We start from the raw sequence: 55,860 nt of genomic DNA, 5'->3' as shown, positions 1-55,860 counted from the left end.
GGCCGGCGCCGCAGGTCCGCCCGCCCCGCCGCGGGCGCCCCCACCGGTCGGGCGGATCTGACGGGAAGCCAACTCCGTCCCGGGCAAACCGGGTTGTGATCGTCTACCGCTCGGTACGATCAAGCCGCACGACCGGTCCGTCCGACGGGACGAACCGCCGAAGAGGGGGGAATCCCGCATGCAGTTCGACTCCGCCGTCCGACACGGCAAACACGCACACCAGTCGCGCCCGTCCACGTCCCGCCCGTACACGTGGCTGACCGCGCTCGCCCTGGCCTCGGTCGCGGTGGCCGGCTGTTCGTCCTCGGGCGACTCCGCCCCGGACGCCGCCAAGGCGCCCTCGGAGACCGCGGCCGGGACCTCCGCACCGGGCACCTCCCCCGGCGGCGCGACGCCGCCCGCCGGTACCGCGCCGGCCGGCACCACCGCCGCGCCGAGCGGGGGCGGCAAGGCGGCCCCTCCCGCCAACCGCCCGGCCGACCCCTGCACGCTGCTGACGTCCGACCAGGTGGTGGCCGTCGTCGGCACGCCCGGCCCGTTCAACGGCATGCCCCTGGGCCGGGGCCTCGACGGTTCGGCGGTCTGGGGCTGCGGCTGGAGCAACTGGGACTCCCTCACCTCGCTCCAGGAGGTGGACTCCTCCACGTTCGCGAGCCACAAGCGGGACTCCCAGCGCCCGGACGCGAAGGAGCCGGCGGTCAAGGACGTCGGCGACGAGGTGTTCGTCGCGTCCCGGGGCAACGCGGGCAAGCCGGCCCTGTTCTTCGCGCTGGGCCCGCACTTCTACCGGGTCGAGGTCCAGTCCAACCGCAAGCTGGGCGCGAACAACCCCGACGCGGCCAAGGACGCCGCCGCCGAGGAGTCCCTGGCCCGCCAGTTCGCCAAGACCCTCAAGGGCTGATCCGCGGAGCGCCGCGAGAGGCCCCGTGCCGCTCGCGGCGAACCGGCCCGTCGCCTCCGCCGCCCGCCGGCGCGCGTAGTGAACCGTCCGGCCCCGGCTCGGCTCGGATCGGCTCGGCTCCGGGGGGTCGGAGCCGTTCCGGTGGACGTTGCGGCGGACGTCCCGGCGGATCCTGGTCCTGACCCCGAGACCGTCGTCGATCAGGGGGCGCGCGGCGAGGCGTGCGCGCCAGGCGTACAGAACTCCCGCCCCTGGCATGGCCACCGTGCTCCCGCGCACCGCGCCCGGACCCCTTGGCGGGGCGCGCGCAGGACCGCACACTCCGGATGGGGCTCCTGACCGGAGGCCTCCCCGCGCAACCGGAAGGCACCCATGCACCCGCCGAGCCCGTCCGGCGCCCGCGCCGTCTCCCGCACCGCCGCCGTCACCACCGCCGGCCTCCTGCTGACCGCCACCGCCGGAACCGCCGCGGCCGCGCCCGCCGCCCCGCCCGCCGCCGGGGCTGCCGCCACAGCGGTCGCCGCCGTGGCCTTCTCCGACGGAGGCTTCGAGAGCCCCGTCGTCCCGGCACCCGCACCGTTCACCGACTACCTCGGCGGACAGACCTTCGGCCCCTGGACGGTCGGCGGCGACAGCGCCGACCTGACCTCCGACCGCCTGTGGGACGTGGCCGAGGGCCACCAGTCGCTCGACCTCAACGGCAGCACCACCGGCAGCGTCTCGCAGACGTTCCCGGTGGCACCGCTGACGACCTACCTCGTCACCTTCAAGCTGGCGGGCAACCCCGTGTGGGCCCCGGCCCTCAAGACCGGCCAGGTGCGGGTCAACGGCACGACGGTGCTCGACTTCGCCTTCGACGTCAGCGGACATGGCCTGCGCTCCATGGGCTACGTCGAGCAGACCACCGCCTTCACCAACCTGCTGGGCACCTCGGCCACCCTCACGTTCGCCAGCACCACCCCCGGCTACGGCGGCCCGGTCATCGACGACGTGAAGGTCCGCAGCTGCCTGCTGGTGCTCTGCCTGCCCTGACGGACCTGTGCACCGCCCCGCAGGAACCGGCCGGAACAGGCCGGAACACGCCGGACCCGGCCGGACCCGGCGGGACCCGTGCGGCGCACGGATGGGAGCGCCAACGGGCCTGTCAGTAGAGCTTGTTCACCGCGGCCCTGACCGTCTCCTTGAAGGCGGGGACGTCCGGCTGGGTCCAGTTGCTCTCCCACTCGACGACCGCCACCGTGCTGCCGTCCCGGCCGACCCCGTACAGGTGGTTGTTGTACGACGCCCAGGGGGAGGTGCGGGAACGGTGCACGCCTCCCACGGTCGCGCCCTCCTCGACGTCGAGCGAGCCGTGGTCCTGCCCGGTCACGGTGTCGCCCGGGTACGCGGCACGCAGGCGGTCGGCACAGCCCGCGTAGTACTGACGGAGCGATTCGGCGAAGGTGACGGCCTCCGCCTCGGTCGGCAGCACGAAGACCCGCTCGACGGCCGAGGCGGTCTCCGACGTGAAGAAGTCGGCGCTCCAGGTGTTCTGCTCCGGCACCTCGTTGATCCGGTCCCACAGACAGGTCGGCGTGTAGCTCCCGCCCGGCTCGTCCGAGGCCCCGCCCATCCAGGTCAGCGAGTCCGGCGGCAGGTCGGCGACGTCGATCATCCCCGGCCGGCCCTGCGTGTCGGCGGGCGTCGCGCCCGCCACCGGAGCCGCCACCGCGACCACCAGCAGGGCGACACCCGCCCCGCGCACCCACGTACGAATCCCCGACCTCATCCGTCCACCTCCGTGTGTAGAGCTGCGGAAAGGCGCCCGCCCGATCGGGGCGGGGCACTCCGTCCAGCATCCGAGACCACGGACCGTTCCGAGGGTGCGGACACGAACCACGGCCGGAACCTCGCCCACCGATCATCGATTCCGGCCGAAAACAGTACCTCCGCCCCTCATCCGGGGCCTGAACACGGCAGGGCGCAGCTCGGGGCGGGGGCGGACCGGGCCGGGGCGGGGCGGGGCGGGTTCGTCAGTCCCTCGTCCCCGGCCCGGCCGTCGCGACCGGCGCCGCCGTCGCGAGCCGGGTCAGGGCGGCGGCGGTCACCCGATCCTCCCCCGCGCTGAACACGTGCAGTACCAGGCCGGTCTGGCCGGGGGCGGCCGGGACGTTCAGGGGCTCGAAGTCCAGTGTGAGCACGCCGGTCAGGGCGTGGTGGAGGCGCTTGCGGCCCGCCGCGCACATCACCACCTCGCCGGATTCCCAGACTTGTCGGAACTCCCGGCTCTGCGAGGAGAGTTCGCGGATCAGGGCGACCAGCTCGGCATCGCCCGGCCAGGTGCCGGCCGCCACCCGCAGCTGGCCGACGGCCTCCGCCGCTCGGTCCGCCCAGTCGGGATGGACGGTGCGGGAGGCCGGGTCGAGGAAGAGGAAGCGGGCCTGGTTCCGGTCACGGCGAGGCACCTCGCCCACACCGCCGACGAGTTCGGAGCCGAGTCCGTTCCACGCGACGACGTCGAGGCGGTGGTCGGTCACGAAGGCGGGAAGGTTCGCACCCAGCGCGTCCAGCATCCGGCGCAGCAGCGGACTGACCCGGGGCCTGGGCACCGGCACCCGCCGGGCGGAGGCGAGCGTGTCGAGGTGACGGCGCTCCGCCTCGTCCAGCCCGAGGGTGCGGGCGAGCGCGTCGAGCACCTCGGGGGACGGCTGGGTGGAACGTCCCTGCTCCAACCGGACGTAGTAGTCCACGCTGATCCCGGCCAGCTGGGCCAGCTCCTCCCGGCGCAGCCCCTGCACCCGTCGGCGCCCGCCCCCGGCGAGGCCGACCAGTTCGGGGGCCACCCGGCCCCGGCGGGCGCGCAGGAACGCTCCGAGCGCCCGGCCGGGGTCGCCGACCCCGTCCGGCGGGGTGGCCGCGGTGGCGGCGCCGTCCCCGCCGGTGCTGCTGCCGGTCCTGCTGTCGGAGCTCCTGCCCGTGCTGGTGTCCATGCGATCCAGTATGGGTGGCCCTCGCAGTACCAGGACCGGCGGTCCTCCGGAATCACAGGGTGCTGGCTGCGCCTCGCGACCGGCGCGAGGGTGGTGCCATGACCGACCACGCATCGCGGCAACAGCCCGACCCCACCCGGCAGAAGACCGTCCTCCTGGTCACCGCGCACCCCGAGCCCCGTTCGCTCACCTCCGCGCTGTCCGCGTTCGCGGCCGACCACCTGCGGGCCGCCGGGCACCGCGTGGAGGTGTCCGACCTCTACGCGATGAAGTGGCACGCGTCGTTGGACGGCGACGACTTCCCCGACCTGCCGGCGGACGAGCGGCTGGAGGTTCTGGCCGCCCAGGGCGAGGCCACCCACGCGGGGCGGCTCTCGGCGGACATCGCCGCCGAGCAGGAGAAGCTGCGCCGGGCCGACGCCGTGGTGCTGCAGTTCCCGCTGTGGTGGTTCTCGGTGCCCGCGATCCTCAAGGGCTGGATCGACCGGGTGTTCACCTTCGAGTTCGCGCACGGGCCGGCCGTTCCGCCGCCGTACAGCGAGGGCGCGCTCGGCGGGCGCCGGGGCCTGCTGGCCGTGACGGCCGGGGCCCGGGAGTCGGCGTTCTCCGACCGGGGCGCGCACGGCCCGCTGGCGGACCTGCTGTTCCCCGTGCAGCACGGGGTGCTCTGGTTCACCGGCATCGCGGCGCTCGAACCGTTCGCCGTGTACGGGTCGGTGGACGTGTCGTCGGAGCGGTTCGCGGAGCTGGCGCGGGAGTACGGGCGCCGGCTGGACGGGCTGTTCACCGATGAGCCGGTGCCCTTCCGGCGCCTCGACGGCGGCGACTACGGGCGGGACATGCGGCTGCTGCCGGGTGTGGAGGAGCCGGGCACGGCCGGCCCGGGCCTGCACCTCGCGCCGCGCGGCTGACCCGCCGCCGGCTCGGCCCCGGGCCGGGCCGACGGCGGGCCGGTGCGGCGAGGGTCAGAGCTTGGTGGCCTCGTGGACCTGGTGGAGGTGGATCAGGATGTCGTACGCCTGGTTGACGGCGAGGCTGGGGGCCGGCTGCGTGAAGCTCGATCCGGCGTCGTGGACGGGGCGGGGGGTGTCGAGCCAGTCGCGGCCGGCGGCCGACAGCGTGCGCAGGTCGACGTAGTAGTCGCGGTGGCGGACCCGGTCGAGGGTGTACTCCTGCATGTCGGGGGTGGCGGCCGGGACGGTCACGGCGTTCCAGGGACTGCCGAGGGTGGTCGCCGTGAGGAAGGACCCCTGGTTGAAGGTGAAGCCGATGGCGGCGTAGCCCCGCCCGAGGGCGTTGCGCAGGTAGACGCCCTGCGTCGTCGGGTACATCACGGGGTCGGTGGACAGGTAGCCCACGTGGCCGTTGTGCGCCGACAGCAGCATCCTGTCGCCGGTGCGGCGGTTCCACCAGGCGGTGTTGTCGGCCATCGCCCGGTCGCGGTAGTGCTCCGCGACGGACACCGACTCGGGGTCGGCCAGGTCCAGGGAGGTGAAGACGAAGGTCTGGAGGATGTTGCGGGCGTGCTGCTCGGCCCACTCGTAGGCCTCGCCGCCGGCGCCCTTGCCCGCGGTGACCAGGTCGAACGCCTGCTGGGCGACGGCCGCGTTGTGGCGCCGTTCGGCGAGGGGCCTGCCCAGGTAGGCGAACACGTCGTCGAGGGGGCGCAGGCCCGCGTACAGCGCCTCGACCTGCGCGAGGTCCTGGGGGCGGGCCGTGCGGACGTAGGAGGTGACCCGGTCGAAGACCTGGTCACCGAGCCTCGGCGCTCCGACGTCGTTGCCCATGAAGTGGACCCTGCGGTCCGGGTGCCGGTCGTTGTGCCGCCGCATCCAGCTGATGAGGCTGACGAACTCCTCACGCTCCCAGGGGGATCCGGCCAGCGCCTCCTTGGCCGTCTGCCGGGCGTCGCCGGGGCCTCCCTGGAGGTACTCGTCGATCCGAAGACCGGCCGACCAGCTCATCTCCAGGGCGAAGGTGGTGAAGCCCTTCTCCTCGACGAGGTAGCGGAAGACGCGTTCCTTCATGGCGAAGAACTGGTGCGAGCCGTGGGTGGCCTCGCCCAGCCCCACCACGGCGGCGTCGCCGACCATCGCACCGAGCGCCCGGAGGTCGGTGCTGCGGCCACCGGGTTCCGTCGACCGCAGCGGCTGCGCGGCGCTCTCCAGCGCACGGATCGCGGCGGCCTGCCGTCCGTCGACCGCCGTGGCGCCGGATGCGGCCGGCGCGGGACCGGCGGGCACGGCGGAGGCCACCGGGGCCAGCAGGGCGGTGGCCGCGAGCGCTGCCGTCGCAGCGAGCAGCCCGCGTCGTCCGATCGCCGTCATGTGCGCAGTCATCCTGATCATTCCTCAGTTCGGTGTTCCACTGGGCGGTGGAATGATCATGGCTCGGGACGGGGGCGGGCCGCGCTGGGGCCGTCCTCCGAACCTGTCCGGGGGTAAACCCCCTGCTCACCGGGTGGTTCTCCGCCGGACGAGGCCCGGTGCCGCCCGGCGCCGCGCCCCTCCCCGCCCGGCCCGTGGCGACGGGCCCGTGGCGACGGGCCCGTGGCGACGGGCCGGTGCGCCGCCGACCGGGCGCGGTCAGGGCCAGCCCGTCGGCTTCACGGTCATGGTGGCCCTGGCCGCGACGATCGCGGCGCACGCCCCGCGGACCTCCCGGTCGGCCCAGTCGGGCGGCAGCGGCCCCTGCGCCCCGAGGGCGGCGGCCTGCCGCTGGAGTTCGCGCAGTGCGCCGCCCTGGGCGCTGGAGAGGCCCATCTCCTGGTAGTCACCGACGTCCGCACCGCCGTCGAGGTACGTGCGCAGCCAGGGTGCGATGCTCAGGACGCAGTCCTCCAAGGGGTCGAACGACGGCGAAGGCGCCGTCGGCGTGGTCGACGGGGCGGCCGTCCCGGGTGACGCGTTCCCGGATGACGCGCCGGGTCCACCGCATCCCGACGCCGTGGCCGCCGCAACAACCAGGGCCGGACCTGCCAGGCCGGCCAGGAGCCGTTTCCGCATGCCCGCATTGTGGCCCCGGCGTCCGGCCCGCACCAGAGTTCGGCGCGGGCCGTCGGATCGGCCGCCGGCTCGGAGGCCGGCTCGGGCTGTGGCGACCGGGCCGGACGGGACCGGCGGCGGCCCGTCAGACCGCCGCGGACGGAACGCCCGGAGCAGCCGTCGGGGTGGCCGTCGGGGTGGTGGGAACGCCCGGGGCCGTCGGGGCCGTCGTGGACCCCGCCGGCGCGCCGAGGTGACGTTCGGCCTTGGCGACGGCGGCGCGGTAGTAGAGGGACGCGAGTTGGGGGGAGACGGAGTCGCGCTGGAAGAATCCGTAGGAGAGCGCGACGTCGCCGAGGCGTTCGAGGCCGAGGTAGCCGTTGAGCGGGATGCCCGCCAGTTCGCCGTCGAGGCGGACGGCGGGGGCGCCCGGCCGGTCCCCGAGGGCGACCGGGGTCACGGTGAAGACCACGGGGGCGCCGGTGTCGTCGGTGAAGGTGATGCTGCGGCAGTCGGCGAACGCGGCGGTGACGGCGGCGAAGTCGGTGGTGAGGCGGTCCGGCTCCTCGGCGGTGAGCGATTCGGTGATCATCGGGTTGCCGGCCGGCCCGTCGAACTCGACGCCCTGGTGCGGGCGTCCGGAGGGCCCTCGGGCGGTCTCGCGGTTCAGCAGCGCGCGCAGCGCGTCGCACCCGGCCACCGGGGAGGCGTCACTCTCGGGCGAGGGGCTCGCGCCGACCGGGAGTTCGGTGAAGTCCGGTCCCAGTTCATCGGCGGTGAGCAGCGCGGCCCTGAGCCGGTCGTCGGTGGGCAGCTGTGCGGCGGCGGCCGGAGCGGCGGCGACCGTGGCCCCGGCGGCTGTCGCGAGCGTCACGGCCGGCGCGGGCCGAGCGGACGGCGATCCTGCGGCGAGCCCGGTGGTGCCGAGGGTGAACACGGTGAGACCGGCTGCCGCGACGGTGAGGGCGAGAAGAGGCCTGGGGAGAGACATGCGGCCCCCGGTCGGGAGTTCGGGCAGGGACAGGCGTCCAGTCTCCCACCGCGTCCGGGACCCCGCCCGTCCGACGGGTGGATCCGCAGGTCAGGACGGGCCGAGGGCCTCGGCGGCGCCTTCCGCGGGACCACGCGCCGGACCGCCCGGCGGGCCGCCGTCGGTCCGGTCGGACGGCAGCGTGGCGAGGGTCTCGGTGAGCCACTGCGCCCAGAAGGACTCCAGCCCGATGCCGGCCCGCAGCACCGCGTGCTGCAACGGGTTCGCGGCGTCGCCCTCCCCCGGCGGGAAGTCGCGCCGTTCGATCGCCCGGTAGTCGGCCAGCTGCGCCCGGTGCAGGGCGAGGTGCCGGTGGAGTTCGGCGTCCAGGCCGGCCGTGCCGACCACCGCGGCGGCACGCAGCCGCAGCAGCAGCGGTTCCCGGACCGTCTTGGGGTCGTCCCCGGCGGCCGTCCACCGTGCGAGTTCGGCACGGCCCTCGGGCAGGACCTCGTACTCCTTCTTCTGCCCGCGCACCGGCCCGGTCTGCGGGAGCGCCCGGATCAGCCCGGAGGTCTCCAGCCTGCCCAGCTCACGGTAGATCTGCTGGTGGGTGGCGGACCAGAAGAAGCCGATCGACTTGTCGAACCGCCGGGTCAGCTCCAGCCCCGAGGACGGTTTCTCCAGCAGGGCGGTCAGGATGGCGTGCGGCAGCGACATGGGTCGATCCTAGGGGTCGCGGGGATTCCGCCCGCGCCCCTCGGAGCGGCGGTCGGAGTGCGGCGGTCAGAGCGCGGCGGCCAGCTCGGTGCCCTGCTTGATCGCCCGCTTGGCGTCGAGTTCGGCGGCCTCGTCGGCGCCGCCGATCAGGTGCGGGGTGATGCCGAGGGCGCGCAGGGCGGCGTCCAGGTCGCGGCGCGGTTCCTGGCCGGTGCAGAGGACGACGGTGTCGACGGGCAGCAGCTGCGGTTCGCCGTCGAGGGTGAAGTGGAGCCCCGCGTCGTCGATCAGGTCGTAGCGGGCGCCGGCGACCATCGTGACGCCGCGGTGCTTGAGTTCGGCCCGGTGGATCCAGCCGGTGGTCTTTCCGAGGCCGGCACCGACCTTGCCGGTCCGGCGCTGGAGCAGGTGGACGCGGCGCGGGGGCGTCGGCCGCTCGGGCCGGGCGAGGCCGCCGCGCTCGCGGTACTCCGGGTCGATGCCCCACTTGCGCTGGTAGACGGGCGCGTTGAGGCTCGCCTCGTCGCCCTGGTCGGTGAGGTACTCGGCGACGTCGAAGCCGATGCCGCCCGCCCCGACGACGGCGACGCGCTCGCCGACGGGCGCGCCGTCGCGCAGCACGTCGAGGTAGCCGAGGACGCTGGGGTGGTCGATGCCGGGGAGGTCGGCGGGGACGCGCGGGGTGACGCCGGTGGCGAGGACGACCTCGTCGAAGTCCTCGGCGGCGAGTTCCGGCGCCGCCACGAGGGCCCCGAGCCGCTGCTCGACGCCGAGTTCGGCGAGGCGGGTGCGGTAGTAGCGGATGGTCTCGTCGAACTCCTCCTTCCCCGGGATGCGCCGGGCGATGTCGAGCTGGCCGCCGACGGTGTCGGCGGCGTCGAACAGGGTGACGGCGTGGCCGCGTTCGGCCGCGGAGACGGCGAACGCGAGGCCGGCCGGTCCGGCGCCGACGACGCCGATGCGCTTGCGCGTCCTGGTGGGGGCGAGGACCAGCTCGGTCTCGTGGCAGGCGCGCGGGTTGACCAGGCAGGAGGTGGTCTTCCCGCTGAAGGTGTGGTCGAGGCAGGCCTGGTTGCAGCCGATGCAGGTGTTGACGGCGTCGGCGCGGCCGTCGCGGGCCTTGGCGACGAAGTCGGCGTCGGCGAGCAGCGGGCGGGCGAGGGAGACCAGGTCGGCGTAACCGTCGGCGAGCAACTGCTCGGCGAGTTCAGGGGTGTTGATGCGGTTGGAGGTGACCAGCGGGATGCCGACCGAGCCCATCACCTTGCGGGTCACCCAGGCGAAGGCGCCGCGCGGCACGGAGGTGGCAATGGTCGGGATGCGCGCCTCGTGCCAGCCGATGCCGGTGTTGATGATGGTGGCACCGGCCTCCTCGACGGCCCGGGCGAGCTGCACCACCTCGGGGAGGGTGGAACCGCCGGGGACGAGGTCGAGCATGGAGAGCCGGTAGATCAGGATGAAGTCGGGGCCGACCCGCTCGCGGACGCGGCGGACGATCTCGACCGGGAACCGCATCCGGTTCTCGTACGGGCCGCCCCACTCGTCCTCGCGGTGGTTGGTGGCGGCGGCGATGAACTCGTTGATCAGGTAGCCCTCGGAGCCCATGATCTCGACGCCGTCGTAGCCGGCTCGCCGGGCGAGGGCGGCGCAGCGGGCGAAGTCCTCGATGGTCCGCTCGACCTCGTCGGCGGTGAGGGCGCGCGGCGGGAACGGGCTGATCGGCGCCTGGACGGCGCTGGGGGCCACGAGGTCGGGGTGGTAGGCGTAGCGGCCGAAGTGCAGGATCTGGAGGGCGATCCGGCCGCCGGCGGCGTGCACGGCGTCGGTGACGACGCGGTGGCGGTCGGCCTCCTCCTCGGTGGTGAGCATGGCGCCGCCGCCCCAGGGGCGCCCTGCCTCGTTGGGGGCGATGCCACCGGTGACGATGAGGCCGACGCCGCCGCGGGCGCGTTCGGCGTAGAAGGCGGCCAGCCGCTCGGGGCCGTCGGGGGCCTCCTCCAGGCCCACGTGCATGGACCCCATGACGACGCGGTTGGGGAGGGTCGTGAAGCCGAGGTCGAGCGGGCGCAGCAGGTGCGGGTAGGGCGGCGGCGGGGTGGCGGTCATCGGGGGTCTCCCAGGGCTTCGTCGAGGCGGCGGCTCGTTGTTACCACACGGTAGGGGAGGGGATGCCTATATGCAACTAGTTGCACAAGAGGGTGCGGCCGAACTCCCGCCGGACCCCTCCCCCGGCCCCGCCGAACCCCCCATTCGGCGCCGCCCGCGGCGCCGCCCCCGGGGCGGCCCGGCCGCCACGGCGCTCCACCCGCCCCTTTACTGACGGATCGTCAGCCCACGGCGTATGGTCGTCGGGAGACGGGCGGGGCCGGCCGAGGCCCCGGAGAGGGGGCACGGCCGTGCGGGGTGGATCGGTCGCCGTGGTCGGCGGCAGCATCGCGGGGTGCGCGTTCGCCCGGGCCGCGGCCCGCGGCGGGGCGGAGCAGGTCACCGTGCTGGAACGCAGCCCCGGGCGCCTGGAGGACCGGGGCGTGGGCCTGTGCGTGGTCCTGGACCGCTACGCCGAACTGGTCCGGGCCGGCCACCTCGACGACGGCATCCGCCACCACCCGCTCACCGAACGGCACTGGGTGGCCGCCGACCCCTCCGGCACGCACGGCCCGCGCGGGCGGGTGCTCTGGGTCCAGCCGATGGCCATGCACGCGTTCCACTGGGGCGTGCTCTGGCAGGGACTGCGCGAACGCGCCCCGGACGCCGTGGAGTTCCGCACCGGGACGACCGTCACGGCGGTCGGCGGGGGCGGCCCCGACGACGGCCCGCAGGCCTGGGTGGCGACCTCCGGCGGGCGCGACCCGTACGACCTGGTGGTCGGCGCCGACGGCCACCGTTCGGTGGTCCGGGGCGCCGTCTGCCCGGACGCCCGGCCCGAGTACGCCGGCTACGTCTGCTGGCGCGGCAGCTTCGACGCCCGCCTCCTCGACCGGCTGCCCGGCGGGGGCGCGCGCTGGCCCGGGCACGAGGTGATCACCGCCTGCTACCCCGGCGGCCAGGTCGTGCTCTACCGCATCCCCGGCCTGGAGCCCGGCACCACCCTGGTCAACTGGGTCTTCTACGCCCCCGCACCCGCCTGGCTGCACCCGACCGGCGACACCGGGGCCGACGGCAGCAGGGCCGACGGCACCGTGACCGGCGACACCGGGGCCGGCGTCCCGGCCCACACGCCGGCCGACCCCAACGGCATCCCGGCCGGCTCGCTCGACCGCGTCCGCCTCGACGAACTGGCCGACCTCGCCGACCGGCACCTCCCGCCGTACTGGGCCGGGGTGGTCAACCTGACCCCGGTCGAGCGGATCCTGCTCCAGCCGATCCACGACCTCGCGACCCCGCGCCGCACCGCCGGACGCCTGCTGCTCGCCGGGGACGCCGCCACCCTGGTCCGCCCGCACAACACCAGCGGCGCGGCCAAGGCCCTCCAGGACGCCTGCGCCTTCGAGGACGCCTGGCGGTCGGCGGACGGCTGGGACGATCTGCTGCCCGGTTACGACCGCGAACGCGGCGCGGTGGGGCGGGCGTTGGTCGACCTCGGCCGCCGGCTCGGACGGGCCCAGGTCACCGGCGCACCGGACTGGAGGACCATCGACGAGGCCGGAATGGCCGAGTGGTGGCGCGAACAGCTCGCCGGTACGGGCGGGTTCGGCGGCCTGTCCCTCGACCGGCCGTCGAACTCCCCTTCAGTGCCGGACGGTTCGACCCGTCAGACGTTCACGCCGTAGTCGGTCGCGATGCCGCGCAGGCCGGAGGCGTAGCCCTGGCCGATCGCGCGGAACTTCCACTCGGCGCCGCTGCGGTAGAGCTCGCCGAAGACCATCGCCGTCTCGGTCGAGGCGTCCTCGGTGAGGTCGTAGCGGGCGATCTCCTGGCCGTTGGCCTGGTTGACGACCCGGATGAACGCGTTGCGGACCTGGCCGAAGCTCTGGTGCCGGGCGTCCGCGTCGTAGATCGACACCGGGAACACCACCTTGGCCACCTCGGCCGGCACGGTGGCCAGGTCGACCTTGATCTGCTCGTCGTCGCCGTCACCGCCACCGGTCAGGTTGTCACCGCTGTGCTCGACCGAACCGTCCGGGCTGCGCAGGTTGTTGAAGAAGACGAAGTGCCCGTCCGAGAGCACCTTGCCGACCGCGTTGCAGAGCAGCGCGCTCGCGTCCAGGTCGTAGTCGGCGCCGGTGGTCGTCCGCACGTCCCAGCCGAGTCCGACGATGACGGCGGTGAGGCCCGGCGCCTCCTTGGTCAGCGAGACGTTGCCGCCCTTGGCCAGCGAAACTCCCACAGTGCCCTCCTCGGTTGCGCTACTGCTCTCCCTGGAAAAGAATCTACAACACTGTAGAGATCGCGAGAATCCGTGCGACCGAATACGGCCATCCCCGGCCATCCCCGGCCGGCACACGGCCGACCACCCCGCCCGCCCCCGGCACGCTCCCCGGCCGGGCCCCGACCCTTCGCGGCCCGCCGCCTCAGCCCCCCTCCGCCAGCAGCGCCGCCACCTGCGGCGGAAGCAGGCACGCCTGCCGGGCCAGCAGGTCGACGAAGGCCGCCGTCAACGGGTCCGGCCTGGTCCGGGTGTACGCCACCAGCGCCCGCCGGACCGGCGGCTCCGGCCGGCGGACCAGCCCGTCGAACCCCGGTGGCACGATGTTCGCCGGCACCAGCGCCACTCCCAGACCGGCCGCCGCGAGCAGCGGGGCCGCCGCCGTCTGCTCGGTCCGCACCGCCACCCGGGGCCGGAACCCGGCCTCCGCGCAGGCCGCGTCCAGCAGGTCCGCGAGCCCGTTCCCGGGGGCGTAGTGCACCCAGTCCCGCTCCGCCAGCTCGGCCAGCGGAACGCGCCGGCATCCCTCCGGCTCCGCGTCCTCCGGCGGCAGCGCCAGGACGAACTCCTCCACCCCCAGTTCCCTGATCGGCCCCTCCCAGTCGGCCGGCTGCGTCCCCACCGCGACGTCCGCCTGCCCCGCCGCCATCGCCGCCCGCAGCTCCTCGTTGTGCGCGTACTCGCGCAGCCGGATCCGCACTCCCGGGTGCGCGCGCCGCCAGGCCCGCAGCACCGGCGGCAGGATGCCCAGGCTCACCGAGTACACCGTCGCCAACTCCAGCTCACCGCCGTCGAGTCCGGCCGCCGAGCGGGCCGCCGCCCGCAGCCGCTCGGCATCCGCGAGCGCCGCCCGGGCGTGCGGCAGCACCGCCCGCCCCATCGGCGTCAGCCGCACCGCGCGCGGCAGGCGCTCCAGCAGCGCGCCGCCCACCGCCTTCTCCAGCGCCCGCACCTGGTGCGAGAGCGCCGGCTGAGTGACGTGCAGCAGCTCGGCCGCGCGCGTGAAGGAACCGGTGTCGACGACGGTCACCAGGTACTCGAACTGTCGGAGAGTGGCCATGCAGGCAGTTTATGGCTTTCCCAGAAAACAAGCCTTGGACGTATCACCCCTGCTCGGCGGAGGGTTGCGGACATGACCTCCTCCGCAACCCTCCCCCTCGCCGGCCGCCGCGTCGTCATCGTCGGCGCCGGCTCCCACACCGGCCGCGCCCTCGCCCACACCGCCTCCGCCGCCGGCGCCGAACTCGTCCTCGCCGGCCCCGACCCCCGCAAGCTGGAGTGGACCGCCGGCGAACTGACCGGCCCCACGAAGGTCGTCCCGGTCGACCTCGCCGACGAGGACTCGATCGCCGCCCTCGCCGCCGCCACCGGCCGCTTCGACCACCTGGTCTCCACCGCCGCCATGCCCGCCAACGGCCCGCTCGCCGAACTCGAACTCGCCGACGTCCACCGCGCGTTCGCCGCCAAGGTGTACGGCCCGCTGCTGCTCGCCAAGCACCTCGCCGGCCAGGCCGCCACCGACACCCCCGACGGCGCCTCCTTCACCTTCTTCTCCGGCGTCGCCGCCTGGCGCCCCGCGCCCGCCCGCACCGTGATGGCCACCACCAACGGCGCCCTCGCCTTCCTCGTTCAGGCCCTGGCCGTGGAGATCGCCCCGGTCCGCGTCAACGCCGTCTCCCCCGGCATCGTCGACACCGGCGCCTGGGACCGGATGGGCGCCGACAAGACCGACTTCCTGCGTTCCGTCGCCGACCGCAACCCCGCACGCCGGACCGGCACCACCGAGGACCTGGTCCGCGCCGTCCACTTCGCGATGACCAGCCCCTTCGTCACCGGCACGGTCCTGCACGTCGACGGCGGCGGCCGCCTCGTCTGAGGCGCGCCCAGGGCGCCGTGGCGTCCCCCCTTCCCCGGGGGCCCGTTCCCGAGGCCCCGTTCCCGATCCCGTTCCCGATTCCGGGCGGGAACGGGGGCGGCCCACCACTCCCGCAGCGCTCGCGCTCGCCCGGCCGGGCCGGGGGGCCGGACGTAGACTGGCGTGGTCGCGCGGGGGGCCCGGCGGTCCCCCGGAGGTCTTCATGCGCCAGCGGCACAGCTTCCATCTCGACCGGGCCGGGCACTCCGTCACGGTGAACGTCCGGTCCGGCTGGATCACCGAGACCGAGGTGCTGGTGGACGGCAAGGAGGTCGCCTTCCACCGCGTCCACGGGCACGGCGTCTACCCGCTCACGCTGGCCGCCCAGCTGCCCGAGGAGCCTCCGCTGCCGCTGGCCGTCGAGCTCAAGCGGACCGGTGACCCCGAGCGCCCCCTCGCGTGCGCGCTGGACGTGCACGGCGCGGTGCACCCGATGGCGGAGCGCACCGGGCAGTGACCGCCCGGCGACCCTGCCGCCTGCCGCCTGCCGCCTGCCGCCTGCCGCCTGCCGCAAGGCTCGGCACTCGGCGCTCAGCGGACCTTGGCGATGATCTCCTCGACGGCCGCCCCGGCCCGCTCCGCGTCCGCCGGGACCAGGCCGATCCGGGTCCGGCGGTGCAGCACGTCCTCGACGTCCAGTGCGCCCTCGTGCGTCACCGCGTACACGATCTCGGCCCGGCTGACGTCGACGCCGCCCGCGACCGGCGCCGCGTAACCGGCACCCAGCGCCTCCCCCGCCACGAGCACCTCGCGCGCCGCGCCGCCGTGGCGGGCGACCAGGGAGGCCGGCACCTCGCCCTCGGGGCAGGGCCGGCTGTCGCGGTGGCCGGGCGCACCGACCAGCGGCAGGCGGGTGGTCCAGCAGTCGCGGGCGGTCAGCTCGCGCAGGCGGACCGCGGTGTCGACGGCGTCCTCGGCCATCCGGCGGTAGGTGGTGAGCTTCCCGCCGACCACCGTGATCACGCCGTTGGGCGACTCCAGCACCGCGTGCTGCCGGGAGATGTCCGCGGTGGCGCCGTCGCCGGTGTCGAGCAGCGGCCGCAGCCCGGCGTAGGCGCCGCGCACGTCGGCCCTGGTCAGGGCCGTCTCCAGGGCGGAGTTCACGGTGTCGAGGAGGAAGTCCAACTCCGCGTCGGTGGGCCGGGGCTCGTCCGGGATCGGGCCGGGCGCGTCCTCGTCGGTCAGGCCGATCGCGACCCGGCCGAGCTGCTGCGGCAGCGCGAAGACGAACCGGCTGGTCGACCCGGGCACGGGGACGGTGAGCGCGGCGGTCGGCCGGCCGAGGGCCGCGGCGTCGACCACCAGGTGGGTGCCCCGGCTGGGCCGCAGCCGGATCGACGGATCCACCTCGCCGGCCCAGACTCCCGTGGCGTTGACGACGGCGCGGGCGGTGAGGGTGAACGACTGGCCGGTGAGTCCGTCGGTGAGCCGGGCGCCGCCTCCGGTGACCTCGTCGGCGCGGACGCGGGTGAGCACCGAGACCCCGTACTGCGCCGCGGTACGGGCGAGGGCGACCACCAGCCGGGCGTCGTCGACGAGTTGCCCGTCGTGAGCGACGAGGCCGCCGTTCAGACCGGCTGCCCGCAGCCCGGGCACCAGGTCACGGGCGCGGGCGGCGTCCACCCGGCGGACCCGGGGCAGCAGGGTGCCCGAGGTGCCGGCGCCCAGCCGCAGGGCGTCGCCCGCGAGGAAGCCGGCCCGGACCAGCGCGGCCTGCCCCGGGCGGAACAACCCGTCCAGCAGCGGCACGAGTTGGGGCAGCGAACGGACCAGGTGAGGGGCGGTACGGGTCATCAGCACACCGCGTTCGCGGGCGCTCTCCCGCGCCACGCCGATCCGCCCGGAGGCGAGGTAGCGCAGGCCGCCGTGGACGAGCTTGGAACTCCACCGGCTGGTCCCGAACGCGAGGTCGCGGGACTCGACGAGCACGGTGCAGAGCCCGCGCGCCGCCGCGTCGAGGGCGACACCGACGCCGGTGATGCCTCCGCCGATCACCAGGACGTCGACGACGGGGTCGGCGGCGAGCGCGTCGAGCTCCAACTCCCGGCGACGGGCGGTGAGTCGGGTCGTCCCGGCGTAGGGTCCGGCGGTGGTGGTCATCTGCGGCCTCCGTGGCGGGTGGCGTTGCGGCGGTTCACCGGCTGCCGACGGCGGCCGACCGGGCATGGACGGGCGGTCACCCGCAGACGGACGGCCCGCCCGGCGCGGGCGTTCACCGGTCCCCGGCGGTCGTTCACGGCGCGAGGTACCCGTCCAGGGCGCGGGCCAGTTCACGCCGCCACGCGTCCTCGGACAGCAACTGGGCCACCATACGGTGCGACTGGACGGTGGACTGGGCGATCAGCAGCACCATCGCGGCGAGCTCGACCGGATCACCGGCCCGGATCGAGCCGTGCTCCTGCCCCTGCGCGATGCCGGCGCGGAGTGCTTCGAGGAGCCCTCGCTGGCTGGTCCCGAGGCGTTCGACCACGTACTCGAAGAGCGTGTCGGAGTCGGCGGAACGCAGCAGCGCGCCGAGCACCGGATGGTCGCGCAGGCGGACGGCGACCTCGACGACACCGTCGACGAACGCGGCCCGGTCCACCCCGGCGAGCCGGACGGCCTCCTGGGTGGCCGCGATCTCGCGGGTGAGTAGCGCACCGATCACCGCCCGGACGTCCGGCCAGCGCCGGTAGACGGTCGGCCGACTGACCCCGGCACGGCGCGCGATCTCGGCCAACTGGGTCCGGCGTACGCCGAGTTGGATGACCAGATCGGCGGCGGCGTCAAGGATGGCGTCGTCGGTGCCGCGAGGCTCGGACGACCGGTCGAGGTCCGCGTTACTACTTGACATGATGTGTAAAACTGTAACGCATGACCGCCGAGAAGCAAGCGGAACCGGCCGACGCCGCGCTGCCGCTCCCCCCGATGAAGTGGGACGCCTGGGGCGACCCGGCCCTCGCCAAGGAGCTGTCCGCCGACGTCAAGGGCCTGCTCGCCGCCGCCCTCGGCGTCACCGGCGACGCCGAGCCGGGCCCGGACGCCCCGGACGTCGTGCTGCGGCCGTCCGCCCTGTCCCCGGACGACCTCGCGGCCCTCGCCGCCGTCGTCGGCGAAGCGCACGTCAGCGCCGCCGACGCCGACCGCCTCCCCCGGGCCGGCGGCAAGTCCACCCCCGACCTGCTGCGCCGCCGCAGCCGCGCACCGCAGGACGCGCCCGACGCCGTCGTCCTGCCCGGAGGGGAGGACGAGATCGCCGCCCTGCTCGCGCTGTGCGCCGAACGCCGCATCGCCGTCGTGCCCTTCGGCGGCGGCACCAGCGTGGTCGGCGGGCTGGACCCGGAGCGCGGCGGCCTCGCGGCCGTCGTGTCGCTCGACCTGCGTCGCCTCGACCGGCTGCTCGACCTCGACGAGACCTCCGGCGAGGCCGTCCTCGGCGCGGGCCTCACCGGCCCGGCGGCGGAGGCGCTGCTCGCCGCGCACGGCCTCGAACTCGGCCACTACCCGCAGAGCTTCCGCTTCGCCACCATCGGCGGCTTCGCGGCCACCCGCTCCTCCGGTCAGGACTCGGCCGGCCACGGCCGGTTCGACGAGATGGTGCGCGGCCTGCGCGTCGTCACCCCGGCCGGCACCCTCGACCTCGGGCGCGCCCCCGCCTCCGCCGCCGGACCCGACCTGCGCGAACTGTTCCTCGGCTCGGAGGGCACCCTCGGCGTGATCACCGCCGTCCGGGTCCGCGTCCACCCCGCGCCCGCCGCCAAGGCGTACGAGGCCTGGTCCTTCCCCGACTTCGCCACCGGCTCGGCCGCGCTGCGCGCCGTCGAGCAGCAGGGCACCGGCCCGACCGTCATCCGGCTCTCCGACGAGGCCGAGACCATGGTCAACCTCGCGATGACCGAGAGGATCGGCGGCGAACCCGCGGTCACCGGCTGCCTGGCCGTCACCGTCTTCGAGGGCACCGCCGAACAGGCCGCCACCCGCCACGCGGAGACCCGCGCCGTCCTGCTCGCCGCCGGCGGCACCCCGCTCGGCGAGGCACCCGCCCGGGCCTGGGAACACGGCCGGTTCAACGCCCCCTACCTGCGGGACTCCCTGCTCCGCGCGGGCGCGCTCTGCGAGACCCTCGAAACCGCCACCAGCTGGCGGAACCTCCCCGAGCTCCGTCTGGCCGTGACCACCGCCCTCACCGAGGCCCTCCCCGGCTCGCTCGTGCTCTGCCACATCTCGCACGTCTACCCGACCGGCGCCTCGCTCTACTTCACGGTCGTCGCCGCCCTCGGCGACGACCCGTTGGAGCGGTGGGCCGGTGCGAAGCGCGCCGCCTGCGACGCCATCCTGACGGCCGGCGGCACGATCACCCACCACCACGCGGTCGGCGCCGACCACCGCCCCTGGATGACCGACGAGATCGGCGAGCTGGGCGTGCGCATCCTGCGCGCCGTCAAGGCCGAGCTGGACCCGGCGGGCATCCTCAACCCGGGCAAGCTGATCCCGTGAGCGGCCGGAGAACCATCGCCCGCGTCGTTCTCCTCACCAACCCCGCGGCAGCCGCCGGCCACGCCGAGCCGGCGGCCCGCCGCGCCACCGCCCGCCTGCGCGACCTCGGCATCGCCGTGGACGCGCGAGCGGGCACCTCCGCCGCCGAGTCCCTCGAACTCGCCCGCGCCGCCGTCGGCTCCGGGTCCTGCGACGCCCTGGTCGTCGTCGGCGGCGACGGCATGGTCAACCTCGGCCTGCAGGCCGCCGCCGGCACGTCCGTCCCCCTCGGCGTCGTCCCCGCCGGCACCGGCAACGACCACGCCCGCGCCTACGGCCTCCCCCGCAACGCCCCGGAGGCCGCCGCCGACGTCGTCGCCGCCGGCCGCACCCGCACCGTCGACCTCGGCCTCGTCACGGCGGCCGACGGCAGCACCCGCCGGTTCGGCTCCGTCCTCGCCAGCGGCTTCGACTCCCTGGTCAGCGACCGCACCAACCGGCTCCGCTGGCCCCGCGGCCGGATGCGCTACAACCTCGCCATCGCCGTCGAGTTCGCCAACCTCCGCCCGCTGCCCTTCCACCTCACCCTCGCCGACGGCACCGAGATCACCCGCGACCTCACGCTCGCCGCCGTCGGCAACACCAGCAGCTACGGCGGCGGGATGCTCATCTGCCCGACCGCCGACCCCACCGACGGCCTCCTCGACCTCACCCTCGTCGACGCGATGCCCCGTCACCGCATCGCCCGCTTCTTCCCCACCCTCTTCAAGGGCACCCACGTCCGACGCCGCGAGGTCACCACCCACCGCACCACGTCGGTCCGCATCGACTCCCCCGCCATCACCGCCTACGCCGACGGCGAGTTCATGGCCCCCCTCCCCGTCACCGTCACCGTCACCCCCGCCGCCCTCCACCTCCTCACCCCCGCCTGACCCGCCACACCCCCGAACGCCGAAGGGCCCCGCGGCATCCGTCACCTTTTCCGAATTCACCTCTTCGAGCCTTCGGAGGCCGCGAAGACTGCTTTCCAGGATGTCGATCAAGACGCGACGGCGGTCATCCTGGTCAGACCCAAGAAACCAGAGGTAGCACCTGAAGGACCTCTCCCGAAGGTCACCCCTGCGACACCGAGCAGGAGCAGGGAGACGAGGGCAGGCCGGACGGCCGGTCGGACCGCGCCGCCTCCGGCGCCCCGACGTAGCCGAGCAGTTCGGCGTGGAGCGCGCCCAGGTGGGTGGTCCGTTCGAGGATGTGCCGGGCCCAGGCGCCGAAGTTGAGGATCCGCGGGGCCAGGCCGTCCGGGTGCAGGGCCAGCCGGTAGCCATTTGTCCACGGGGGCGGCTCCGGCCCCCGGGCGGGGCCGGACCCGGGCCGGGCTCGGTCCCGGGCAGGCCGGGGCGGCCTCAGATACCCCGCCGTGCCGCCACCGCGTGCGCGTCGATCGCGGCCAGCAACGCCGCGTGGTCGACGACGGTCCGGTCCGCGTACTGGACGGCGAAGTCGGCCACGGCCTCGGAGAAGGTGTCGGCGCTGCCCAGGTAGCCGGCGACGGCGAGACGGTCGCCGGAGCGGGCGTGGGCGCGGGCCAGGGTCCGGCCGCAGAGGTCGGCGTAGGCGCGCAGGTCCGCGGGCGCCATGTCGGCGACGGCGGCGGCCCCCTTCATGTCGCGCAGCTGGCGTCCGTAGAAGTGGCGGCCCCCGGGGCCGGTGGTCCAGCCGAGGAAGATGTCGCTGGCGGCCTGCATCAGGTGCTGGCCGGTGACGACGCGCCGGCCGCCGTGGACGACCGGCGCCTCGGTGAGGTGACGGCCCTCGGTCGGCGTCTCCGGCAGGTAGTCCTCCAGCACGGACCGTCCGGCCTCCTTGATCTGGAGGAAGAGGGGGTCGCGCTCGTCCCGGCCCTCCAGGAGGAGGATGAAGCAGCGGGTGCCGACACTGCCGACGCCGACCACCTTGCGGGCGACGTCGACCAGTTGGAAGCGGTCGAGCAGGACCCGGCGGTCCTCGGCGAGGGTGGCGCGGTAGTCGCTGAAGATCTTGCCGACCCTGCGCAGCTCGTCGCGCGGCACCGGTTCGATCAGCGGCGGGTCGCTGATGATGCGACGGCGGCCGTCCTCACCCCGCTCGGTGAGCTTGCCGAAGACCTGCAGGCTGGTGCGGCGGCGGGCGCGGTCGAGGTTGGCCTCGACCTGTCGGCGGCGACCGCCCCCGCGGACCGTCGCCGGCAGGTCGGCGGTGTCGATCCGGGCGTACCAGACCTCGAGTTCGCCCATCTCGGCGAGGCGCCGCATGGCGACCGCGTAACCGTCCGCGGCGGCGAGCGCGGCGCGGTGGGCGCGGTCGTCGTCGTGGCCGTTGTCGCGGGCGGCGACCGCGACGCTGGCGGCGAGCCGTTTGACGTCCCACTCGAAGGGGCCGGGGTAGGTCTCGTCGAAGTCGTTGACGTCGAAGAGCAGGGCGCGTTCCGGCGAGGCGTACACGCCGAAGTTCAGCAGGTGGGCGTCGCCGCACAGTTGGACGGTGAGGCCGGTGTCGGGGACGGCGGCGAGGTCGGCGGTCATGACGGCGGCGGAGCCCCGCAGGAAGGCGAACGCGGATTCGGCCATCCGTCCGTAGCGGATCGGGCGGAGGTCCGCGAGCCGGTCCTCGGCCTGGTGTTCCAGCAGGCGGATCGGGTCCGGGCGGTCGGCGGCGGGGATCCAGCGGCCGTGGGCGGAGCGGGAGACCCGGCTGCGGGCGGCCCGGCCGCGCCGGCGGCGTTCGGCGGGACTGGTCATGCGCGGCTCCTCGCTGTGCGGCCCGGAGCCCCTCCACGGCCGGGACCCCCCTCCCTCGCGACGCTAGGCCACGCGCCGCGGGGCGGCATGTCGGGGCGCGGGCGGGGGCTGCCACGAGGTGGGTGGGCGCGCGACTCCCCCGCCGACGCTCCGCCGAACGGGTGAAAGGTGCGCGAGCGGACGGAGCCGCGCACCGTCCCCGCTCACTCCACGACGAAGTCCGCCATCATCGCCATGTCCTCGTGCTCCAGGTTGTGGCAGTGCAGCATGTACGTCCCCGGGTAGTCGGTGAACCTCACCAGCACCTCCACCCCCTCCGACGGCCGCAGGTCCACGGTGTCCTTCCAGCCCGCGTCGTACGGGCCCGGGTCACCACCGTTGCGGGAGAGCACCTGGAACTGGTCCAGGTGCAGGTGGACGGGGTGGTGGACGTCGCTGAAGAACCTCCAGATCTCGGTGGTGCCGAGCGCCGGGGCCGCCAGCACGCGGCCCGGCTCGTACGGCCGGTTGTTGATCGTCCAGCCGTCGTTGCGACTGCGGCGGAAGCCGAAGGTGCGGGTGGTGACGGCGGCGCCGGGGTCGAGCCGTTCGAGGGTGCAGAGGCGTTCGGGGACGGTCGCGTCGTCGGTCACCGGGCGGGAGGTGACGTCGAAGCGGAGAACCTCGCCGGTCCGCTCGCTGCCGAAGCGGTTCGTCAGGCGGACGGACGTGCCGGGCGGGTAGCGGGAGAAGTCGACCACGACGTCGAACCGCTCGGCGGGGGCGATCTCGACGGGTGTTGGAGGCGTTGAGCAGGCGCAGCCGGTAGTGGGCGCGGTCCACCTCGACGCGTGGCCAGGGCACGCCGTTGACCAGGATGACGTCGCCGAGCACGCCGTTCATGTAGTCGTCGGTGACGCCCGGAACGGTCAGCCCGGGGTCGACGGAGGGGTAGCGGAACGAGCCGTCGGAGGCGAAGGCGCGGTCGGCGAGCATGAGCGGGAGGTCGCGTTCGCCGCGCGGCAGCGGCAGGGCGTCCTCCTCCTCGTCGCCGATCAGGTGGAAGCCGGCCAGGCCGCGCCAGATGCCGGGGCCGGTGAAGCCCATCCGGTGGTCGTGGTACCAGAGGGTGGCGGCACGCTGGTGGCCCGGGTACGTGTAGCTGCGCTCACCGACGACGGTCCGGCCCACGGTTCCTGTCCCGGACGTCCCGGTCATCCCCGCCATCCCGGCCATCCCCGCCATCGCGTGCGCCGCGTGGTCGGCCGACGATCCGGCCGGGAGCAGCAGGTCGACGGGGTAGCCGTCACTGTCCGCCGGGGTGTGGCCGCCGTGCAGGTGGACCACCGAGGGCACCGGCAGCTCGTTGCGGTGGCGGACCACGACCTCGCGGCCCGCCCGCGCGACCATGGTCGGGCCGGGGAAGGTCCCGCCGTACGTCCAGGCTTCGGTGCGCAGGCCGGGCAGGATCTCCAGGCCGGCGACCCGCTGGACGATCTCGTAGTGGTCCGTGGTCGCGTCGGAGCGGACCGGGGCGAGGACGGGCGGCACCGGCAGCGGCACCCGGAACGGCTCCGGCAGCGGGACCTCGCTGGTCAGCAGGCGTCCCGGCCGCGCCTCGGCCAGCAGCCGGGCGGCCGGCGGCACGGCGAAGGCCCCGACCGCGCCCGCGCCGATCACGGCCGCGCCGACGCCGAGGAACCGGCGGCGCCTCACTGCGCCACCTCCATCGAGCCGCTCGGACGGGGCAGCCGTCCGGCGGCGGCGCCCTGCGGGGCGGCGGGGGCGCCGCCGCTCGCGGGCAGCGGCAGACGCCAGGCGCCGACCAGGGCGAACAGCAGGGCGCTGACCAGCAGGACGCCCAGGGTGACGTGCAGCCCGACCGCCCGGTCGTATCCGAAGGCCGTCTGGGCGCCTGCCGCGACCGCCAGCAGCGCCGCGGTGCCGAGCGGCCGGAACGGTCCGCGCGTGCCGCCCGGGCCGCGACGGGCGACCAGGCCGACCAACGCGGCGGCCACCAGTTGGACGAGCACCAGGGTGTCCAGGGCCATGGCGGCCAGTTCGTGGGCCTTGAGCGAGTCGTAGTGGCCGTTCAGGAAGCTGGCGGCCAGCATCGTCTGGACCACGGCCAGGACGGCGAGCGCGGTGGCGGTGGCCCGCAGCGCCAGCAGCGGCAGACGCGGCGGCAGGCGGGGCCGCAGGCGCAGCGACGGACGGGGCGGGCGGGGCGTGCGGGCCGCAGGAGGACTGCTCATCGGTCGGCCTTCTCTCTGCCGGGGCGCGCCGGGGCCCGGCAGCGGGCACACCGGGCGTGCCGGACCGGCTCGGCGCGGGGGTGGACGGGACGGCGTCCCCGGGCGTGCGGCACCGGACGGACGCGGCCGTGAGCGTAGCTGATCAGACATCACGATCGGTGTGGATCAAGGGCCTTCCGGCCTTCTACCACTCTCTGGCGCCTGTTCGGCGCGGCTTTGTCACCCGAACGGGCGGTGCGCCAGACCCGCGCGCACCGCCCGTTCACGCCCCCTGCGGAGCCGGAGCTCCGGTCCTTCCCCAGGCCGTTCCCTCCCCCGGGACGACCTCCCCCGGGACGGCCTTTCCCGCCCGGCCTGCTGGGACCGGACCGGTCCCCTCCTCGCCGTCCCTACTGCCGGCCGCCGCCCATCGCCACCGGACGGGTCCGCAGCAGGGCCCGGGCCGGCAGGGCGGTCGCGGCGAGGCAGAGCAGCACCGCCGCGCCCCCCAGCGGCAGCGCCGTCCCGACCGGGACGTGCGGCGCCGCGCCGGCGATGCCCCGGGTGACCGGCACCAGGGTGGTCCAGGCGATCGCACCGCCGACCACCAGGCCGGTCGCGGCGACCAGCAGCGCCTCCCAGCGCATCATGCCGCGCACCTGCCGACGGGTGGTCCCCGCCAACCGCAGCAGCGCGATCTCGCGGCGCCGGTCCAGCACCGTCATCACCAGGGTGTTGGCGGCCGTGACCGCCGCGAACCCGCCCAGCACCCCCGCCATCACGGTGTTCGCCCAGGCGCCGAGCTCCTGCGCCTTGTCGGCCTGGGCGACGAACCCGGCCCGGTCGGTGACGAGCAGAGCCGTCCCGCCGCCCACCCCGGCCAGCTGCTTCGCGACCGCGGCCCGGTCGGCGTCCGGCGCGTCCGTGACCAGCACCTGGCTGTCGTAGCCGGCGGTCACGTGCTCCGCGACGGCCGCCCGGGGCAGCAGCGCCTGCCCGAAGCCGAGCCCGCGCTCGTAGGTGGCGACCAGCAGCGGCTTCGCCTCCGTACCGTCACCGAGCCAGAGCGGGACCCGGTCACCGACCTTGACACCGAGGTCGTCGGCCATGGTCCGGGAGAGCGCGACGGTGTCCGTCGAGCGGCCGAGCTCGGCCAGCGAGCCCTCGTGCACGCCGAGGTCGAGCACCCGGGAGAGCCGGGCCGGGTCACCGGCGACACCCAGCGCGTTGGCGGTCTGCACCGTCTGCCCGCTGCGGTAGAGGACACCGGTGCGCAGGACGCCGACCGCCGCCTCCACACCGGGCACCTTCGCTGCCTGCTCGGCGGTGCCGGCGGGCAGGCCCGGGCCCGTCGACGCGAGCACGTGGTCGGCGGTGATGCCGCTGCGCACCTGCTCACCGGTCTCGTGGCTGATCGTGGTCTGCAGGAAGAGCAGGGTGCCGCAGAAGGCGGTGACCATGGCGATCGGCGTGATCGCGGAGGCCAGCCGGCGGGCGTTGGCCCGCGTGTTGTCGGCGGCCAGCGAGCCTGGCGCGCCGCCGGCCCGCAGCGGGGCACCGAGCACCCCGGCCGCGCCCCGGGCCACCCAGGGGCCGAGCAGCGCGACGGCGGTCAGGAAGCACATCACCACGCCGAGCGCGGTGTTGGCGGCGTCGGAACCCTTCAGGGCCGAGGCGAGGCCGGCCAGCGACACGCCACCCGCGGCGAAGAGCAGGCCGATCACGGTGCGCACCTTGCCCGGACGGCCGGCTTCGACGGCTGCCGCACCGAGCGCCTGGCCGGCGCGCATCCGGGCCGGGCCGCGGGCGGCGACGAAGCCGGCCCCCAGCGCGGCGAGCGTGCAGACGCCGACGGCTGCCAGCATCGGCACCGGGCCGACCGACAGTTCCACCGAGTCCGGGACGGCGCCGCGCTCCACCATCTCGTCGAACCACCAGCGGGCCAAGGCCAGTCCGGGCAGGATGCCGAGCGCACCGGCGAGGGGGGCGACCAGCATCGCCTCGGTGGCGATGGTGCGGCGGATCTGCCGCGGGGTGGCGCCGATGGCGCGCAGCAGGGCGAACTCGCGGGCGCGCTGGCCGGTGGCCAGGGCGACGGTGGAGACGACCACGAAGACGGCGGTCATGGTGGCGGTGCCGCCGAAGGAGCCGCCCAGGGCGGTCAGCATGGTGCGCGCCTCGGCGAGCACGGGCTGCTCGACGGTGCCGCGGTCGTCCCCGGTCAGCACCTCCGCCCGGTCGCCCACGGCCTGCTCGACCTGCGCGGCGAGCGCCTTGGCGTCGACACCCTCGCGGGGCTGCACGGCGATGGCGTCGACCCGGCCGGGGTGGCCGGAGAGGCGGTCGGCCGGCTGGTCCGCGAACCAGGCGGTGGGCGTCCCGGCCGCCGCGGCGCCGAACTGCTGCGGGGCGGCGAGGCCGGAGATCCGGTAACTGCCGCTGCCGCCGGGCGCGGTGAGCGTCACGGTGGTCCCGGGCGCCAGCTTGGCGGCGCGCGCCGTGTCGGCGTCCAGGACGACCTCGCCGGCGCCGGGGGCGCGGCCCTCGACCAGCTTGTCGGCGGGGCCGGTGATGCCGAGCGAGGCGAAGCCCCGGCCGGTCAGCGGCGATCCCGCCAGCGGGGTGCCGGCGGCGCCCTGCACCGGGAAGGCGGTGTCGGGGCGGGCGGCGGCCACGCCCGGCTGGGCGGCGATCCGGGCCGCCAGCCCCGCGTCCAGACGGGCCCGCTCGGGCACCGACTGGCTCTCGGTCTCGGTGTCCTCGGCGCTCTTGTAGGTGATCGTGACGGTCGGGTCGGCGGCCACGACCACCGGCGCGCTCGCGTACCGGCCGGCCGGCACGGAGGCGGTGAGGCCGGTCTGCAGCAGCGTGCCGCAGGCCATCACGACGGCCGCGCCGAACAGCAGCGCGACGAAGGTGCCGACGAAGGAGGCGGGGCGGAACCGCACCGAGGCGCGGGCGAGTCCGTTGGTCATGCCGCCACCCCCACCGGGCGCGCGGCCAGCGTGACCATCCGGTCGGCGATCGTCCGCGGGTCCGGCCGGTACAGCTCGTCGGCGAGCGCGCCGTCGGCCAGGAAGAGCACCCGGTCGGCGACCGAGGCGGCCACCGGGTCGTGGGTGACCATCACGACGGTGGCACCCATCGAGTCCACCGCGCCGCGGAGCAGGCCCAGCACCTCGTGCGCGGTCCTGGTGTCCAGTGCGCCGGTCGGCTCGTCCGCGAAGAGCACGTCCGGGTCGGTGATCAGTGCGCGGGCGATCGCCACCCGCTGCTGCTGACCGCCGGAGAGCTGCCCCGGCCGGCGCCCGGCGTGGTCACCGAGACCGACCCGGGCGAGCAACTCCTTGGCCCGGGAACGGTCCTGGCGCTCACCGGCGAGGCGCTGCGGGAGCAGCACGTTCTGCAGCACGGTCAGCGAGGGCAGCAGGTTGAAGGACTGGAAGACGAAGCCGATCCGGCTGCGGCGCAGCTTGGTGAGCCGGTTCTCGCTCAGCCGGGTGATCTCCTCGCCGCCCAGGTAGACCTCGCCGGCGGTCGGGCGGTCCAGGCCGGCCGCGCACTGCAGGAACGTGCTCTTGCCCGAGCCGGACGGGCCCATGACCGCGGTGAAGGTACCGCGGCCGAGGGCGAGGTCGACGCCGCGCAGGGCGTGCACGGTCTCGCCGCCCCGGCCGTAGCTGCGCCGCACGCCGCGCAGCTCGATCGCGGCGTGGGCGTCGGAACGCCCGTACGGCTCGGGCTGGGGGCGGGTGCGGCGGGGTGCCATGGTGGGGCCTTCCTTCGGGGATCGTCGCTGGTCGTCGACGTGTTCCAGGCTAGGAAGACGCGGCGCGGCGGACCATGGAGGCCGCTGGCGGACGGGGGGTGGGGTTATCCCCCGGCGCGCTCTCCGGGTGGCGTCAGCCCTCCCCGCCGCCGCCGGACGACGGCCCGCGTGCGGGCGCGGTCGCGCCAGGGCGCCGGTCGCACGCCCGGGACTCTCCGTCGGGCCTCGCCGTCGGGCCTCGCCGTCCGGCCTCTCGGGCGGATCTCCTCCCCGGGCTCTCTCCTCGGACCCTCCCCCTCGGGCCTCCTCGTCAGATCCGCTCGCCGTCGATGCCCTCGTACGCGGCGCGGAGTTCGGCGACGGCGGGGTGGGCCGGGTCGAACCGGGTGCCGTCGATCGCCGCGACCGGGCGGACCCCGACGCCCGCGTTGACGGCGACGGCGGCGACGAAGCGGTCCAGCCCGGACGGTGCGACGGGCTCGCGCCGCTGCGGGCCGCCGTACGCGCCGGCCAGCAGTGCCTCGGTGACGCCGGGCAGGGCGGCGGCGTCCGGTCGGACCAGGTCACGGCCGTCGTGGAGGGCGAGGTTCCAGGTGGCGCCCTCGGTGATCCGACCGTCCTCGTCGACCAGCAGCGCATCGTCGAAACCGGCCAGTTGGGCCAGCCTGCGGTGATGGAGCAGCCCGAACAGGCCGACGTGCTTCACTCCCGGCAACTCGCGCCGGTACACGGCGGTGCGGACCCGCAGCGGGCCGGGCGGGCCGGCCGGCGCCGGGCGGGTGGTGACCAGCAGCCGGGGTTCGGCCGGCGCGGCCGGGCGTTCGAGGCCGAGCGCCGGGTCGAACACGGTGACCCGGACGATCACCGGCGCGCCGTCGGCCGGGAGGACGTGCCGGATCCGGTCGCGGACCAGCTCCCGGTCCAGGGAGGCCCCGAACACCGTGCGGCAGTCGCGGACCAGCCGGTCCAGGTGGAGCGTCAGCCCGCGGGTGCGGCCCGCCTCGGCGCGCAGCGTGGTGAAGTGCCCGTAGTTGAGCAGGCCCAGCGCCGCGAGCTGCGCGGGGTCGGCGGGTGCGCCGTCGATCTCGATCTCTGCCATGCGGCGAGTTTCCCAGGTCGGCCCGCCGGGGTGCGGAGCGGTGCGCGGCGAGGTCATCGCGCGGGGTCGCCGGGCTCCCCCCTCCGGTCGCCGGTCCGGTCACGGCCCTGATCGCGGCCCTGATCTCGGCCTTGGTCGTGGGCCTGCTCACGGACCTGCCTGCCGCCCGGGCCGCCGCCCGGGCCGGCCAGGATCGGACGGTAGGGGGTCGTGACCGGCCGGCCGCCGTCGCGCGCCGACCGCTCGACGTGCTCGATCCGGTACGCGAGCCCTTCCGGCTCCCCCGCGTCCGACCACCGCCACGCCTCCGCCCACCACTGCGGGCCGCGCACCAGCGGGCGTCCGGCGAGCGCCAGGTGCAGGGCGAGCGTGGAGCGGGCGAAGTCGCGCACCCAGCCGTCCGCCCGGCGGTAGTCCGTGGTCTCGTCCAGCCGCAGCCAGCGGCCCTCGCGGCCGGCGGTGAGCAGCGGGGTCCAGCCGCCACCGGGGCCCGGCGCCCCGTCCGCGACCAGCAGGACCAGCCGGTCCTCCTCCTCCCGCACCCGGTAGGGCGGCAGTTGGGGCAGCCGCGCCAGGCCGACGGCGTGCTTCCAGGAGACCACCCAGAGACCGCGGCGCAGGTAGTACCGGACGGCGTGCTGCCACGTCCAGTGCGCCTCCAGGCGGTAGCCGGGCAGGCCCTCGGCCGTGGCGGCCCGGTAGAGCTGGTCGAGCGCCGTCGCGGCGAGGCCGCGCCCACGCGCGGCGGGGCGCAGGTAGAGCGAGGAGACGGCCAACTGCCCGGGCCCCTTCGTCCAGTTGTCGACGGCGACGGTGCCGACCGGGGCGCCGGCCACGGCACCGGTGGCGTCGGCCGCTCCGCCCACGGGGTCGGCGGTCCCGGCGGCGCCGGTCAACCAGTAGCGGCGGCGGTACAGCTCACCGTCCGGCCACTCGCGCCCGCTCTCTCCGAGCCGCTGCCGCAGGGCGCGTTCCTCCGCCGGACCGATCGCCTCCGGATCCACCTGCTCGCCCAACTCCCCCTCGGCGCGCGACGCGAGGTCCCAGAGCGCGAACCGCCGCCCCTCGCCCTCCCCCACCGCCCGCACCCCGGGCGCCGCCTCCAGCCGCGCCTGCGCCCGTTCCACCGCCGCATCCCAGGACCTCACCACGCCGTCCACGATAGCGACCGGACGGCACCGAGCGTAATTCCATGGACACCGAACGTCAGGTCGGGTACGAATTCACTTGTTCGGAACACCTCGCGAAAGGGCGGACCCCACCCGTGCACGATCCCACCGTCCGGCCTGCGCGCGGCCCTCCCCCGCGCACCCGACCGTGGTAGGGGAAACCCGACCACAGGACTCGACCTGGCCCTCATGACCTCGCCGACCTGCGCCGCTGCAATGAAGTGGTGCTGATTCACCGCGCCCGTCGAAGCCGTCCGAGCCCTCCCCGCCCTCACGATCGACCTCGTCTCCACGACCGCCACCGCCACGACCGTCATCGCCACCGCTCCCCCGGCGGGCGACGGCTGCTGTGGTGCGGCGGATGGCTGGTCGCGGCCGGCTGGGCCGGGGCGTTCCCGCTCGTCTCCGGGCTGGGACCGCACCGGAGTTGGGGACTGCACGCCGCAACGGGATACCTGGCGGCGGCGGTTGCCGTGCTGGTGCTGCCCCGGCGGTGGGCGTCCCGCTGCGCGGCGGCCGTCGCGCTCGCCGGCGCGATCGCCGTACCGCTGTTCGTCCTGGTCGCCACCGGGCAGGGGCAGAGCGAGGTCACCGTCATCGAACGGTCGGGCGAACTGCTGCTCCGGCACGGCACGCCGTACCTGGCCGAGCCGCACACGGTCGCCGAGTACACGCCGTACCTGCCCGGCATGGCGCTGTTCGGGCTGCCTCGCGCGCTGCTCGGATCGGACGGGTGGCCGGTCCGGATGCTCGGCGACGCACGGGTGTGGTGTGCCGCCGCGTTCTTCGGCTGCCTGGTCGCGGCCGTCGGACCGCACCGGACCCGGCTGCGGCTGCGGCTGCGGCGTGAGCATCGGCGTCGGCATCGGGGCGGACCTGTTCCGGCTTCGGGGCCCGCCGTCGGCCCGGTCGGCCCGCAGGTCGGCACGCAGGTCGCGGCGCTGATCGCCTCGCCGCCGGTCGCGCTGCCGCTCTGCGTCAGTGGGGTCGACCTGCCACTCACCGGACTCTGCTGCCTGGCGCTCGCCCTGGCCGGCCGGGCCCGCCCGCTCGGCGCCGGAGCGGCCCTCGCCCTGGCCTGCGCGCTCAAGTGGACGGCCTGGCCGGCGGTCGCCGTGGTCGCCGCCCTGCTGGCCGCCACCGCCGGACGGCGGGCGGCGGTGCGCGCGACGGCCACCGCCCTGGTCGGCACGGCCGCGATCGTCCTGCCCGGTGCACTGCGCGCGCCCGGACCGCTGGTGCAGCAGGTGTTCGCCTTCCCCACCGGGCGCGGCGGGCTGCCCACGCCCGCGAGCAGCCCCCTGCCCGGCCGGATCCTCGCCGACCTCGGCCCGGCCGGGTGGTACACCTCCCTCACCCTGCTCCTGCTCGCCGGACTCGCGGTCGCCGCGTCGCTCGCGCTCCGCCCGCCCCGGGACGCCACCGGCGCAGCCGACCGGCTGGCACTCGGACTCGGCCTGGCCTTCCTGCTGGCGCCCGCCGGACGGTTCGGCTACCTCGCGCTGCCCGCGCTCCTCGTCCTCCTCGCCAGGCTGTCCGCGCGCGACCGCCCCGGGGCCGACCGTGCCCGCACCGCCACCGCCGTGCCCGCCGTGCCCGCCCCGTCCGTACGTGCCCCTGCTCTCCTCGCCCCGCCGCCGCGGGCGGGCGGGTGCGTCCGTCCCGTGCCGCGCCGCCCCACCACCCCGGTGCCCGCCCGCCCCCGGCAACCGGCCCGCGCCCCGGCCCGCACCACCGCCACCGCCACCGCCACCGCCACCGCCTTCCCCCGAACCGAGGTCGTCACCACCCCATGACCAGCACCCTCATCGTCACCAACGACTTCCCGCCCCGACAGGGCGGCATCGAGACCTTCGTCCACGCCATGGCCACCCGGCTGCCCGGCGGCGAGGTCGTCGTCTACACCTCGGACGAACCGGGCTCCGCCCACCACGACGCCGCACTGCCGTTCCCGGTGATCCGCGACCGGTCCCGGACGCTGCTGCCGACCGGGCGGGTCACCCGCCGGGCCGCCGAGATCGCCCGGGCGTACGGCTGCGACCGGGTCTGGTTCGGCGCCGCGGCCCCGCTCGCCGCGATGACGCCCGGGCTCCGCCGCCGAGCGCCGGGAATCCGGCGGACCGTCGCCACCACGCACGGCCACGAGATCTGGTGGGCGCGCACCCCGGGGGCCCGTCGACTGCTGCGGCGGATCGGTGACAGCGTCGACGTCGTCACCTACCTCGGTCCGTACACCCGCGACCGGATCGCCCCCGCGCTCGGACCCGCGGCCCGGCTGGAACGGCTCGTGCCCGGCGTCGACGCCGACCTGTTCCGGCCGCGGCCCGGGCGGCCGTCCGACGAGTCGTCCGCACTGTGGCGGGAGCAGCGGGGCGGCGGTCCCACCGGGCCGGTGATCCTCTGTGTGGCCCGGCTGGTCCCGCGCAAGGGTCAGGACTCCCTGATCCGCGCGCTCCCGCAGATCCGGCGGGCCGTCCCCGGCGCCACCCTGGTGCTGGTCGGCCGCGGCCCGGACGAACAGCGGCTGCGCGACCTCGCGCGGCGGCACACCGAGCCGGGCTCGGTCGTGTTCGCCGGCGGCCGGGAGCACGCGCAGACGCCCGCCCACTACGCGGCGGCCGACGTCTTCGCGATGCCGTGCCGCACCCGCCGGGCCGGTCTGGAGGCGGAGGGTCTCGGCATCGTCTTCCTGGAGGCGGCGGCCTCCGGACTCCCCGTCGTCGCGGGCCGCTCCGGCGGTGCACCGGACGCCGTCCTCGACGGCGTCACCGGCACCGTCGTCGACGGCCGCGACGACACCGCCGTCGCCGAGGCGATCGTCCGCATACTTCGGACGCCCGCCGCCGAGCGCGCGCGGACGGGCGAGGCCGGTCGCCGGTGGGTCCGGGAACAGTGGTCCTGGGAGACCACCGCCCAGCGGCTGGCCGCCCTCCTCGACCCCGACGCGTCCCCCTCGACTCCGAGGCCCACGCCGGCGACCGGCGACCGGCGACCGGCGACCGGCTCGGGAGTAGTGGGCCGGGCGCTCCCGAGCGATGACTTTTGAAATATCGACCGGAAGGGATTTTATACCTTGCTACTGTTCGATTCACGCCGATCGAACGGAGGGGACGTCGTGTTCACCGTGGAGGACATTCCGGAATTCCGGATCGCCTACCTGAGGCACGTCGGCCCGTACGGGCCCGGAAATGCCGCCCCGATGGAAAGGCTCAAGGAATGGGCCACCACCAACGGCCTGTTCCGGGCCGACTCGGTCGTCCTGGGGATCGCCCGGGACGACCCCGCGCGGACGACGCCGCAGAACTGCAGGTACGACGCGTGCCTCGTCCTTCCGCAGGACGCCGGGATCCCGCACGGCGAGGTCGAGGAGGCCCGACTGGCCGGCGGCCGTCACGCGGTCCTGGTCGTCCCGCACACCCCCGAGGGGTTGTCACGCGCCTGGGCCGGACTGTTCCACGCGCTGACAGGTGCGGGTTTCAGTCCGGACCCCGGGCGGCCGATTCTCGAACGGTACCGTCCACAGATGCTCGACGCTCACCTGTGCGAGATCTGCGTTCCCGTCCTCCCCTGCTGAGACGAGCCGGTTTCTTCGCACGGCCGTGAATACCCACCCCCCCCCCCGGGGAAATTCAATCGAAAGGCTACGGGGCAGGCGCCCGTCGCCGCTCGTCGGGCCCGGGAGTCCGCATTCAGGGGGCGGCGGCTTCCCGCAGGACGCAGGCCGGTTCGCGCGGCTGGGAGAACATCGGCCGGTGGCCGGTCTCCGGCTCGACCACGTGCCAGGAGACCGGAGAGCGTCAGCGGGTGGTGACCCGGCCCCGGGACGTCCGGCGGCTACTCGCCGCGCTGATCGGCGAGGTGGGCCAGGACGGCGAGGACGCGCCGGTTGCCCTCGGCCGGGTCGAGGTCCAGCTTCATGAAGATGTTCCCGCAGTGCTTGACCACCGAGGCCTCGGTGATGTTCAGCCGGGCGCCGAGGGCCTGGTTGTTCAGGCCCTCCGCCATCAGCCCCAGCACCTCCCGCTCGCGCGGGGTGAGCCGGCCGAGCGGCCGGTCCGCGGAACGGCCCCGGAGCAGGACGCGGACCACCTCCGGGTCGATCACCGTCTCACCGGCGGCCACCCGGCGCAGCGCGTCCAGGAAGTCGCCGACGTCGCCGACCCGGTCCTTGAGGAGGTAGCCGAGCCCGGCCTGCTGCGCGCCCGCGGCACCGAGCAGCCGGGTGGCGTACGGGGTGGCCACGTACTGGGAGAGGACCAGGACGGGCAGGTCGGTGTGGCGCTCGCGGAGTTCCAGGGCGGCGCGGAGTCCCTCGTCGTGGAAGCCGGGTGGCATCCGGACGTCGGTGACGACGGCGTCCGGCCGTTCGGCGTCCACGGCGTCGGCGAGCGCGACCGCGTCGCCGACGGCGGCGACCACCCGGTGGCCGCCCCGGGTGAGCAGTTCGACGAGGCCGGCCCGGAGCAGGACGGCGTCCTCGGCGATGACTAGCCGGAGCACGGCACCTCCAGCCGGAGCCTGGTCGGCCCGCCGGTCGGGCTGGTCACCATGAGTCGTCCTCTCAGGATCGCGACCCGGTCGGCCAGTCCCTGGAGCCCGGCCCCGGCGGCCGGGTCGGCTCCGCCGCGGCCGTCGTCGGTCACCTGGACCACCAGCCGGCCGTCCGCGACCCGTCCGTGGACGCTGACGGCGGTGGCACCGCTGTGTTTGGCGGCGTTGGTGAGGGCCTCGGTGACCGTGAAGTAGGCGGTGCTCTCGACCGGGCCGGGCAGCCGGCCGGGCAGGTCGAGGTCGACCTCGACGGGGACCGGGTGGCGCAGCGCGATCTCGGCGACGGCCGCGGCGAGCCCGTGGTCGGTGAGCACCTGGGGGTGGATGCCGCGGACCAGGTCGCGCAGCTGTTCCAGCGCCAGCCGGGCCTCGGCCCGGGCACGGTCGACGAGCACGGCGGCCGGGTCCTCGTCGGTCCGGCCTCCCGGTCCACCCGCCCGGCCGTCGCGCTCGTCGGCCCCCGCACCCGGCGGGTGGGCCCGCTCGCGCAGTTCGTGGGCGGCGAGGCCGAGCGTCATGGTGAGGGCGACGAGCTGCTGCTGGGCACCGTCGTGCAGGTCGCGCTCGATGCGGCGCCGCTCGGCCTCGAAGGCGTCGGCCAACCGGGCCCGGGAGCGGGTCAGTTCGACGACCTGGCGACCGAGGTCCTCCTCCCGCGGGCCGAGCAGCAACCGGGCCAGCCGGACGTGGGCGGTGGTCAGCAGCGCGCCGGCGTAGGAGCCGAGCAGCAGGCCGACGAGGCCGGCCCCGGTCGCCGGGAGCGCGTGGAGCGGCCCCGGGACGGCATGGCCGGGGATCAGCATGACGGTCTCGGGGGCGAGCGCCCACACCACGACCGGGCTGACGACCAGGGCCGCGGAGAACACCAGCAGGGCGGTCAGGCCGAGTCCGGCGGCGGTGAGCACCGGACCGACCAGCGCGGTGTGGGCGAGTTCGCGCCAGGTCGCGCGCTCGCGCAGACGGGTCCGCAGCCGGGCGCGACGGCCGGCGCCGGGCAGCGCGCGGTGCGGGTCCGGCACGGCGTTCGGTTCGACCAGCCGGAGCCGGCGGCGTTCGAGGGCGCCGGCGGGCAGGCCGGCGAGGGCGACGGCGAGCAGCAGCGGCAGGCCGATGCCGGCCACGGAGAGGGCGAGTCCGAGCAGTGCGAGGACGACGAGGAGCACCGTCGTCAGCAGCCCGATCAGGGCGCCGCCGACCAGGTAGGCCCAGCAGCGCACCGTGTGGGGCGTGAACGGGAAGCGGAGCGGTCGGGCGCGCAGCGCGGCCCAGACGGCGACGGGCGGCGACGGCGGTTCGGGGCCGTCGGCCGGGGGCTCGTTCGCCGCGAGCCCGGCGCGGAGGGGCCCACCCGCGCGCCCGGCGGCCGGCGCGGCCTCGACCACACCGGACGTACCCGGCGCGGAGTCGTCCGCCGTCGCGGCGTCCGCCGTCGGGGCGTCCGGCGCTGGGGCGTCCGCCGTCACGGCGTCCGGCACCGGGAAGTCCGACGCAGGCGCGTCCGGTGCGTCGCCACCCGGGTACCAGCCACGAAGGGCCGTGCTCGTACGGCCTCCGTCACCTGCCCGCCCCTTGCCCATCAACCCACCCTAACCGACCGGCTGACGCGCCTTCCGGCGGCTCGGGAAGCCCCGGCGGCTCCGACCGTCCCCGCCACCTGCCCCGCCGCCGGCCTCACCGCCCGCCCCCGCCCCGGCGGGGGCCGGGGGCCGGGTGAGGGCGACCGCGGCGATCACGGCGAGCCCGCCGAACAACGCGTTCCAGCCGACCGGCTCCGCGAGCAGGAGGGCCCCGAGCGCCGTCGACCAGAGCGGGGTCACGTAGGTGACGGCGGCGGCCACGGCGGTGCCCGCCGTGCGGACCAGGTTGAGGCTGAGGATGTAGGCCACTCCGGTGCCGAGGGCGCCGAGCACCAGCAGGGCGGCGGCCGGTCCGGCGCCGGGCCAGTGCGGGGCACCGGCGACGAAGGGTGCGACCAGGAGCAGTTCGGCACCACCGCAGGCGATCTGCACGGCGGACAGGGCGGTCGCCGACTCCGGGCGGCCCGCGAGGTGGCGCCGCAGGTAGGCGAACCCGGCGCCGTAACAGCAGGCGGCGGCCAGGCAGGCCAGACCGCCGACCGCGTCGACGGAACCGGCGCCGGCGCCGCGCCAGACGCCCAGGACGGTGAGCACCCCGGCGAAGCCGAGGCCGAGGCCGGCGAGCCGGCGCGGGCCGGGGCGGCGTTCCCCGGCGACGGTGGCGACCGCGAAGAGCAGGGTGAACAGCGGGGTGGTGGCGTTCAGCACGCCGGCCAGCACCGAGCTGACCCGCGTCTCGCCGTAGGAGAAGAGGACGAACGGCGCCGCGTTCAGCAGGACGGCCGCCACCGCGGAGTGGCCCCAGGTGGCGAGCGAGCGCGGGGCGGCCTCCCGGCGGACGGCGAGGATCGCCCAGAGTGCCGCGGCGCCGAGGAGGCATCGCCAGCAGGCCACCCAGACCGGCGGCACGCCCGCGTCGGCGGCCACCTTGATCAACGCGAAGCTCGCGCCCCAGATCGCCGACAGTGCCACGAACCCCGGCCACCAGCGCTGCCGCACCCGGACCACCCGCCCTTCCTCGTCGCCCCGACCGGGTGTCCCCGGCCGACCGCGTGGACAGAGGGTGGCTCGTCGGCGGACCATGAGTCCAACAAGTCATGGTGCGCAGCAGATGAGGAAGTCTCATGACCCCCGAGGTGAACCTGGCCCAGCTCAGGGCGCTGGTCGCGGTGGCCGACGCGGGCGGCTTCGGGGCGGCGGCGGCCGAGCTGGGCATCAGCCAGTCCGCGGTCTCGCACGCGGTGGCGGCCCTGGAACGGGTCCTGGGCGCGCCCGTGCTGCACCGGGCCGCACCGGCCCGGCCGACCCCGCTGGGCGAACGGATCCTGCCGCACGCCCGGACGGCGGTCGCCTCCGCGGCGGCCGTCCGCACGATCGCCGCCCGCCACTCGGGCGGGCTCACCGGAACGGTCCGGCTGGCCGCGCCCACGACCGTCTGCCAGGGGCTGCTGCCCGGGCTGCTGCACGACTGGCGGGCCGCGCACCCGCGGCTGACCGTGCGGGTCTTCGAGGGCGAGGACGACGAGCTGACCGCCTGGCTGGAGGCGGGCACCGTGGACGCGGCGGTCCTGATCGACACGACCCAGGTGCCGCCGGGCGCGGTCACGCTCGGCTCGGACGCCATGCACGCGCTGCTCCGTCGCGACCATCCGCTGGCGGGGGAGGACACCGTGGACGTGGCCGAGCTGGAGGACGACGACTTCCTGCTCTCCGAGGGCGGTTGCGAACGCCAGATCCGGGAGGCGTACCGCCGGGCGGGCGTCCGGTTCGCACCCCGGCACCGGATCCGGGACCTCAACACGCTGATCGGCATGGTGCACGCGGGCGTGGGCGTCTCGGTGATGCCCTCGCTGGCGCAGCCGATGCTTCCGGCGGACTGCGTGCTCGTCCCGATCCGGCCCGCCGTGCACCGGACGCTCACACTCACCGGTCCGACCGGTCGACCGTGGTCCCCGGCGGTCGCGGGCCTGCTGACCGCCGTCCGCGCCAAGCGGATCGAGGCCCGCCCGTCCTGACCAACTACGCGTCACAGCAAGTGACTTGATGCTGAGTCGCTTGTACCGCAGGAGCCGCCCGAACGGAATCCGCATTTCGTCGTACGACATGCGGGGGGACCGCGGGCGAGGATGGCCGTGGCATGTTCGCGCTGAACGGTCAAGGCGGGGCGCCACATCTCCGCCGGCCGTGGTCTCTCTCCGCACGTACCCGCACCTCACCCGAAGGCAGGTACTCCGATGAACCTCCGCGCCATGACCCGCAAGCTCCTCCTCACCGGCGCCGCCGTCGTCCTCGGCGGCACGCTGGCCACCCTCCCGGCGCAGGCCGCCGGGCTCTCCCCCGCACCGGTCGCAGCCGCCGCACCGGCCGCAGCCGCCGCGGTCGCGGCCTCCCCGCTGCTCGCCGCGCTCTCGCCCGGCGGCGCCGGGGTCCACCAGTGGAACGGATCCACCTGGATCCAGGTCGGCGGCCCGGCGGGCACCGTCGTGAGCGGCGGCGGCGTCCTGGCCGCCACCAACCCCACCACCGGGGACCTCTACCGCTACGACGGCGCCGCGTGGTCCCGGATCGGCGGCCCCGGACGCCAGTTCGCGATCGACGGCTCCGGCCGCATCTACGGCCTGTCCCCCGACGGCAGCGGCGTCTTCCAGTGGAACGGCGGCACCTCCTGGACCCAGGTCGGCGGCCCCGCCGGCACCATCACCGCCGGAGGCGGCAACACCCTGATCGCCACCAACCCCACCACCGGCGACGTCTACCGGTACAACGGGGCGGCCTTCAACTGGTCCCGGATCGGCGGGCCCGGGCGCCAGTTCGCCGTCGACGGCTCCGGCCGGATCTTCGGACTCACCCCCGACGGCAGTGCCGTCTTCCAGTGGAACGGCGGCACCTCCTGGACCCAGGTCGGCGGCCCCGCCGCCACCATCACCGCCGGAGGCGGCAACACCCTGATCGCCACCAACCCCACCACCGGCGACGCCTACCGGTCCTTCGGCTCCGGCTCCGGCTGGGCCCGGATCGGCGGACCGGGCGCCGAGTTCGTGATCGACGGCGTCGGCCGGATCTTCGCCCTGTCCCCCGACCGCGGCGGCGTCTTCCAGTGGCTCAACGGCACCACGTGGAACCGGATCGGCGGCCCGGCGGGCCGACTCACCGCCTCCTGACCGACCGGCACCGATCCGAATGACCGACCGACCGGCTGACCCACGGCCCCACTGACCGCCCGACCGGAGAACGCCCCGGTGCCGATCCCCCCCGGCACCGGGGCGTTCCCGTCCCCCGCGCCGGGGAGCACCGCACGACAGCCCCCACCGGGTCGCGCGCCGGACCGGCGACGCGCCGAACGGGGAACGCCGGGGGTGATTGAACCGGATCGGACACGAACCTACAGTGGCGCCACCCCGCCGCCTCCCACCACCGGGGCCGCACCGGCCGTGACGGACCCCCACGGACCGGCACCCCCGACCGGGCGGGCGGCCTCCGTCGCCACCACGAAGAGGCTGCCATGACGATGCTCCTGGTCCACGGCTCGTTCAAGATCATCGGTTCCGAGCCGGACGGCGACACCGTCCGCTTCGTCCCGCTCGATCCGAAGGCCTGGGACCGGCTCCCCGGCTGTCCGGTCAAGCACAGCGCCGCCACCGGCGAGACCAGACTGCGGCTCGACGCCGTGGACGCCCTGGAGACCCACTACGACCGGACCGGCCCCGAGGTCAGCCAGCCGCACGAGTTCGCCCACGCCGCCCGGGACGCGCTGCTCGCCTTCCTCGGCTTCAGCCACGTCCAGCACGAGGGAGAGAAGGTCGTCGCCGCCACTCCCGCCACCACGCCCGGCTGGATCGCCACCCTCGGCGCCGACAACCTCGGCCGCTGCGTCGCCCTGGTCGGCGTCGGCGCCCCGCCCGGCGCCGACGGCAGCCAGGTCCAGATGGACGTCCCGCTGCTGCGGACCACCGCCAACCACGACCTGCTCTCCAGGGGGCTGGCCTACCCCACCTTCTACAGCAAGCTCTTCGCGGACCTCCGCACCGAACTCACCACCGTCGCCCACCAGGCCCGCACGGAGAAGAAGGGACTCTGGCGGGACGACGTCACCACCTCCGCCACCGGCGCGGTCATCCCCACCATGGAGGCGCTCACCGGCCTGGTGCTGCTGCCCAAGCTGTTCCGGCGGCTGGTCGACCACTTCAACCTGGTCGGGACCTCCCTCACCTGCCTCCCCGCCTTCCTCGCCGGGGCGCAGGACGAGGTCAAGGTCATCCCGACCGACCGGACCGAGCTGAGCCTCAAGCCGCTGGTCCAGGTCCTCGACGGCAACGCCGTGCGGATGACCGTCGAGGTCGAGGACCTCGTCTTCAGCGAGGGCTGAGCGGGCGCCGCCCCGGCGCGGGCCCGGACACACCGCCGCCGCCCGCGGCCCGGCGGCTGGCCGGGCCGCGGGCGGCGGACAGCGGTGCGCGTCGGACGCCGTCGTTTCAGGCGCCGTCGTGTCAGACGCGGTCGGCGGCGATCAGGACGTACTGGAAGGAGCCGTCCCGGTACGAGTTGATGAACGCCTCCTCGATGCCCGTGACCAGCGAGGACGCGGTGGCCCGCAGCTCCCAGTAGGGCAGGGTCGCCGGGGTCAGGTCGATGACGGCGGCGGGCACCAGCCGGTTGTCGGCCATGGCCCGCAGGTACTCGCGGCGGGAGTGGATGTTGCACTCGAAGTGCGCGTTGATCTGCGACACGTACTTCGACGGCTGGCCGTAGATGGGGTTCCAGCAGCCCGTGATGGTCACGTACCGGCCGCCCACCGACAGGATGCGGGAGTGCTCGGCGAAGAGGTCGTGCAGGTCGACGTACATGCTGGACTCGTTGTTCCAGGACGAGCGGACCGAGCCGGTGTCGAACGGCGTGGCCAGCATGTTGCAGACCCGGGCGCGGACCGAGTCGTCGATGCCCAGCTCCCGGGCGCGGCGGTTGCCGAAGTCGGCCTGCTTGGCGGAGAGCGTGACGCCCTCGACCTTGGCCCCGAAGCGCTGGTGGGCCATCACCATGGAGCCGCCGCGGCCGCAGCCGGCGTCGACGAGCGTGTCGCCGGCCGTGACGTCGCCGAGGTGGTCCAGGAGGACGCCGGTCTGTGCGGACTCCAGCCGGTGCAGTTCGGCGATCACCTTCTTCTCGCGCTCGCTGTCACCCGGCTCGCCCAGCGCGGAGTGGTCGACGTCGCCGATGCCGTAGTGGTGGTGGTAGAGGCCGTCGACGTCGCCGAGGCGCAGGTTGACGGGCCGTGCCTCATGGTCCCAGTAGCGGGCGATGTCGCCCTGGTAGGGGGTGGCCGGCCCGGGGACGGTGGCGGCGCCGTTCAAGGGGGCGGACCCGTTCAGGGGGGTGATGTCGGTCGTGGTCATCGGTCATCTCCTCGCTTACCAGAAATCAGGCAGGCTGTAGCGGTAGGTGTTGGTCTGGTGCCAGTTGTGGTTGCCGTCGACCCAGACGGCGACGCCGCGCAGGAAGCGCACCACGGTCGGTACCGGGCAGGCGGCGGCCAGGGCGGCCGCCTCCGCCTCGAAGGCGTGCATGAGCTCGTTGTGGACCTCGACGCCCTTCAGGTAGGCGTCCCGCTCGGAGACGCCCTCGCGTTCGGCGATCACCACGGGCAGGTTGAGGTGCCGGCCGGGGCTGGCGAGCTCCTTGGTGTAGGAGTACAGGTCGTTGACGATCGTGGTGGCGTTGGAGGCCAGCGCGATGACCCGTTGCAGGGCGGGCTGGGCGTGGAGGTCCGACGGCAGTTCGTAGCCACCGACCGTGTCCGTGATGGTGGGGCAGGGGCGGAAGTTGTTGAACTGGCGCATCGCCAGGTACTCCCACACCTCGGGGACGTACTCGGTCTCCGACCAGGCGGCCTCGGCGAGGTAGCCGAGGTGGAGGCGGGCCATGTCGTGCCGGAACCGGTCCGCCTGGGCGGGGGTGGCCGTGCGGGTGAAGTAGTCCATCGCGGAGCGGTACGCGCGCCGGGGGGCGTCCGACCCGAGGGACTCCGCCCAGTCCGGCCCGTAGGCCTGCGTGGTGTGGAGCGGGTCGAGCGCGGTGTGGGCGAGCAGGAGCCGCCCACCGAGGCCGACCGGCGAACCGCCGTGGTCCTCGCAGTAGTAGTCGTCGACGGCGTTCTCGGCGGCCATCAGCCGCGTCGCGATCATCAGGTGGTCGACGGTCGGGGCGTCGGGGTGGCAGGTGACCATGTAGCGGCCGAGCGTGAAGCCGTCGAACTGGTCCTCCCACTCCGGCGGGTAGAGCTGGACCTCGTCCTCCGCCCAGGCCTTGATCCGGCGGCTGACCTCCGCCACCCGCTCGGGGTCGGGCTCCGGCACCGGGTGCCAGTACAGGCCGGGGATCGGGTCGCCGGTCTTCGGCGGGCCCGCCTCGGGCGCCGGGCGTGACGTTTCGCCAGCGTCCGAACCGGATGCCTCGGCCACCTCCGGCGCCTCGTCGCGCGGCGCGAAGTGCAGGCCCGCCGTGCCCAGCCCGCTGGGACCGCGAAGGATCCGGTCCAGGGCCACGGAACTCACGACCGCACCGCTTCCGTCCGGACGTGCTCCGGCACGCCTCGCTCGGCCACGGTCCGAGCGTCCTCCGGTACGCGCCGCGCGGCGGCGGGGACGAACCGCGCGCGCCATGGCGTCCGCGGCGTCTCCGGCCTGGTGCCCAGGGGCATGGGGGAGCCTCCCTCCGAGAAGGAACTACAGGGGATGACGGATCGTCATATAACCCGGCGGGAACGGGATCTCCGCAAGCGGACCCGTCTCGCTCGCTTCCCAACGGTAGGCGGGGTGGCAGGTCTGGAACGAGCCGAACGATCTTCTACACCCGATCGGGTGAACGTATCCACCTACCGTGTTTGAAGCGCACCGGCGGGGAATCGTCGACCGTCCGACCTCCCTCCACCCGGGGCCGGAACGACTTCCCCGCACGCCAGGGCACCCTCCCCCCACCTGTCGGCGGATCCGGCCGACCACACGAACCCGCGCCGATCCCCCGGATCCGAAACCCGCCACCGCCCGGACACGGGCGCCACGCACGGCATCACCCCCGGCCGAAATCGATCCCACGTTCGGTAGAGATCACTTCAGTTCGATTCCCGGCAGCCTCCCCCGGGCGACCGTCCGGGCGGTGGACATGGCCGGTGGACAGGGCCGGTGGACAGGGCCGGCGGGCAAGGCCGGTGAACGAGCCGGCGGGTCCGCCGGGATGCGGGCGCGACAGCCGACCGGGGTACAACTTCCCTGCGGTGCGGTCTCCTTCCGGCGGCGTATGCGGGTACCTCCGGGGGCCGAGGAGCGGGTCCTCAGTCAGGGCGACGATCCGGTGGCGAGCAGCCGGGAGGCTGAGGTCGGGGCGGACGCGGTTCGCCCACAACCGAGGAGAAACCGTGAAACGTCGCCTGGCCTACGTCGTGGCCGCAGCGGCCTGTCTCGTCCTGGCCGCGCCCGCGGCCCCCGCGCTCGCTTCGGCGGCGGGCGCCCCGTCCACGGCCGAAGCGGCCGAACCCACCGAGTCCACCGAGTCCACGGCGACCGCCGACGCGGCCGAGGGCGAGGACGGCCGGTCCGACCGGTCCGCCGCCCGGCAGCGCCGGCAGGCCCTGGCGGCACTGACCTCCGCCGGAGCGGTCTCCGCGATCGCCGAGATCCGCGACCGCGGCGGGGTCTGGCGGGGCGCCTCGGGGGTGTCCGACCTCGCGACCGGCGCGCCCGTACGCGGCGACGGGCGCTTCCGGGCGGGCAGCGTGACCAAGGTCTTCGTCGCCACCACCGTGCTGCAACTGGTCGGCGAGCGCCGCATCGGTCTGGACGACGCCGTGGAGAAGCACCTGCCGGGCCTCGTGCCGAACGGCGCGAACGTCACGGTGCGCCAGCTGCTGAACCACACGTCGGGGCTCTGGGATCCGACCAACGAGAGCGGCGGCATCTTCCCCGAACTGTTCGACCCTGCGGTGTTCCGCGCCTGGTTCGCCGACGGCGGGCTACAGCGCACCGTCACCGCCCGCCAGTTGGTCGCGGCCTCCGCCGCCCACGCGCCGTACTTCGCACCGGGCGCCGAGTGGCGGTACTCCAACACCAACTACGCGCTGCTCGGCCTCCTGATCGAGAAGGCCACCGGGCGCGAGTACGGCCAGGAGATCACCCGGCGCGTCCTGCGGCCGCTCGGGATGGACGACAGCTCGTTCCCCGGCAGCGCGAGCGCGATCCCCGGCCCGCACGCCCACGGGTACTGGACGATCGTCGACGAGGCGGGGCCGGTCCGCACGACGTACGTGGACGTCACCGAGCACAACCCCACCTGGGCCGGCGCCGCGGGGGCGCTGATTTCCAGCACCGACGACCTGGTCCGCTTCGAACGAGCTCTGCTCAGGGGACAGTTGCTGCCCGCTTGGCTGATGCGAGAGATGACGGCCGCGGTGCCGACCGAGCCCGGCGGGCACCAGCTCGACTACGGCCTCGGCCTGGCGCGATACCAGCTCTCGTGCGGACCGGTGCTCGGGCACAACGGCGGCATCTTCGGCTACGACACCCAGCTCTGGGGCACCGCCGACCGCCAGGTCGCGCTCTCGTACACCGGCCGCGGCGACGAGCAGGACGAGGCCGCCCAGATCACGGCGATGCGGGCGTTCCTCGAAACGGCTTTTTGCGGCGGCCGCTGAACGGTCGGTCCGGACGGCGGCGGTATGACTTATCGTCCACGCGGCTGACGGGGAACGGGGAGGCGGCCGGAAGTCCACCGGCGGCCTGCGGACGTTGTCGGCGAGGTCCTGGGCGGCGCCTGCGGCGCGGCGGGCGCGTCGATCGCGGCCCAGGAACTCCGGTCGACAGGTGAGCGAGACTCACCACCGCAGGCGCGCCGGACATGGCCGTCGCCGGGGCCTGTCCCGGCGACGGGCTACCGCAGGCGCGTGTCCCGGGCCAGCGAGTCGATGAGCTCCTCGACGCTCCGCTCGGGCAGGCCCCGGGACACGAACCACGCGCCGACGTTGCGCACATCCCGCTCCAGGAACGACAGGCCGCGCGGGTTCGCGATGACGTCCACGATCTGCGGGACGTCGATGATCACCAACTGGCCCTGACGAACCAGGATGTTGTAGGCCGACAGGTCCCCGTGCGCGTAGCCGTCGGCCGCCAGCAGCGACAGGCTGCGGCCGAGCTGCCGCCAAAGATCCCCGATGTCGGCCTCCTCCGAGCGGAGTTGGGCGAGCCGGGGCGCCGCGGTGCCGTCCACGGTCCCGACGAACTCCATCAGGATCTCGGTCCCGGTGATCTGCACCGGGTAGGGCACGGCCACCCCCGCCGTCCAGAGCCGGCAGAGCGCCGAGAACTCGGCCGCCGCCCACTGGCCGGCGATGGCCTCCTTGCCGAACGCGGTGCGCTTGGCCATCGCCCGGGAGATCCTGGACTCCTTGTGCTGGCGGCCCTCCAGGTAGCCGGAGTCGCGGTGGAACATCCGGTGCTGGGAGTCCCGGTAGCGCTTGGCCGCCATCAGGGTGCGCCGCCCGGTGCCCGGGACACCGCGCTCCAGCAGGAAGACGTCGGCCTCCTTGCCCGTCTTGACGATCCCGAGCTCGGTGTCCACGGCCGCGAGTTCGGTCACCACCCAGGCGGGCCGCGGCTCGGGCCCCTTCTCGGTGGGGGTGGACCGGTCCCAGGTGGACCAGCGGTCGCCCTCCGCCGGACCGTCGGCGGAGGGCGGGGACAGGAGGGCGGACTCGTCGAGGCCGCCCTCGGAGGTGCCGGCCGTCCCGGCGGGGAAGTACTCGGGCTCGAAACCGTCGAACCCGTCCAACCCCTCGGACCGGCGGCCGCGCCGGGACCCGCCCCTGGGACGGATACGGGAGAAGGAATCACTGTCGGAATAACGCTCGCGCACTGCGGTGGCTCCTGAGGAGATGACCCACCGGGGCGCGACCGATGCGACGCGCTGTCAGCCGGTGGGGAGAAGACGTACGAGGGGGGCGTATGGCGCGCGCACGAAGGCGCGCCGCATCACGGCGGCAACCATCCGGACACACCTCCTCGTCATCGACTCCTCGCACCGCATCGGCGAGGACACCCAGAACCTAAACGGCCGCCTCCCCCGGCGCAACCCGTTTATCTCCCCCTCCCACCGGGGCCGGTCCCCGTCCGCCGGCCGCCGGCGGCGCCCCCTCAGCGGTGCTCGGGGTTCTCGAAGTCGAAGCGGCAGCCGGCGTCCCACTCGGAACGCTGGTTGCCGTGGGCGGGGATGCCGCCGGCGTCCTTGAGCATCCTCGCCACGTGGAGGAGGTTCCAGGTCATGAAGGTGGTGTTGCGGTTGGTGAAGTCGTTGCCGGGGCCGCCCGAGCCGGGGTCGAGGTAGGACGGGCCGGGGCCCGCCTCGCCGACCCAGCCGGCGTCGGCCTGCGGAGGGACGGTGTAGCCGAGGTGCTGGAGGGAGTAGAGGACGTTCATCGCGCAGTGCTTGGCGCCGTCCTCGTTGCCGGTGATCAGGCAGCCGCCGACGCGGCCGTAGTAGGCGTACTGGCCCTCCGCGTTGAGGACGGAGGAACAGGCGTAGAGGCGTTCGACGACCTTCTTCATGACCGAGGAGTTGTCACCGAGCCAGACCGGGCCGGCCAGGACGAGGATGTCGGCGGCCATCACCTGGCTGTAGAGGACGGGCCAGTCGTCGGTCTCCCAGCCGTGCTCGGTCATGTCGGGCCAGACGCCGGTGGCGATGTCGTGGTCCACGGCCCGCAGGACGTCGACCTGGACGCCCTGGCGCTGCATGATCCCGGTGCTGAGGTCGATCAGGCCCCGGGTGTGGCTGCGTTCGGGTGAACGCTTGAGGGTGCAGTTGATCACCAGGGCGCGCAGGTCGTTGTAGGCGGCGGGCGGCGAGGACATCGGCGGCCTTTCCACGGCGGACGGTCACCCACCAGTCCACCCCGGCGCCCGTGGCCGCGCCCGCCGGGCTGCGCCGACCGGGCTGCCGGGCACCCGTGCCCGTACCGGTGGGCGGGGGGACGCCGGTCCCGGCCGGGCCGGCAGGACCACCCTCGGGGACGACGACGCCCGCCCCTGCGCGCGTCACCATCGTTCCGTCCCCTCCCCTCGGCCCGGACGACAGCGACAGCGACAGCGACAGCAGAAGGAGAGCGCCCATGGCCCCGAACGCCTCCCCCGGTACTTCCGGTACTTCCGGTACTCACGCCTCGCCCACCGCCCCCGTCTCCCCCGCGCGTCCCGCGCACCCGCGCCGGGTCGCCGTCGTCGGCGCCGGGATGGTCGGGCTGGCCACCGCCTGGTTCCTCCAGGAGCACGGCGTCGAGGTCACCGTCCTCGACCGCGAGGACGTCTGCGCGGGCGCGTCCCGGGGGAACGCCGGGTGGCTGACGCCGGGGCTGGCGTCCCCGCTGCCGGAACCGGCGGTCCTGCGCTTCGGGCTGCGCGCGGTGTTCGACCCGGCCTCCCCGGTGTACGTGCCCCCGAGCACCGACCCCGGGCTGCTGCGGTTCCTCGCCGGGTTCGTCCGGCACAGCACACCCGGTCGGTGGCGGCGCGGGATGGCGGCGCTGGTCCCGCTGAACCGGCTGGCGCTGCCGGCCTTCGACCTCCTGGCGGCGGGCGGGGTCGCGGCACGGACGCTCCCGGCGGCCTCGTTCCTCGCCGCGTTCCGGACGGCCGCTGAACGGCGGAGTCTGGTCGCGGAGTTGCACCACCTGCGGGTCGCGGGCCAGCCGGTGGAGCACGAGGTGCTGGACGGCGGGCAGGCCCGGGCGGTGGAGCCGGCGCTCTCGGAGCGGATCGGCGCGGCGGTGCTGCTGCAGGGCCAGCGGTACCTGGACCCGGGCCGATTCGTGCACGCCCTGGCCGAGGCCGTGCGCGGACGCGGCGGGACGATCCTGCCGGGCACCGCCGTCGGGGCGCTCCGGGACCGGGGCGGGCGGGTCGAGCTGTTCACCGGAGACGGGGACGCCGAGGACTTCGACGCGGTGGTGCTGGCGGGCGGCGTCCACCTCGGGGACCTGGCACGCCGGTTCGGCGTGCGGTCGGTCGTCCAGGCGGGTCGCGGCTACAGCTTCGACGTGGCGGTGCGCCGGCCCCCGGCCGGGCCGGTGTACTTCCCGGCGCAGCGGGTGGCCTGCACGCCGTTGGGCGACCGGTTGAGGGTGGCCGGGATGATGGAGTTCCGCCGGCCGGGCGCACCGCTCGACGGCCGCCGGGTCCGGGCGGTCGCGGAGGCGGCGCGACCGCTGCTGGAGGGGGCCGATCTGGACGACCGCCGGAACGTGTGGGTCGGCTCGCGGCCGTGCACGCCGGACGGGCTGCCGCTGGTCGGCGCCACCCGCTCGCCCCGGGTGTTCGTGGCGGGCGGGCACGGGATGTGGGGGATGACGCTGGGCCCGGCCACCGGACGGCTGCTCGCCGAGGCGGTCGCCACGGGGCGTCCCCCGGCCGTGCTGGCACCGTTCGACCCGCTGCGCTGAGCCGTCGGCGTGCGCGTGGGAGGTCGGTGTCAGACGTCGCCGTCCGGCTGCTCCACCGGCGGCAGGACGGGGGTGAGCAGCATCCGTCCGGCGGGGGCGGTGGTGCCGGTGACGGCGGTCAGCGTGGCGTCGTACACCGGGCGGAGGTTGCGCTGGTGCCAGAGGGCCTCGGTGGTGGCCCAGGCCGCGTCCCGGGCGCGGGCGACGGAGAAGCTGGCGACGAGGTGCTTCAGGGGCTCGGCGGCGCGGGTGTCGGCCTTGCCGATCTGCACCTCGAAGGAGGCCCGCACCTCGGCCTCGACCTGGGTGAGCAGTTCGTTGACCTTGAGGTAGTCGGCATGGACGGGCGGGGTGTCGGGCGTGGTGCGGCACTCGATGCAGGTGGTCACGACGGCGAGCGCGAGGTCGTGGTTGATGTGGGCGTTCATTCCGGCGAACGCGAACTGGATCGGCCAGACCACCCGGTCGGCGCGGCCCTCGAACAACGGCTGCCAGGCGGCGTTGACCGGGCGCCCGGTCTCGGCGGCGTCCACGGCGTCGAAGTAGAGGTTGGCGAAGTCGACGTCGAGGTGTTCGACGAACGCCCGGTCCTGGAAGGAGCCGGCAGTCAACCGTTCGCCGACGAGTTCGGTGACGCGCAGGTACATCCGGTTGAAGCAGGCGACGCCGTCCCGCGGGTCCAGCCGGGCCTTGGTCGCGCGCATCCGCTCGATGACCTCGTCGACGCTCTGCGCGGCCCTGGCCCGTGGCTGGGTCATGGGGTTCCCTTCCGTAGCGGTCTCCGGCGGACGGTCGGCCCACCGGCTGCCACGTATACACACCGGGCACCGCCCCCGGGCCCGCGCGCCGCCCGGACACACCGCCCCCGGTCACCCGAACCGCCGTACGGCCGCGTCGCCTCCCGTCACCCGGCGGGTGCGGCCGCTCCGGGAGCGCGGTCGACGGCCGACGTGCGGAAGGTCTCGGCCACCGCGATGTTGGCGACCGTCACGCCCGCCATGACTCCCGCCGCGACGGGGTGCCCCACCGCCCAGAGAGCGGCGGCGCCGCCGCCGAGCACCACCGCCTTGACCGCGAGGACGAGCGGAAGCCCCGGCCGCAGCCGTGCCCGGGGGGCGGCGAACAGCGCCCAGAGCACGATGCCCGCCAGCGGCGCCCCGACCCCGAGCAGGATCCGCAGGACGCCCTCGTGGCCTGCGCCGAACCCCCACCAGCCCAGCGAGCCCAAGGCGGCGAGTTCGATCAGGAAGGCCAGAACCTCGTTGGCGGCGTACCAGGGCCGTGCACCGGGCCCGGCCTCACCGACGTTGTCCCCCGCCACGCGCGCCTCCTCTGTATCGGTGGCCCCAGCATGACACCGGGCCCGGTGCGGCGGGCAGGGTGGCCACCGCTTCTCGCGGCGACGGGGCGCAGCGACACGGAGTGGAACGCGGCGGGGCGGCGCGGCGGGGCGACGTGTCGGCGCCCACGGGCTCGGCCGCGATCCGTCGGATCGTCCTCCGGTGGAACGCCGCGGGCCGCCACCGGACGCGGCCCGGGCCGGGGAGCACGTGGCTCCCCGGCCCGGGCCGGTCACTCGCGCCGTACGGGCTACGGCTTGGCCGCGCCCGCGGTCGCGCCCGCTCCTGCGGCCGTTCCCGCACCCGTTCCCGCACCGGCCGTCGTGCCCGACACCGGGCCCGCCTTCGCCGAGACGGCGACGTAGTCGACCCGCATCGGGTGGCCGGGTTCCGTCGCCGGGCCGGGGGTGCCGCCGAAGGCGGCGGGGAGGTTGCCGCCGACGGCGACGTTCAGGATCAGGAACAGCCCGTGGTTGACGGCCCTGTCCCAGGTCGCGCGGTCCATCTGCGCGGCCGCCACCCGGTGGAACTCGCGGCCGTCGAGGTACCAGCGGACCTGTTCGGCGCCGGCCGTGAGGTCGACCTCGACCGCGTACCGGTGGAAGCCGGTGCGGCAGTCCGCGCCGCACGGCTGGTCGCCCGAGCCGAGGCCCCGGGGTTCCTGGCAGGGTCCCCCGTCGAGGACACCGCAGTGCATCGTGCCGAAGACCGTGTCCCGGCCGTTGACCTGCTCCATCACGTCCAGCTCGCCGATGGCCGGCCAGCCGGTGTACCCGTTGCGCAGGTCGGCGCCGAGGGTCCAGAACGCGGGCCAGTACCCGGCGGCGGCGGGGCCGGTGACGTCGGGCAGGGCGAGCGAGGCCTCGATCCGCAGCACTCCGCCGGGCGGCGGCGCGAAGTCGGCGCGACGGGACTCGATCCGGCCCGAGGACCACCGGCCGTTCGCGTCCCGGGTGGGCACGATCTCCAGCGCGCCCTTGCCGTCGAGGCGCACGTTGTCGGTCGAGTCGGTCATCGTCTCGATCTCGCCGGTGCCCCACTGCGGGGCCGGGCAGCCGGGGTAGCAGGTGCCCAGGTCGTACTGCCAGTTGGCGGTGTCGGGGCGGCTGCCGGCCTGGCCGTCGAAGTCGTCCCGGAGCAGGTGGGTCCATCCGTCCGGACCCACCGGGCCCACCGGGGTGCCCGGGCCGCCGGACCCGCCGGGAGCGGCGCCCCTGGCGGGCAGTGCGCCCGCCTCGACCAGCAGCCGCTCCAGTCGCGGAGTCAGGACGACCGCCGCGACGTTGGTCAGGTGCGTGTCGTCCCGGTAGAGCAGGATGCGCTCCAGGACGGCCGGGCAACTCCGCCCGTTGCCGGGGCAGATGACCGAGTTGACCTCGACCGACTGCACGCCGGGCAGCCGGCCGGCGGCGATCTCGTCGGCCAGCGGGTCGGCCCACAGGGCCCGGTCGCGGGAGAACTCGCAGGTGGCCGGGTCGTCGGTGTGGCCGGAGATGCAGGCCGGGACGTCGGTCCCGGGGATCGGGGTGTCGCGCAGGTAGACGATCGGCACGCCCAGCTCGCGCAGCGGCGTCAGGGTCTTCTCCCAGCCCCGGAGCAGGAGTTGACGGTCGTCGGTGTAGCGGTTGAGGGTCGAGACGACGATCAGCCGGGGCTTGGGGCCCTCCTTGAGCCGGGCCAGGGCGTTGTCCCGCCAGGTGTCGCACTCCCGGTAGGGGCGACCCAACTGCGGGTTGATCACGTCGAGTTCCGGGAGCGGGCAGCCCTGCTTGACCAACTCCTCCAGCGCCCAGCGCCGTTCGGCGGCCATGGCGAGCAGCGCGGAGAACCACTGGCCGGCGTGCGAGTCGCCGAGCAGCACGATCCGGTCCGGGCTGTCCACCACGCCGAACCGGCAGTCGGGGCTGGTGGTGGCGGCCGGCGCCACCTCGCACTCGCCGTCCGGCGGGAAGTCCTTGCGGGCCTGGACGGCGTCCGGGACCACCGCCGGGCCGCCCTTCGGCGGGGCGGCGGTGCGCACCAGCAACGAGGTGCCGTCGGGCGAGCCGGGCGGCAGGCCCTGGAGGTCGACGGGAGAGGCGGGGCCGAGCAGGCGCAGCGTCCCGGTGCCGACGACCAGCGCCAGCATCACCGGGACGACGACCGCGGTGAGCCCCAACGAGAGCCCCCGGCGCGGGAGTTCGGAGACGGTCCGGCTGCCGCGGAGCGGCCGTTCGACCCAGCGCATGACGGCGGCGGCGGGCAGCGCGGCGGCGGCGGTGAGCGCCACCTTGACGGGCCAGCCGAGGGCGCCGAACTGCGCGCCGGCGAGGACCAGGACCGGCCAGTGCCAGAGGTAGAGGTTGTAGGAGAGCCGGCCGAGGGCACGCGGCACGCGGGTGCCGAGCACCCGGTCCACGCCGAGGACGGCGGTGGCACCGGCCCGGTCGGGCGTCCCCGCCAGGATCACGGCGGCGGTGCCGAGGGTCGGGACGAGCGCGGCGACGCCCGGGTACGGGGTGGTGTGGTCGTACGCGAGCACGCAGCCGACGACGGCCAGCGCACCGCCCCACCCGACGAGCAGGCGCAGCGACCGCGGCCCGCGCAGCAGGTGCCAGGGCAGCAGGGCGAGCAGGGCGCCGACCCCGAACTGCCAGACGCGGGAGGGCGTGCCGAGGTAGGCGAGCGAGACGGAGTCCTGCGTCCAGTGCAGCGAGAGCGCGAAGGAGCCGACGGTCAGGACGGCCGCGATCACGGCCGCCACGGGCCGGACCGACCGGCCGCGGCCGTCGGGGCGGCCCTTGCGGACCACCCGGAGCACCAGGTAGCAGGTGAGCGCGAGCAGCGGCCCCCAGAAGAGGTAGAACTGCTCCTCGACGGCGAGCGACCAGAAGTGCAGCAGCGGGCTCTCGTCGCGGCCGGCCGCCAGGTAGTCGGTCTGCTGGGCGACGAACCGCCAGTTGGCGACGGAGAGCGCCGCCGCGAGGACGTCGTGCTCCAGGTCGGCTCGGCGCAGCGGGACGGTGAGCCAGGCGCCGACCAGCGCGACCGCGGCGAGCACGATGGCGGCGGACGGCAGCAGGCGCCGGGCCCGGCGGGAGAAGAACTCCCCGAGCCGGATGCGGCCGTTGGTGACGGCCTCGCGCACCAGCAGGCCGGTGATCAGGTAGCCGGAGATGACCAGGAAGACGTCAACGCCGACGAAGCCGCCGGCCAGGCCGGGGACGGAGGCGTGGAAGGCGAGGACGGCGAGGACCGCGACCGCGCGCAGGCCCTCGATGTCGGGCCGGAAGCCCGGCCGGGGCGCCGGGCCCGGGGCATCGGAACCCCGGGAGACGGCGCCCCGGGAGACGGCCCCCGGGGCTCCGGCGCCGCCGGGCGGCGGGCCGGGAATGGTGTAGGCATCCGGACGGAGTTCCGGAACCGCGGGCGTTTCCATGGGTGGTGACGACCTTTCAACCCAGCCAGGGCAGCATCGGGCGGACCCAGCCGGAGGCGAGCAGAGCGGTGAGCACGAGCGTGGCGGTGGCGGCCAGCCCCTCCGGCCAGCGCCGGGGGAGCATGCCGAAGCGGCTCGTGGGTGCGGACGACGCACTGCTTCGGGCGTCCCCCCTGATCTCGCCCACCAGGTCCCGGATCAGCGGTACGCCGATCTGCGCCTGGACCGCGAGGTACAGGCCGAGGCCCCAGTTGGGTTCCCATCCGTAGTGGGCGACGGCCAGGGCGAGCCCGGCCGCGCCGGCGCCGAGCGAGGCGATCAGCCAGGCCAGCGAGACCAGCACGACCTGCCTGGCCAGTCCGCCGGGCTTGGCCTTGCCCGCGCCGGTGGGCACCCAGGCGGCGCTGCGGCCGCGCAGGGTGTGCCAGAACGCGGCGCCGGCGGCGGCGCTCATCAGCACGTTGGAGCGGATCACCTCGATCCGCCAGCGGGTGCGGCTGACCCTGGGCAGCAGGACGTGCCAGAGCCAGAGCGGCGCGAGCATCGGCAGGACGTGCCAGGGCCGGATCTGGTCCGGGTACCAGAACATCATCACCAGCGGCGGCAGTGGCGCGACGAAGATGTTCACGGCGGCGGCGAGGTAGCCGACGATGCCCTCGTAGAAGCAGAGCCGCATCCGCCAGGGTGCGCCGATCCGCTTGAGTTCGGGCGAGCCGAGCAGGTGCAGGTTGCCCATCGCCCAGCGGTACTGCTGGTTGACGAAGGAGGCGAGGTTGTCGGGCGAGGTGCCCTTGGCGACCAGCACCGGCACGTAGAGCGTGCGGTAGCCCTTGGCGTACAGGCCGAGGCCGGTGAAGAGGTCCTCGCTGTGGTCGAGCCGGGCGAAGCCGCCGGCCGCGTCGATGGCGGCGCGCCGGTAGACGGCGTTGCTGCCGCAGCAGATGGCGGCGTCGCTGGCGTCCCGGGACGGCTGGATCCAGCGGAAGAACCACTCCTGCGCGGCGCCGGCGGAGCGCTGGATCCACCCCATCGTCTCGTCGGTGTCGAAGCACTGCGGGCTCTGGACGATGCCGGTCCGCGGGTCCGCGAAGTACGGGACGAGGTGGCGCAGGAAGTCGGGCCTGGGCGCGAAGTCCGCGTCCAGGATCGCGATGAACTCCGCCTTGCTGAGCGTGAGCGCGTGGTTGAGGTTGCCGGCCTTCTTGAGGTGGCCCCGGTCGGGGCGCACCACGTACTCGTAGCCGTGGGCGGCGGCGAGCGCGGCCACCTCGGGCCGGTCGCCGTCGTCGAGCACCCAGACGGTCAGCGCGCCGGGCCAGTCGACCGCGGAGACCGCCCGGTAGGCGTTCTCCAGGATGTCCAACGGCTCACCGCAGGTGGGCAGGTAGAGGTCGACGGTGGGTAGTTCGTCCGGGTCCCAGGCGTGCACGAGGACTTCGTGCGACTGCCGGGTGAGCCGGCGGCTGCGCAGGCTGTTGACGGAGGAGAGCACCAGCGCCACCACGTTCAGCGCCAGTACCGCGAGGAAGATCCAGAGTGCGGGCGTCCGCAGCGCGAACGTGAACATCGTCCCGGCCGTGAAGACGAACGCGGCCGAGGTGGCGACCAGCACCCAACGGCGCTGTGGTCCGAAGTACCAGTAGAGCTCCTGATCCGAAGGAGGTTGAGGAAGGTGCCCGACGGGCTCGGTAAGCCCCGTCCGAACAGGCGGAATCTCTTGGACAGTCATATGGCCCCCACAGCCGTGTTTCTGACAGCTCCACGGTCACAGTACCCCATTGGTATAGACCATTCGCCCACTCGTCCGACGGCCGGACCTCACCCCTGCCCCACTAGACCGACCAGCCCACCCCCGCCCGTAAAGCAGCAGGCCACAGTAGGGTTAACAGTCCTCCAACATCCCTGCGGACACGCCCTCGAAGGGCCGTTCGGGCAGGCCGGAAACCGCCCCACGCGCCTCTCACGGCCCCCTGCGACACACGATTGCCACAGACGCGGAACGCGTGTACACGGACACCGGACGGGCGCGGACCCACGGCCCGGACGGGGGCCCGGACGGGGCGGGGCAGGCGGGGGCCCCGGCGGGGCGGCGAACGACAGTGGGGCGGGGGCCCCGGAAACCGGGGCCGCCCCCCCGGGGGGGGGAATGGTTTTAAAGACCCCCGCGGGGGGGCCGGGCGGGGAAACACCCC

General features: G+C 75.0%; 45 protein-coding genes and 1 pseudogene. 16 read left to right on the top strand and 30 right to left on the bottom strand.

Features of this window, described 5'->3' with window-relative positions:
- Nucleotides 1-178 precede the first annotated feature (178 nt).
- Together ACFWIC_RS20660 and ACFWIC_RS20655 are read left to right on the top strand one after the other, a co-directional pair.
- The gene (locus ACFWIC_RS20660; protein ID WP_380519669.1) at nt 179-901 is read left to right on the top strand and encodes a hypothetical protein; all 723 of its coding nucleotides are present in this window, start codon (nt 179-181) and stop codon (nt 899-901) included.
- A gap of 372 nt (nt 902-1,273) precedes the next feature.
- Nucleotides 1,274-1,933, top strand: coding sequence for a DUF642 domain-containing protein (locus ACFWIC_RS20655; protein WP_380519668.1), 660 nt, complete (start codon nt 1,274-1,276; stop codon nt 1,931-1,933).
- 112 nt (nt 1,934-2,045) lie between these two features.
- Here the strand turns inward: ACFWIC_RS20655 and ACFWIC_RS20650 are convergent, their stop codons facing one another.
- A complete protein-coding gene (locus ACFWIC_RS20650) occupies nt 2,046-2,669 on the bottom strand; it encodes a hypothetical protein (RefSeq protein WP_380519667.1) in 624 nt (207 codons plus the stop codon).
- A gap of 244 nt (nt 2,670-2,913) precedes the next feature.
- Nucleotides 2,914-3,870, bottom strand: a complete 957-nt coding sequence (locus ACFWIC_RS20645; RefSeq protein ID WP_380519666.1) for a helix-turn-helix transcriptional regulator — start codon at nt 3,868-3,870, stop codon at nt 2,914-2,916.
- 98 nt (nt 3,871-3,968) lie between these two features.
- Here ACFWIC_RS20645 and ACFWIC_RS20640 point away from each other — a divergent pair, with 98 nt between their 5' ends.
- On the top strand, nt 3,969-4,781 hold the full coding sequence (locus ACFWIC_RS20640; RefSeq protein ID WP_329878332.1) for an NAD(P)H-dependent oxidoreductase: 813 nt from the start codon (nt 3,969-3,971) through the stop codon (nt 4,779-4,781).
- 54 nt (nt 4,782-4,835) lie between these two features.
- On the opposite strand, the gene ACFWIC_RS20635 is transcribed toward ACFWIC_RS20640, so the two are convergent.
- The 5 genes from ACFWIC_RS20635 to ACFWIC_RS20615 form a co-directional block, all read right to left on the bottom strand.
- Nucleotides 4,836-6,209, bottom strand: a complete 1,374-nt coding sequence (locus tag ACFWIC_RS20635; protein ID WP_329950901.1) for an erythromycin esterase family protein — start codon at nt 6,207-6,209, stop codon at nt 4,836-4,838.
- Nucleotides 6,210-6,455: 246 nt separating this feature from the next.
- On the bottom strand, nt 6,456-6,713 hold the full coding sequence (locus tag ACFWIC_RS20630) for a hypothetical protein (protein WP_380519665.1): 258 nt from the start codon (nt 6,711-6,713) through the stop codon (nt 6,456-6,458).
- A 286-nt stretch (nt 6,714-6,999) separates the two neighbouring features.
- Entirely contained in the window at nt 7,000-7,845 is an 846-nt protein-coding gene (locus ACFWIC_RS20625) for a hypothetical protein (protein WP_380519664.1), read from the bottom strand.
- A 90-nt stretch (nt 7,846-7,935) separates the two neighbouring features.
- Nucleotides 7,936-8,544, bottom strand: coding sequence for a PadR family transcriptional regulator (locus ACFWIC_RS20620; RefSeq protein WP_380519663.1), 609 nt, complete (start codon nt 8,542-8,544; stop codon nt 7,936-7,938).
- Nucleotides 8,545-8,610: 66 nt separating this feature from the next.
- Nucleotides 8,611-10,650: an FAD-dependent oxidoreductase gene (locus tag ACFWIC_RS20615; RefSeq protein WP_380519662.1), complete on the bottom strand. Its 2,040-nt coding sequence runs from the start codon at nt 10,648-10,650 to the stop codon at nt 8,611-8,613.
- Nucleotides 10,651-10,940: 290 nt separating this feature from the next.
- On the opposite strand from ACFWIC_RS20615, the gene ACFWIC_RS20610 reads away from it, so the two are divergent.
- Nucleotides 10,941-12,314: an FAD-dependent monooxygenase gene (locus tag ACFWIC_RS20610; RefSeq protein ID WP_380519661.1), complete on the top strand. Its 1,374-nt coding sequence runs from the start codon at nt 10,941-10,943 to the stop codon at nt 12,312-12,314.
- On the opposite strand, the gene ACFWIC_RS20605 is transcribed toward ACFWIC_RS20610, so the two are convergent.
- Both ACFWIC_RS20605 and ACFWIC_RS20600 read right to left on the bottom strand, forming a co-directional pair.
- Nucleotides 12,296-12,871 carry a TerD family protein gene (locus tag ACFWIC_RS20605; protein ID WP_329878346.1) on the bottom strand — a complete coding sequence of 192 codons (576 nt, stop codon included), beginning with the start codon at nt 12,869-12,871 and terminating at the stop codon, nt 12,296-12,298. The two genes, ACFWIC_RS20610 and ACFWIC_RS20605, sit on opposite strands and share 19 nt — an antisense overlap.
- Before the next feature lie 184 nt (nt 12,872-13,055).
- A complete protein-coding gene (locus ACFWIC_RS20600; protein ID WP_329878348.1) occupies nt 13,056-13,970 on the bottom strand; it encodes a LysR family transcriptional regulator in 915 nt (304 codons plus the stop codon).
- Between the two features lie 72 nt (nt 13,971-14,042).
- Here ACFWIC_RS20600 and ACFWIC_RS20595 point away from each other — a divergent pair, with 72 nt between their 5' ends.
- The gene (locus ACFWIC_RS20595) at nt 14,043-14,786 is read left to right on the top strand and encodes an SDR family oxidoreductase (RefSeq protein ID WP_380519660.1); all 744 of its coding nucleotides are present in this window, start codon (nt 14,043-14,045) and stop codon (nt 14,784-14,786) included.
- Between the two features lie 202 nt (nt 14,787-14,988).
- Nucleotides 14,989-15,282, top strand: coding sequence for a hypothetical protein (locus tag ACFWIC_RS20590; protein WP_329950907.1), 294 nt, complete (start codon nt 14,989-14,991; stop codon nt 15,280-15,282).
- Between the two features lie 74 nt (nt 15,283-15,356).
- On the opposite strand, the gene ACFWIC_RS20585 is transcribed toward ACFWIC_RS20590, so the two are convergent.
- Both ACFWIC_RS20585 and ACFWIC_RS20580 read right to left on the bottom strand, forming a co-directional pair.
- On the bottom strand, nt 15,357-16,925 hold the full coding sequence (locus tag ACFWIC_RS20585; protein WP_380519659.1) for a glycerol-3-phosphate dehydrogenase/oxidase: 1,569 nt from the start codon (nt 16,923-16,925) through the stop codon (nt 15,357-15,359).
- Nucleotides 16,926-17,058: 133 nt separating this feature from the next.
- The gene (locus ACFWIC_RS20580; protein ID WP_329950909.1) at nt 17,059-17,658 is read right to left on the bottom strand and encodes a helix-turn-helix domain-containing protein; all 600 of its coding nucleotides are present in this window, start codon (nt 17,656-17,658) and stop codon (nt 17,059-17,061) included.
- A gap of 20 nt (nt 17,659-17,678) precedes the next feature.
- On the opposite strand from ACFWIC_RS20580, the gene ACFWIC_RS20575 reads away from it, so the two are divergent.
- Together ACFWIC_RS20575 and ACFWIC_RS20570 are read left to right on the top strand one after the other, a co-directional pair.
- Complete coding sequence (locus tag ACFWIC_RS20575; protein ID WP_380358000.1) at nt 17,679-19,301, top strand: FAD-binding oxidoreductase; 1,623 nt, start codon at nt 17,679-17,681, stop codon at nt 19,299-19,301.
- Nucleotides 19,298-20,212 carry a diacylglycerol kinase gene (locus tag ACFWIC_RS20570; RefSeq protein WP_380519658.1) on the top strand — a complete coding sequence of 305 codons (915 nt, stop codon included), beginning with the start codon at nt 19,298-19,300 and terminating at the stop codon, nt 20,210-20,212. Before ACFWIC_RS20575 ends, ACFWIC_RS20570 begins: the two co-directional genes overlap by 4 nt.
- Before the next feature lie 471 nt (nt 20,213-20,683).
- Here the strand turns inward: ACFWIC_RS20570 and ACFWIC_RS20565 are convergent, their stop codons facing one another.
- The 8 genes from ACFWIC_RS20565 to ACFWIC_RS20530 all read right to left on the bottom strand — a co-directional run bounded on the left by ACFWIC_RS20565 (nt 20,684) and on the right by ACFWIC_RS20530 (nt 30,289).
- Entirely contained in the window at nt 20,684-22,057 is a 1,374-nt protein-coding gene (locus ACFWIC_RS20565) for a DUF2252 domain-containing protein (RefSeq protein WP_329950911.1), read from the bottom strand.
- Between the two features lie 203 nt (nt 22,058-22,260).
- The gene (locus ACFWIC_RS20560; protein ID WP_380519657.1) at nt 22,261-22,542 is read right to left on the bottom strand and encodes a multicopper oxidase domain-containing protein; all 282 of its coding nucleotides are present in this window, start codon (nt 22,540-22,542) and stop codon (nt 22,261-22,263) included.
- The gene (locus ACFWIC_RS20555) at nt 22,427-23,752 is read right to left on the bottom strand and encodes a multicopper oxidase family protein (RefSeq protein WP_380519656.1); all 1,326 of its coding nucleotides are present in this window, start codon (nt 23,750-23,752) and stop codon (nt 22,427-22,429) included. Before ACFWIC_RS20555 ends, ACFWIC_RS20560 begins: the two co-directional genes overlap by 116 nt.
- Entirely contained in the window at nt 23,749-24,291 is a 543-nt protein-coding gene (locus ACFWIC_RS20550) for a hypothetical protein (RefSeq protein ID WP_380358008.1), read from the bottom strand. Before ACFWIC_RS20550 ends, ACFWIC_RS20555 begins: the two co-directional genes overlap by 4 nt.
- 389 nt (nt 24,292-24,680) lie before the next feature.
- Entirely contained in the window at nt 24,681-27,245 is a 2,565-nt protein-coding gene (locus tag ACFWIC_RS20545; protein WP_380519655.1) for an FtsX-like permease family protein, read from the bottom strand.
- Nucleotides 27,242-28,039: an ABC transporter ATP-binding protein gene (locus ACFWIC_RS20540; RefSeq protein ID WP_329878367.1), complete on the bottom strand. Its 798-nt coding sequence runs from the start codon at nt 28,037-28,039 to the stop codon at nt 27,242-27,244. Before ACFWIC_RS20540 ends, ACFWIC_RS20545 begins: the two co-directional genes overlap by 4 nt.
- Before the next feature lie 310 nt (nt 28,040-28,349).
- Nucleotides 28,350-29,138, bottom strand: coding sequence for an aminotransferase class IV (locus tag ACFWIC_RS20535; RefSeq protein ID WP_329950916.1), 789 nt, complete (start codon nt 29,136-29,138; stop codon nt 28,350-28,352).
- A gap of 53 nt (nt 29,139-29,191) precedes the next feature.
- Nucleotides 29,192-30,289, bottom strand: a complete 1,098-nt coding sequence (locus ACFWIC_RS20530; protein ID WP_329950917.1) for a GNAT family N-acetyltransferase — start codon at nt 30,287-30,289, stop codon at nt 29,192-29,194.
- Between the two features lie 491 nt (nt 30,290-30,780).
- Here ACFWIC_RS20530 and ACFWIC_RS20525 point away from each other — a divergent pair, with 491 nt between their 5' ends.
- The 3 genes from ACFWIC_RS20525 to ACFWIC_RS20515 all read left to right on the top strand — a co-directional run bounded on the left by ACFWIC_RS20525 (nt 30,781) and on the right by ACFWIC_RS20515 (nt 33,881).
- Entirely contained in the window at nt 30,781-32,103 is a 1,323-nt protein-coding gene (locus ACFWIC_RS20525; RefSeq protein WP_380519654.1) for a glycosyltransferase 87 family protein, read from the top strand.
- Nucleotides 32,100-33,353 (top strand): glycosyltransferase family 4 protein, encoded by a 1,254-nt coding sequence (locus ACFWIC_RS20520; protein WP_380519653.1) that lies wholly within the window; start codon nt 32,100-32,102, stop codon nt 33,351-33,353. The genes ACFWIC_RS20525 and ACFWIC_RS20520 overlap by 4 nt, the downstream gene beginning before the upstream one ends.
- A 69-nt stretch (nt 33,354-33,422) precedes the next feature.
- A complete protein-coding gene (locus ACFWIC_RS20515) occupies nt 33,423-33,881 on the top strand; it encodes a GyrI-like domain-containing protein (protein WP_380519652.1) in 459 nt (152 codons plus the stop codon).
- Between the two features lie 260 nt (nt 33,882-34,141).
- Here the strand turns inward: ACFWIC_RS20515 and ACFWIC_RS20510 are convergent, their stop codons facing one another.
- The 3 genes from ACFWIC_RS20510 to ACFWIC_RS20500 form a co-directional block, all read right to left on the bottom strand.
- Nucleotides 34,142-34,807, bottom strand: a complete 666-nt coding sequence (locus tag ACFWIC_RS20510) for a response regulator (protein WP_380519651.1) — start codon at nt 34,805-34,807, stop codon at nt 34,142-34,144.
- Nucleotides 34,795-36,117, bottom strand: coding sequence for a sensor domain-containing protein (locus ACFWIC_RS20505; protein WP_380358034.1), 1,323 nt, complete (start codon nt 36,115-36,117; stop codon nt 34,795-34,797). Before ACFWIC_RS20505 ends, ACFWIC_RS20510 begins: the two co-directional genes overlap by 13 nt.
- 327 nt (nt 36,118-36,444) lie before the next feature.
- Complete coding sequence (locus ACFWIC_RS20500; RefSeq protein WP_380519650.1) at nt 36,445-37,443, bottom strand: DMT family transporter; 999 nt, start codon at nt 37,441-37,443, stop codon at nt 36,445-36,447.
- Nucleotides 37,444-37,559: 116 nt separating this feature from the next.
- Between ACFWIC_RS20500 and ACFWIC_RS20495 the strand changes: the two genes are divergently transcribed.
- The 3 genes from ACFWIC_RS20495 (at nt 37,560) to ACFWIC_RS20485 (ending at nt 40,801) form a co-directional block, all read left to right on the top strand.
- Nucleotides 37,560-38,450, top strand: a complete 891-nt coding sequence (locus ACFWIC_RS20495) for a LysR substrate-binding domain-containing protein (protein ID WP_380519649.1) — start codon at nt 37,560-37,562, stop codon at nt 38,448-38,450.
- 234 nt (nt 38,451-38,684) lie between these two features.
- On the top strand, nt 38,685-39,596 hold the full coding sequence (locus tag ACFWIC_RS20490; protein ID WP_380519648.1) for a hypothetical protein: 912 nt from the start codon (nt 38,685-38,687) through the stop codon (nt 39,594-39,596).
- 341 nt (nt 39,597-39,937) lie between these two features.
- Nucleotides 39,938-40,801: a thermonuclease family protein gene (locus ACFWIC_RS20485; RefSeq protein WP_380519647.1), complete on the top strand. Its 864-nt coding sequence runs from the start codon at nt 39,938-39,940 to the stop codon at nt 40,799-40,801.
- Between the two features lie 121 nt (nt 40,802-40,922).
- On the opposite strand, the gene ACFWIC_RS20480 is transcribed toward ACFWIC_RS20485, so the two are convergent.
- The gene (locus tag ACFWIC_RS20480; protein WP_329950926.1) at nt 40,923-41,825 is read right to left on the bottom strand and encodes a geranyl diphosphate 2-C-methyltransferase; all 903 of its coding nucleotides are present in this window, start codon (nt 41,823-41,825) and stop codon (nt 40,923-40,925) included.
- Nucleotides 41,826-41,840: 15 nt separating this feature from the next.
- A pseudogene (locus tag ACFWIC_RS20475) lies at nt 41,841-42,962 on the bottom strand (family 2 encapsulin nanocompartment cargo protein terpene cyclase); the annotation flags it as partial.
- An 881-nt stretch (nt 42,963-43,843) separates the two neighbouring features.
- Here ACFWIC_RS20475 and ACFWIC_RS20470 point away from each other — a divergent pair.
- The gene (locus ACFWIC_RS20470; protein ID WP_380355192.1) at nt 43,844-45,115 is read left to right on the top strand and encodes a serine hydrolase domain-containing protein; all 1,272 of its coding nucleotides are present in this window, start codon (nt 43,844-43,846) and stop codon (nt 45,113-45,115) included.
- A 236-nt stretch (nt 45,116-45,351) separates the two neighbouring features.
- Here ACFWIC_RS20470 and ACFWIC_RS20465 read toward each other — a convergent pair whose 3' ends face one another.
- Nucleotides 45,352-46,248 (bottom strand): serine protein kinase RIO, encoded by an 897-nt coding sequence (locus ACFWIC_RS20465; protein WP_380519646.1) that lies wholly within the window; start codon nt 46,246-46,248, stop codon nt 45,352-45,354.
- Between the two features lie 362 nt (nt 46,249-46,610).
- A complete protein-coding gene (locus ACFWIC_RS20460; protein ID WP_380519645.1) occupies nt 46,611-47,327 on the bottom strand; it encodes a flavodoxin family protein in 717 nt (238 codons plus the stop codon).
- Between the two features lie 257 nt (nt 47,328-47,584).
- Here ACFWIC_RS20460 and ACFWIC_RS20455 point away from each other — a divergent pair, with 257 nt between their 5' ends.
- Nucleotides 47,585-48,910, top strand: a complete 1,326-nt coding sequence (locus ACFWIC_RS20455; protein WP_380519644.1) for an NAD(P)/FAD-dependent oxidoreductase — start codon at nt 47,585-47,587, stop codon at nt 48,908-48,910.
- Nucleotides 48,911-48,939: 29 nt separating this feature from the next.
- Here the strand turns inward: ACFWIC_RS20455 and ACFWIC_RS20450 are convergent, their stop codons facing one another.
- From ACFWIC_RS20450 to ACFWIC_RS20435, 4 genes are all read right to left on the bottom strand, one after another.
- The gene (locus ACFWIC_RS20450) at nt 48,940-49,668 is read right to left on the bottom strand and encodes a DUF5995 family protein (RefSeq protein WP_329950930.1); all 729 of its coding nucleotides are present in this window, start codon (nt 49,666-49,668) and stop codon (nt 48,940-48,942) included.
- Between the two features lie 146 nt (nt 49,669-49,814).
- The gene (locus ACFWIC_RS20445; protein WP_329878402.1) at nt 49,815-50,231 is read right to left on the bottom strand and encodes a YrdB family protein; all 417 of its coding nucleotides are present in this window, start codon (nt 50,229-50,231) and stop codon (nt 49,815-49,817) included.
- Nucleotides 50,232-50,500: 269 nt separating this feature from the next.
- Nucleotides 50,501-53,668, bottom strand: coding sequence for an acyltransferase family protein (locus tag ACFWIC_RS20440; protein ID WP_380519643.1), 3,168 nt, complete (start codon nt 53,666-53,668; stop codon nt 50,501-50,503).
- Between the two features lie 16 nt (nt 53,669-53,684).
- A complete protein-coding gene (locus ACFWIC_RS20435; protein ID WP_380519642.1) occupies nt 53,685-55,397 on the bottom strand; it encodes a glycosyltransferase family 2 protein in 1,713 nt (570 codons plus the stop codon).
- Between the last annotated feature and the right edge of the window lie 463 nt (nt 55,398-55,860).

The sequence above is a fragment of the Kitasatospora sp. NPDC127035 genome, assembly GCF_042726075.1.
Lineage (GTDB): Bacteria > Actinomycetota > Actinomycetes > Streptomycetales > Streptomycetaceae > Kitasatospora.
The sequence above is the reverse complement of the archived record's forward strand: the minus strand, read 5'-3'. Positions and strand labels throughout refer to the sequence as shown.

Coding starts and splice junctions, on each gene's coding strand:
- ACFWIC_RS20660 (WP_380519669.1), top strand. CDS start 179: ATGCAGTTCGACTCCGCCGTCCGACACGGCAAACACGCACACCAGTCG.
- ACFWIC_RS20655 (WP_380519668.1), top strand. CDS start 1,274: ATGCACCCGCCGAGCCCGTCCGGCGCCCGCGCCGTCTCCCGCACCGCC.
- ACFWIC_RS20650 (WP_380519667.1), bottom strand. CDS start 2,669: ATGAGGTCGGGGATTCGTACGTGGGTGCGCGGGGCGGGTGTCGCCCTG.
- ACFWIC_RS20645 (WP_380519666.1), bottom strand. CDS start 3,870: ATGGACACCAGCACGGGCAGGAGCTCCGACAGCAGGACCGGCAGCAGC.
- ACFWIC_RS20640 (WP_329878332.1), top strand. CDS start 3,969: ATGACCGACCACGCATCGCGGCAACAGCCCGACCCCACCCGGCAGAAG.
- ACFWIC_RS20635 (WP_329950901.1), bottom strand. CDS start 6,209: ATGACTGCGCACATGACGGCGATCGGACGACGCGGGCTGCTCGCTGCG.
- ACFWIC_RS20625 (WP_380519664.1), bottom strand. CDS start 7,845: ATGTCTCTCCCCAGGCCTCTTCTCGCCCTCACCGTCGCGGCAGCCGGT.
- ACFWIC_RS20620 (WP_380519663.1), bottom strand. CDS start 8,544: ATGTCGCTGCCGCACGCCATCCTGACCGCCCTGCTGGAGAAACCGTCC.
- ACFWIC_RS20615 (WP_380519662.1), bottom strand. CDS start 10,650: ATGACCGCCACCCCGCCGCCGCCCTACCCGCACCTGCTGCGCCCGCTC.
- ACFWIC_RS20600 (WP_329878348.1), bottom strand. CDS start 13,970: ATGGCCACTCTCCGACAGTTCGAGTACCTGGTGACCGTCGTCGACACC.
- ACFWIC_RS20595 (WP_380519660.1), top strand. CDS start 14,043: ATGACCTCCTCCGCAACCCTCCCCCTCGCCGGCCGCCGCGTCGTCATC.
- ACFWIC_RS20590 (WP_329950907.1), top strand. CDS start 14,989: ATGCGCCAGCGGCACAGCTTCCATCTCGACCGGGCCGGGCACTCCGTC.
- ACFWIC_RS20585 (WP_380519659.1), bottom strand. CDS start 16,925: ATGACCACCACCGCCGGACCCTACGCCGGGACGACCCGACTCACCGCC.
- ACFWIC_RS20580 (WP_329950909.1), bottom strand. CDS start 17,658: ATGTCAAGTAGTAACGCGGACCTCGACCGGTCGTCCGAGCCTCGCGGC.
- ACFWIC_RS20575 (WP_380358000.1), top strand. CDS start 17,679: ATGACCGCCGAGAAGCAAGCGGAACCGGCCGACGCCGCGCTGCCGCTC.
- ACFWIC_RS20565 (WP_329950911.1), bottom strand. CDS start 22,057: ATGACCAGTCCCGCCGAACGCCGCCGGCGCGGCCGGGCCGCCCGCAGC.
- ACFWIC_RS20550 (WP_380358008.1), bottom strand. CDS start 24,291: ATGAGCAGTCCTCCTGCGGCCCGCACGCCCCGCCCGCCCCGTCCGTCG.
- ACFWIC_RS20545 (WP_380519655.1), bottom strand. CDS start 27,245: ATGACCAACGGACTCGCCCGCGCCTCGGTGCGGTTCCGCCCCGCCTCC.
- ACFWIC_RS20540 (WP_329878367.1), bottom strand. CDS start 28,039: ATGGCACCCCGCCGCACCCGCCCCCAGCCCGAGCCGTACGGGCGTTCC.
- ACFWIC_RS20535 (WP_329950916.1), bottom strand. CDS start 29,138: ATGGCAGAGATCGAGATCGACGGCGCACCCGCCGACCCCGCGCAGCTC.
- ACFWIC_RS20520 (WP_380519653.1), top strand. CDS start 32,100: ATGACCAGCACCCTCATCGTCACCAACGACTTCCCGCCCCGACAGGGC.
- ACFWIC_RS20495 (WP_380519649.1), top strand. CDS start 37,560: ATGACCCCCGAGGTGAACCTGGCCCAGCTCAGGGCGCTGGTCGCGGTG.
- ACFWIC_RS20490 (WP_380519648.1), top strand. CDS start 38,685: ATGACCCGCAAGCTCCTCCTCACCGGCGCCGCCGTCGTCCTCGGCGGC.
- ACFWIC_RS20485 (WP_380519647.1), top strand. CDS start 39,938: ATGACGATGCTCCTGGTCCACGGCTCGTTCAAGATCATCGGTTCCGAG.
- ACFWIC_RS20480 (WP_329950926.1), bottom strand. CDS start 41,825: ATGACCACGACCGACATCACCCCCCTGAACGGGTCCGCCCCCTTGAAC.
- ACFWIC_RS20460 (WP_380519645.1), bottom strand. CDS start 47,327: ATGTCCTCGCCGCCCGCCGCCTACAACGACCTGCGCGCCCTGGTGATC.
- ACFWIC_RS20455 (WP_380519644.1), top strand. CDS start 47,585: ATGGCCCCGAACGCCTCCCCCGGTACTTCCGGTACTTCCGGTACTCAC.
- ACFWIC_RS20450 (WP_329950930.1), bottom strand. CDS start 49,668: ATGACCCAGCCACGGGCCAGGGCCGCGCAGAGCGTCGACGAGGTCATC.
- ACFWIC_RS20440 (WP_380519643.1), bottom strand. CDS start 53,668: ATGGAAACGCCCGCGGTTCCGGAACTCCGTCCGGATGCCTACACCATT.
- ACFWIC_RS20435 (WP_380519642.1), bottom strand. CDS start 55,397: ATGACTGTCCAAGAGATTCCGCCTGTTCGGACGGGGCTTACCGAGCCC.